The following is a 56,739-nucleotide window of genomic DNA, read 5'->3' as shown; positions in this document are numbered from 1 at the left end:
ACTCGATCGTCGTCGTCGACCCGGTGCCGCCGCACCTCGAAGCTGCCGCACAGCTCGGCGCCGACAGCTGCCCGGAGCGCGCGATCACCGTCGAGCGCACGGTACGGGTCGACTGAGCCGCCTTGTCGCCCCGCATCGTCATCGTCGGCGCGTCGCTCGCCGGCACTCGCACGGCCCAGGCGCTGCGCCGGGAAGGCTCGGACGCACGCATCATGCTCGTCGATGCCGCCACGGACGTTGCCTGCGACCGGCCGCCGCTGTCCAAGGCGTTCCTGACCGCGCCCGACGCCTCGCCCGATGCCTCGCCAAAGCCGGTCCTGACCACGGCGCAGCTCGGTGAGCTCGACGTCGAGCTGGTGCTCGGTCGGCGGGCCGTATCGCTCGACGCCACTGGGCACGCCGTGCAGCTGGACGACGGTCGTGCGGTGCACTACGACGCGCTCGTCGTCGCCACCGGGTCCGTGCCGCGGACGATGCCCGGGGTCGCGCCCCTGCCCGGCGTGCACACCCTGCGCACCGCCGAGGACGCGGCGGCGATCCGCGCTGCGCTCGCCGCCGGTGCCCGCACGGTGGTGGTCGGCGGCGGGTTCATCGGCGCGGAGATCGCCTGGACCGCCCGCTCGCTCGGCTGCCCGGTCACTGTCGTCGAGCAGTTGCCGGCGATGCTGCTACGCGGCCTCGGCCCGGTGCTGGCGCCGGCGTTCACCCGCCGCCACGCCGCCGCGGGCGTGCGGGTCCTCCTGGGTGCCGGCGTGACCGGCGTCGCGGGCACCGGTCGGGTCGAGCAGGTGCTGCTGAGCGACGGCACCGCCGTCGCTGCGGACCTGGTCGTCGTCGGCGTCGGCACAGCGCCGGAGACCGCCTGGCTGCGCGGCTCGGGCCTGGACGTCTCCGACGGGGTGCTGTGCACCTCCCGGCTGGCCGTGGCCGGTGCGGACGACGTCTACGCCGCCGGTGACGTGGCGCGCTGGCACCATCCGCGCTACGGCGTGCCGATCCGCGTCGAGCACTGGACGAACGCCGCCGAGCACGGCCCGGTCGTCGCGGCCAACCTGTGCGGCCGGCCGACCGAGTACGACGCCGTCCCGTACGTCTGGTCGGACCAGCTCGGCGCGCGGCTGCAGATCTTCGGCCGGGTCCGGCCCGGCGACGAGGTCCGCTACGTCTTCGGAGGTCCGGACGAGCCGCGGTTCGTTGCGGTCGCCGGGCACGGCGACGAACTGTCGGCGGTGGTCGGCTTCGGCGCGCTCAAGGAACTGATGCCCTACCGCAGGCTCCTGGTCGACGGTGCACCCTGGTCCGCGGCGGAGGCCGTCACGCCGTCTCGATGAGTGCCGGTTGCGCGGCCGTCGCCGGGGCGGTCAGGCAGTTTCGATGAGTGCCGGTTGCGCGGCCGCGGCCCGGGTGCGCGCCGCGCCCGGGCGCAGCACCCAGCCGGCGAATGCGAGCGCGATCACCCCGTTGCAGGCCAGCGCCACCAGCGGCCCTAGGAAGTGCCAGGACACGCCGAGCACCAGGCCGCCGACCGGGAGCAGGCCGCCCCAGCACATCGTGTAGAGGCTCATCACCCGGCCCCGGTGGTCGTCGTCGACGACCTGCTGGATGACGCTGTTGCACTGGGTCATGATGGCGAACTGCAGGGCGCCGCCGACCGCGACGAGCAGGTACTCCAGCCACAGCAGCCGGTTGACGCCGAGGCCGACGACGACGGCGCCCAGCGCGGCGAGCAGGGCCGCCGGCGGGGTCACGCTCGGCCCGCTCGACGGGCGCAGCGCGACGACGAGGACACCGACCAGCGAGCCGACCCCGGTCACGCTGGTGAGCACGAGGAACAGGCCCGGGTCGTCGGAGACGAGCCCGGCGACCGTGGGCAGTTGGGCGACGTAGGCGATGGCGAAGGTCGCCGTGACGGCCACGATGGCGAGCGCGGTCCAGGCCGGCGGGCGGCTCCGGGCGTGGCGCAGCCCGGATCCGATCCGGGCCGCGAGCCGCTGCCGTGGCGCGGCGGGCGGCCGTGTCGCGACCGGGCGGACGAACCGCATGATGACGAGTGCGACCAGCCCGATCACGCCGTACGCGGCCAGGGACTCGACGGCGCCGCGGTAGAGGATGAGCACCCCGGCCAGCGCAGGGCCGCCGATGCGGGCGAGGTTCATCGCGATTGACTGCAGGACCACGGCGCTGCCCAGGTCGTCGACGGGCACGGCGTTGGCGACCAGCGCCTGGGTGGACGGCTGCGCCAGGGAGTGCGCGGTGCCGACCGCGAACGCGCACGCCATCAGCACCGGCACAGGCGCCAGGCCGAGCAGGACCAGCGTCGCGGTCGTGGTGCTGACAAGGAGGATCGCCGACTGCGCCACCAACACGATCCGCCGCCGGTCATGCGTGTCGGCGAGCACCCCCGCCGGCAACGAGACGAGCAGCATCGGCAGCAGCAGGCAGAAGTACAGCACGCTGAGCGTGAGCGCGTCGCTGTCCGTGGCGCGGGCCACGAGCCACTGGAAGGCGATCGACGAGAACCAGTAGCCAGACTGCTGCAGCATCCAGACCGACCAGACCCGCCGGTACGGCGCCCAGCGCAACGCGCTCAGCCAGCGCAGGTACCGCACGCTCACGCGAGCAGGCTGGTGAGCCAGCCCAGGTCCGGCTTGTCCGTGAGCGACTCGGGCCAGTCGGCCTGACGGTGGTCGCCGTAGGCGCGCACGCGCAGCGGGTCGCCCAGCCCGTCGGCGTACTCCTGCACCGGCAGGTAGTACATGTATGACATCAGGCGGTCCTGGAACTGCCAGCCCACGGAGGTGCGCCGATAGACGTCCTGGTACCGCAGGGCGACGAGCATCGGCGTGTCGTCGCGCACCACTTCGGCGTGCGAGGCGAGCAGGCCGGTCGCCCGGTCGCGGTCGGCGTCGTCGAAGCGCACGACGTGCCCGTGGGTGAAGTGGTTGGTCGGGCCGAGCGCGGCGAACCGGCCGGCGTAGGTGTCGACAATCTCATCGATGCCGTTCGCGGCGAAGACGCCGTCGGCGGAGCGGAGCGTGGCGTCGGCGGCGAAGAGGCGGCGGACGCCGGCCAGGTCCCGCTCGTCCATCACGAAGCCGTAGAGCACAGCCAGATCCTGGATCGCGAACCGGTCCTCGATGCGCCAGATGCGATCCGCCAGGGAATTCTCGACCATACGATGAACATAATCATTAGCATGAAATTCGGTCAAGGCTTTCGGCGGTCAGCATTCAGCTGTGGCACTGGCGGTGGCGGTGGTGCTGACCTCGGCCACGACCGAGGCGTCGGGGTTCTGCTCCCGGCTGGCGCCGCGGCGGGCCGGCGGGGTGAGCGCTGCAGCCGGACGCGGCGCTCGTTGGCGGGCAGGATCTCGCCGCTGCTGCTTGCCGTCTGTCGTCCCAGAACATCGGGGTATGCCCCGATGCTGTGGAACCACTGTTCACCAGGGCGGTTGTTGTATTGGTACAACAATATGACGGTTCTGTGAAAGCTCCGCCAATGCGTCCGTTGATCTTGACGATCGGCGGTGATCCCCCCTTAGGCTGCGGGTGAAGGGAGGTCACGCGATGCTACTGACCGCGAGCCGCGACACGTCGTCGCCGGGACCGTACCTGTCGTGCGACCGCTGCGGCGCCGTCTTCCGGCCGCCGTGGCCGACGGGCGATCCCGCCACCGTGCTGGCCGTCGCCGCCACGCGTGGCTGGCGGGAGGAGCATCTCGGCGGGGTGCCCTGGCACCGTTGCCCGGCGTGCGGGCCGGTCGCCGGCGCCGGGGCCGCTTGACGAGTGACCACTCGGCGGTGACGCCGTGTCCGCGTGCGAGTTTTCCCTGTGGCGAACGGGAACGAAACGCTTGACGAGGTACACCGCTTCGGCGGGTGATTGCACCGGTCACTCGACGGCGACGCCCATCTCCGTGACGTGGTAGGCGTTGCACGGGTTGTGCTCCTCCGGGCAGTTCGACAGTCCGACGTAGAGGTCCGCCAGTGCCTCCAGGACGATCCGGTCCCCGGGCCGGGTGGTTGGCTCGACGATCTCCATGCGTCCGTCCGGATGGTGGATGATGTTCATGAAGAGCGAGATGCACTGGTCCGGGTTGATCTTTGTGATGTCGAGGCCGAGCTCCTCCCAGTCGCCCTCGAGGTTGTCCAGGCAGCCCCAGGTTTCCTCTACGCCGTACCGGATGGCGTTCGAGTACTTGGTGCAGTAGCCGCCGGTCATGTTGTGGATGCCGTTGTCGTCGTGGACGACCCGCAGCATCGGGTTACATTTGTCGCTGTAGATGGTGTACCCCTGCTTCAGGTCCCACTTGCCCGAGCTCACCCGGGTGAACATGGCCGACAGTCGCTCGTCCGGGTCGTCGACCATGGCGGCGATGAAGTCCATGACCTGCTGACCCTTGATGTCTGTCACGGTCAGGCGTTGCCCGGTGCGGAGTTTCAGCGCCAGGCGTCCTTTCGGCTCGATGATGGTCGTGCCGGGGGTCGCCCACGCGGCCATAATGCTGGTCATCGGTTCGTTCCTCCGTGTGTTCAGGGATTCAGGCCGCGCCGTATCCGCCGCCACCGGGGGTGCGCAGCAGGATGCGGGAGTCGGGGTGCAGGGCGGTACGGCCCTTGGGGTCGGCGACGTCGACGCCGTCGATCTGGAGCAGTCCGGTCCGGCCGTCCTGGCCGCCGGCGAGCCCGGGTGCGGCGTGTTCGATGCGCTCGGTCAGGAAGATGACGTCCAGCGGTTCGGAGTGGATCGACCGGATCGTCACTTCCTGACCCTCGCCGCCGCGCCACCGGCCGTCGCCGCCGGAGCCCCGCACAATGCGCTTGCTCTCCACCAGCACCGGGACCTGGCTCTCGATGACCTCGACCGGGGTGTTCGACACGTTGCTCGGCGTGCTCAACGTGGGGTGGCCATCCTGGCCCTCCGAGGCGCCCTGCCCGCCGTTGAAGCACAGCAGCGATGCGAACGGGCCATCCTGCGCCTGACCCCGGATGCCGACCACCCAGAACGGTGTGCCGGCCGCAGCGGCCACCCGGGTCGGCAACGGGCCGAGCAGGGCGCGGGACAGCACGGCCGGGATCGCGTGGGCCGGGAAGTTCGCGCTCACCGCCGCCCCCTTCGTCGGCTGGAGCAGCGAACCCTCCGGCACCCGGATGGTGATCGGCCGCTGGGCGCCTTCGTTGTTCGGCACGTCCGGGGCGAGTAGGCAGGCCAGGCCGTACCGGGTGTACCCGTACGTCGGGGATGCGGAGTTGATGCCGTAGCGGCTCTGCGCCGAGGTGCCCGCATAGTCGATGACCATCTCGTCGCCGGCCACCTCGACGGTCACCACGATCTTCTTCGGCTCCTCGAAGCCGTCGAGGTCGATGTCGGCGCTGTACCGGCCGTCCGGGATCCGCCGGATCGACGCGCGCACCGCCCGCTCCGTCGCACCGCAGATGTTCTCGGCGGCCTCCCGCAGATCCAGCGTCGGGTCGTTGTCGAGCATCTGCCGGAGCCGGCGCGCACCCAGGGCGTTCGCGGCGACGAGCGCGTCGACGTCGCCGAGCACCTGGTCCGGGACCCGGACGTTGCGGGCCAGGATCTGGCGGACCAGGGTGTTCGGCACGCCGGCCGCGACGAGCTTGACCGGCGGCAGGCAGAACCCCTCTTCGTAGACGTCCTGGGCGAACGCGCCCTCCGACGCCCCGCCGATGTCGGAGAGGTGGCAGATGCTCGCGACGTAGGCCACGATTCGCCCGTCCCGGAACACCGGGGCGGCCGCGGTCAGGTCCGGCAGATGGGTGTTGCCGTACCAGGGGTCGTTGGTCGCGATCACGTCCCCCGGTTGCAGGTTCTCCACGCCGATGTGCTCGAGCATGGCCCGGACGGTGCCCGCGACGGTGCCGGTGAAGACCGGCACCGACCGGCCGTACTCGACCAGCAGGGCGCCGTCGGCGGTGAGCACCGCGCAGGCCAGGTCGTTGGACTCGCGTACCACGGAACTGAAGGCGGTACGGAGCAGCACGGCGGCCATCTCGTCGGCGACCGAGATCAGTCGTTGCCACACGATCTGCAGCGTGGCGGCGTCCCAGGTGGTCATCGGCGCTCCTAGAACTCGGGTCGGTCGGACGGGACGGCCTCGGCGAACAGCCGCCGCAGCAGTTGGTCGTCGAGGAGGATCTGGTGGACGATCGCTGCGATCTGCCGCTCGGACGGTGCCTCGTCGGAGAAGTCCTGTGCGGCGTTGCCGGACTTCAGGTAGACGGGCGCGGCGACCCGCACGATCTCCGGGACGTCGTAGCCGCGCACGAACCCGCCGGCGCCGCGCGGGTTGTCGGTGTGCAGGTCGAGCGCGACCGGCGTGGCGCAGCGGACCGCGGCGATCATCCGCACGTCAAGGTCGCGTTGCAGGTTGACCGAGTCGGCGCCGGCCTCGGCCAGCAACCGGGCGTGGGCGGGGTTGGCCGCACCCATGTTCGACGACGCCTTGAGCCGTAGCTCCGCCGGGAGCACGCCGTCGGCCCGCAACCGGGCCAGCACGCTCAGCAGCCCCTCGTCGAAGACGAGGAACCCACGCACGCCGAGGTCGACTGCGTGCGCAACGTCGTCGACCGCCTGGGCGAGCTGATCGGTCCCGCGCAGCCGGTACGCGCTCGCCGCGGCGACTACGCCCGTGGCCAGCTTCTGGCCGCCGATGTCGAACAATCCTCGGGGGCCGACCGCCATGCGCAGCTGGACATCCAGCTCCCGGCAGACCTGTACCAGGTCGGTGAGCTGCCGGTCCAGGTACCGCATGGTGCCGACGGTGTTCGTCGCCTGGTGCAGCCGCACCCCGTGAGGCGCCAGCCGTTCGGTGAGCTGGACGACCGACGCCGCATCGAGGGCGCCGGCGACCTCCCACTTGTACCAGCCACCGTCGGCGAACCTGCCGGTGCTGGTCGGTGCTTCGGCCGGATCGCCCGCCGGCAGACCTGCCCGCACCAGCCAGTCGCGGGCCCGATCGAGGCTCATGCCACCACCCCGGACGAGCCGGCCGACGGCAGGTCGATGAGGACGTGCAGGTTGCCGTCCTCATCGACCTCCGCGCGGTCACCCGGGCCGATCACCGCTGTGCTCTCCGGGAGCTGGAGGATCGCCGGGCCGTCGATGGTCACACCGGGCGGCTGGGCCAGCATCCGCAGTACCGGGGCCAGGGTCGGGCCGGTCTCCGGGAACCAGACCTCACGGGTCTTCGGCACACCGGCGGCGCCGTCGGACGGTGGCACCGTGCGGATCACCTCAGGCCGGTTGAACCGCCCGTAGACCCGCACCCGCCAGGTCACCACCTCGGCCCGCGGGTACTCGTGGCGCACCGCGTAGATCCGCTCGTACTCGGCGGCGAACCGTTCCAGGTACCGTTGCGGGCCGTCCCCGGCGTCGACCCGTACCTCGATCTCGAAGCCCTGCCCGACGTAGCGCATGTCGACGAAGTACTCCACCCGGTCGACCGGTTCGGCGAGCTCGGACACGGCCTGCGTGACCAGCGCGTCGTAGATCTCCGCCGCCAGCTCGTCGGACCAGTTCGCCAGCTCGGTCCGGCGGGTCCGGGACGCCTCGACCATCGGCGGGGCGACGAGCAGGCCGATGGCGGACAGCACCCCTGCCGCGCTGGGGATGACGACCCGGCGCAGTCCGAGCGTGCGGGCCACCCGGGCGGCGTGCACCGGTGCGGCACCGCCGAACGCGAGCATCGTGAACGTGCGGGGGTCGTGCCCTCGCTCGGTCGCGTGTACCTGCATGGCAAGGGCCATGTGCTCGTCGACGACGCGGACCACACCGGCCGCGGCGGCCATCGGGTCGTCGCCGAACGCGGCGCCCAGGTGCGTGACCATGGCCCGGCGTGAAGCTTCCACGTCGAGCGGCATCCGCCCGCCGAGGAAGTACTCGGGGTCCAGGTAGCCGAGCACGATGTCGGCGTCGGTGACGGTCGGGACGTCGCCGCCGAGGCCGTAGCCGGCCGGGCCGGGCCGCGAACCGGCGCTGTGCGGCCCCACCTTCAGCAGGCCGAGGGCGTCCAGCGACGCGATCGAGCCGCCGCCGGCACCGATCTCGAGCATGTCGACCACCGGCATCGTCACCGGTAGGCCGCTGCCGGGCTTGAGCCGGTGCACCCGGCCGACCTCGAATCCGTTGTGGACGGTCGGCTCGCCGTTCTCGATGATGCAGATCTTGGCGGTGGTGCCGCCCATGTCGAAGGCGATGAGCCGGTCCAGGCCCAGTCGCCGCCCCACGTGCGCGGCGCCGATGGCGCCTGCCGCCGGGCCCGACTCCAGCAGGCGCAGCGGGTACTCGCGCGCCGTCGGGGTGGCGATGACGCCGCCGTTGGACTGCATGAGCACGAGCGGCTGGTCAATGCCGACCCGGCCGACGGCCCGCTCGATGTCCTGGAAGTGCTCCCCGGCGACGGGGCGCACGTAGGCGTTCGCGAGGGTGGTCACCGTCCGCTCGTACTCGCGGATGACCGGTACCAGGTGCCCGGAGAGCGTCACCGGCACACCCGGCAGGTGCTCGGCGAGGACCTTCGCGACCGCCTCCTCGTGCAGCGGGCTGGCGTACGAGTGCAGCAGGCACACCGCCACCGACTCGACGCCCAGTTCGCCGAGGCGGTGCGCGATCCGGGCGACCTCGTCGGGGTCGAGCGGCACGTGCACGGTGCCGTCGGCGAACAGCCGCTCGGTCACCTCGAACCGGTTGCCCACCGGTACCAGCGGATCCGGCAACTGCAGGCGCTGGTCGTACAGGTCGTAGCGCCACTCGCGGCCGATGTCGAGGATGTCGCTGAAGCCCCGCGTGGTGATCAGCGCGGTGTCCGCGCCCCGGCGCTCGATCAGCGCGTTGGTCACCAGCGTCGTCGCCCCCGCGACCGGGCGGTCGATGTCGGAGGGGGCCGCCCGACCGGCGTCGAGCACCTGATGGATGCCCTGTTCGATGGCGCGGCTGAAGTCGTCGTACGTGGTCAGGCACTTGCCCAGCCAGGCCCGGCCGGACTTCTCGTCCAGCAGCACCAGATCGGTGAAGGTGCCGCCGATGTCGAAGCTCACTCGCATGGGTGGATTCCTCTGTGGTCGTTGGTTGGCGGGCGGGGCGGCCGGCGGTCTACGGCGGCACCAGCAACGGGTAGGCGACGACGGGCAGGACCAGGCCGAGCTGACCGCCGCGCTGGACCTGTGCGAGCGGGCCGACGCCGTCGGTGAGTCGGGCGGTGATCCGCAGGGCGGCGTCGTAGCCGACCCCGGCGGCGGCCCCCAGCAGGACACCACCGGCCATGGAGGCCGGCACGGTACCCGCGCCGAGCCCAGCGGCGAAGAGGGCCGCTCCGGTTACCGCTGCGGCTACCGCGCCCGGGCCGGTCCGGTTGGCGGGCACCCGCAGCAGCGCCAGGCGGGCTGCACCCGCGGCCAGCATGACCAGGCCGGCGGTCGCCCCGGCGACCAGTTCAGCGCCGCCGGCGCGGTCCGCGACCAGACCCGGAAGGATCGACGTGAACAGCCCGAGCACGCCGTTCGCGGCAAAGGCCAGCAGGGCACATCGCAGGACAACCGCCCTCGGCCCGGTCCCGTCCGCCACCGTGCCGGTGCCGGTACCACGGGCCGGCGCGCCGGCCGTGTCGCCGGCCCCGGACCCGGTGCGCACCAGGGCGGCCACGCCGAGTAGGCCGATTAGGCCGACACCGAACACTGCCGCCCGGCTCAGCCCACCGGCCGCCATCCCGCCGGCCAGCAGGGCGCCCAGGCCGACGCCGCCAATAATCGCGGCGGTGGCAAGGGCGGTGCCGTGCCGGCGGCTGCTCAGCCCGGCCGTTGCTACCGGCGTCAGGGCGCCGAGGGCGGCGCCGGTCACCGCCCGCCCGGCCAGCAGCCACGGCACCCCGGCCGGCGCGGGCGCGGCCACCAGCAGGAGCCCGCCGGCCGCGTCGAGCAGCAGCAGGCCGCGCAGGAGCCGCACCGACCCGGGTCGGACGCTGCGGGCCGGTCGCAGCCGGGCCAGCGCGCTCATCGCGGCGAACGACGCGACCCCGTGGACGACGAAGAGCCCGACCGTCGTCCATCGCGAGCCGGTCGCGTCCGCCATCCGGTGGTAGTAGGGGCTCGGGAAGCTGGAGAACGCGCCGGCGGCGGCCAGCGCCGACACGAGGCCACCGGTCCGGCTCATCGAACGGCCTGCCGCAGCAGTTGCGCGACCAGCGCGACGTCGGTGACCGCGGACCCGGCGAGGTCCAGCAGCACCCGGCCGTCCGGAACCGGCTCGACGCCGGCCACCAGGCGCGGTACCGCGGGGACGTGACCGTGCGTCACATGGTCGTCGAGCACCGGGGTCGACGGGCTACGCCGCCAGGTGCCGGCGCCGTCGAGGCAGACGGCGACACCGTCGGGCGCCAGGTCTTCCAGCGTGGCCACCGGACCCGTGGCGCCGGTGGCGGAGAAGGCGAGGTCGACCCCGGCGACGGCGGCCGGGTCGGTGCCGACCGAGAGGACGTCAAGACCGCGCGCGCCGGCCGCCTGCCGTGCGGCAGCGGCCGAGTGCTCGGTGCGCACCACCACCCGGACCTCGGTGACCGTGCCGGCGACGGCCAGCACGGCGTCCAGCACGGCCCGGTTCGTCGGGCCGAAGCCGATCAGCGCGACCCGCCGCGGTGGCCGGTCGGCGCGAACGGCACGTGCCACGGCCACGGCGGCCGCTGCGGTACGGACCTGGGTGGCCCGCATGCCGGTGACGGTCGCCAGCGGTGTGCCCGTGGTCGCGTCACTGCCGATGACCGTCGAGGTGGAGCGGCCCGGCTTGCCCGCTGTCCCCGGCACGTACGAGGCCCATTTCGCGACGCCCAGGCCGAGCCGGGGCACGACGCCCGCCAGCGAGAGGAAGAAGCCGCCAGAGTTCAGCGGTAGCAGCTGCTTCGGGGCCTGCGTGGCGGCGCCGCGGCCCAGATCGGCCAGGCAGCGGGACACCTCGTCGACGAGCGTCGCGAGGTCGATCCGGACGTCCACGTCGCGGTCGGTGAACTCACGCATCGGGGGCCGGCCCGGCGGTGGGGGACGAGGTGCGGGCCGCCCCGAACGCCAGCGACACGACCCCGGCGACCGTGCGCAGGTAGGCGGTGCGGGCGGGGGTGAACGCCCGGGCGGTGCGGCTGACGAAGGCCAGGTCGCCCCAGATCCGGCCGTCGACGTGGAGCGGAAACAGCAGGCAGGCGTGCAGGTCCTCGGCCGAGGACATCCGGGCGGTCACCGGGAACCGCCGGGCGAGCTGGCTCATGTCGTGCAGTTGGACGGTCTCGCCGCTGCGGTAGACCTGCGAGCCCATGAAGTCGGCGCTCACCGGGTGTCCGGTGGCGATGGACTGCCGCCAGCGGGCCGACATGCCGGCCGAGGCGACCAGTCGGGACATGCTCCGACCGGCGATGTCGGTGTCGAGACGGAACACGGTCGCCGCGTCGCCGAATCCCCGGGTGATCGCCCATTGCACCACCGTCTCCGCCACCGACGCCTCGTCCCGCGCGGCGAGCAGCGTGTCGACGAGCGCGTTGAGTGCGTCGGCCTGGGCGTTGAGGACCGTGACCGCCTGCCGTATCCGGTCGTCGCTGCGGTCGTCGCCGAGCTCGGCAACGGGATGCAGGAACTGGTAGCCGATCCCGCGCACGGACCCGATCCAGCGTGGCTGCGCCGGGGTGTCCCCGAGCTTCCTGCGCAGCCGGCCGACGTGGATCCGCAGGGTGTTCATGCCGTCGCCGTGGCGCCAGCCCCAGACGCGCTGCACGATCTCGTGCTGCGGTACGACCTGCTGCGACCGGGCCATGAGGAACGCGAGCAGGTCGAACTCGTTGTGGCTGAGCGCGATCACCTCCTGGTCCAGCAGGCAACGGCGGGCCCGCAGGTCCAGTCGCAGCTGACCGGCCTGCAGCCAGCGCACCAGCAGGATGTCGTCCCCCGACGAGCCTCGGCAGAGGGCGATCAACCTGGCGGCGACCTCGCGGCCGGTGGCGTTCCGTTCGATGACCAGGTTGGCGCCGGCGTCGAGCAGGGCAAGCACCTGGTCGGCGCTCACGTCGGTGGCGAGCAGCGCGATCGGGAACGAACCCACCGGCCGCAGCTGCCGTACCGCCTGGCGTACCCAGGCGAAGGAGTTCCCTCCGACGAGGACCAACTTCGTGTCGCGGACGGAGGCCGCGTGGACCGCGCCCGTGACCTGCTCGTGCACGACCGTCGGCCAGGGAGCCCGCCCGATCCGGGTGACGAGCTGGGCGGCCGGCGAGCCCGGCTCGGCGCAGAGCACGGCCGGGCTCAGCAACGCGAGGTCGCGTGGCCGGAGCACCTTGCCGAGGCCGGGCTGGAGGTTGGTGGCGGACATCGCGGCTCACAGCACCTTCGACAGGAACGACCGGGTGCGCTCGTGCGTCGGGTTGCCGAGGACGGCGCCGGGCGTTCCCTGCTCGACGATCCGGCCGTCGGTCATGAACGCGACCTGCGAGGCGACCTCCCGGGCGAACCCCATCTCGTGGGTCACCACGATCATCGTCATGCCCTGGGCGGCCAGGTCCCGCATGACGTCGAGCACCTCGCCGACCAGCTCCGGGTCGAGCGCGGAGGTCGGCTCGTCGAAGAGCATCAGCTGAGGCCGCATGGCCAGGCCCCGGGCGATCGCCGCCCGCTGCTGCTGCCCCCCGGACAGGTGCCGCGGGTAGGCGTCCACCTTCGCCGCCATGCCGACCCGGCCGAGCAGGTCGAGCGCGGTCGCCACCGCGGTACTGCGGGAGTAGCCGCGCACCCGCATCGGCGCCTCGATGACGTTCTCCAGCACCGTCATGTGCGGGAAGAGGTTGAAGTGCTGGAACACCATGCCGATCCCGGCCCGCTGGGCACGGATCCGCCGCTCCGGCAGCTCGTGGAGGCGGCCGTCGCGCTCGGCGTACCCGATCAGCTCGCCGCCGACGAGGACCCGGCCGGCGTTCGGCCGCTCCAGGTGGTTGATGCAGCGCAGCAGCGTGGACTTGCCGCTCCCCGACGCGCCGATCAGGCAGAGCACCTCGCCGGCGTGCACGTCGAGGTCGACGCCGTGCAACACCTCGTGGGACCCGAACCGTTTCCTGATCCCGCGCAGCTGGACTAGCGGTTGGGTCGCAGCCATCGGGCCCACCTTCCGTTGCGGGGGCCCTCGTCGCCGACCGTGCTGCGGAATCCCGCGCCGAGCCTGCGCTCCAGCCGCGACTCCAGCGCGGTCAGCAGGGAGACGATCACGAGGTACCAGATGCAGACGACGATCAGGACGGGGATGGTCTCGTAGGTGCGGGCGTAGATCAGCTGGCCGGAGTAGAGCAGATCGGGCAGTGCGATGACGCTCACCACCGACGAGTACTTGAGCAGCCCGATCGCCTCGTTCGACGCGGGCGGCACGATGACCCGCAGCGCCTGCGGCAGCACGATCCGGCGGAACGTGTCGACCCGGCCGAGCCCCAGCGCGTTCGCCGCCTCCGACTGGCCCCTGTCGACCGAGATGATCCCGGAGCGGATGATCTCGCCCAGGTAGGCGGCCTCGTTCAGCGCCAGGCCCAGGATCGCCGCCGTCCATGGCGTGATCAGCGCGTTCGTGTCGGCGGACCACAGGGTGGGGCCGCCGAACGGAATCCCGAAGCCCACCGTCGGCACGAGGATCGCCAGGTTGTACCAGAGGATCAGCTGGACCAGGACCGGCGTACCGCGGAACAGCCACACGTAGACGCCGGCCGCACCGCGGATCAGCCGGCTGTCGGAGAGCCGCATCACCGCGAGCAGGAGACCGAGCGCCGCGGCGATGAGCATGCTCACCACGGTGAGCCTCAGCGTCGTGAACAGGCCGTCGAGGATGCGCGGGTCGAACAGGTACCCGGCGACGACGTCCCAGCGGTAGTTCGGGTTCGTGAGGAACGAGACCGCCACCGACCCGACCACGAGCGCCGCGGCCACCGACCCGACCCAGCGCCACGGGCGCCGGCGGGGGACGACGACGTCACCGTCGTCCCGGACCGGTCGTACGGAGGTGGCCGTCATCAGAACGGCGACCCGTTGATGATGGGCGCGGGGACGGCGCGGTCCGCGATGCCCCAGTCGGTGAGGATCTTGCCGTACGTACCGTCGGCGATGATGGCCTTGAAGGCGGTCTCGAACTCGGCGGTGAGCGCGCTGCTCTTCGGGAACGCGACCGCGAAGTAGCCCTCGTTGAGGTACCCGCCGGAGACCTTCACCTTGCCGGTGTTCCGGGACGAGATGTAAGCGTTCGCCGCGGAGTCGTTCGGCGTGACGTCGATCCGGCTCGACAGCAGGGCGAGCACGGTGGCGTCGAGGTCGGCGAACTCCTTGACGTCGATGGCCTTCTTGCCGCCCTTGACGCAGGCGTCAGACGCCTTGGCGAGCAGGTCGGCCTCCAGTGCGCCGCCCGGGATCCCGACCACGATGCCGCAGAGGTCGTCCATCGACTCGATGTCGCGGTATCCCGTCCGCGTCAGGAAATTGTTCTTCGCTGTGAGGTAGTCGACAAAATCAACGGTCTTCTGCCGTTCCTTCGTGTCGAACATGCCGGTCAGCGCGACATCGAAGCGGCCGGATGTAAGTCCGGGGATGATGGTGTCGAAACCGGCGCTCTGGAAGACGACCCGGCGCCCGAGCTTGTCCGAGAGGGCCGCCGCGATATCGACGTTCAGGCCCTTCCAGGTCTTGCCGTCCGTGTCGAGGAAATTGTACGGAAGCAGCGACGGGTCGGCGGCGGCCACGATCTGGTCGGCGCCGCCGCCGGCCTTGGCCTCGTCGGACGATTCCGTGGAACACGAGGTGGCGGCCATGGCGGCGAGGACAGCGACGATCCCGACGATCAGCTTATGCGAGCGACGTGTGCGCATGGAAACTCCGTCTCGATGCGGATTGGGCCCATTGTCGGCTTGTCTGGAGGTCTCCAGCGGCGGCCGTTCAACGCCGGGCCCAATGACACGTCGGCTTCTTTACGACGACATTACGAACCAATTCGCCGTTGGTTTCCCGGGCGGCAGAACGACATGTTGGTGACAGGTTGCACTCTCTAGGATTGGCGGCACGGGCGGTCGGACACCCGCCGGCGACATACAGGCGACGCACAGCGAGGGGTGAGGTGTGACGACCGATACCGAGGCGTCGGGCCCGGGCGCGGCGGCGGCCGCGGTCACGCGAATGATGGCGGGCCCGGTGCGGGCGGACGAGATCGACCTGAGCATCGGAGAGCCGGACCAGGCGCTGCCCGGTGTGCTCGTCGAGGCGGCCGTGCGCAGCCTGCGCGACGGCCGGACCGGGTACACCCCGAAGCTCGGCCTGCCCGAGCTGCGGGACCTCGTCGCCGCCGACGTCGAGGCGGGCACCGGGTACCGGCCAGACGTCGAGGACGTGGTGATCACCGTCGGTGGGACGGGTGCCGTCGCGGTCGCGCTCGCCGCGGCCTGTGCGCCGGGTGGCAGCGTCCTGGTGCCGGACCCGGCGTGGCCGAACTACCGGGTGCTGGCCGAACGGCTGGGCATCGGCGTGCTCACCTACCCGCAGGGGGAGTCCGGCGACGGCTTCCTCGACCTGGCGCGGATCCGGTCCGGGCTGCGGGCCGGGGCCCGGCTCGTTGCCGTCAACTCCCCGTCGAACCCGACCGGTGCCGTGGCGTCGGCGGCCGCATTGCGGTCGCTGGTCGCGCTGGTGCGCGAGTTCGGGGCGTACGTGCTGTCGGACGAGGCGTACGAGTCCGTGGTGTTCGCCGGCGGGCGGGCCCCGTCACCCCTCGCCGACGGCGGCGTGGACGTCACCTTCGCCGCCCGGACCTTCTCGAAGACCTACTCGATGACGGGGCTGCGGGTCGGAGCGCTCATCTCCCCTCCGCGGTTCCGCACGGCCGCCGCCGCGTTGCACGGTACGACCGCCGGCTGCGCCCCAGTGACGGCGCAGCTCACCGCGATCGAGGCGCTCAGCTCGCTGCCGGGCCGGGCGGATCAGCTCTCCGCCACCTACCTCGCCAGGTACCGCACTGCCGTCCAGATCCTCGGACCGTGGGCCCCCGGTACCCCGGTCGAGACGCTGGGCGGCTTCTACCTGTGGCTGGACGCCCGGCCAGCGGGACACACCAGCGCCGAGGTCTGCGCTGCCCTCCGCGACCGGGGCATCGTCACCTCGTCCGGTCTGGTGTACTCGGCCACGGACGGCTTCGTCCGGGTGGCGCTCACCGCCCCCGACGACGTCCTCGCCCGCGCGCTGACGCTCATCCGGGAGGAACTCGACCGGCTGGCGGCGCGGGCGTGCTGACCCCACGGCACCGACTCACGCCCAGCTGACGGCTTGATGCGCGCGCTCGTCCTCAGCGCAGGTGGGTGGGGGCCTGCATAGCGCGGTCCAGGATCATCGCGAGTGATTGCGGCTGAGTGTTCGCGGTCCACGCGGTCAGGGCTGCCTCGACGCACCCGAGGGCGGCGGCGATCACCGCGTTGGCGCGCGGGTCGGCATCGTCGGCTGGATCGGCTCCGAGGCGACGTGCGATCTCCGGCCGGAGGAGCTCCTGCCATCGGGCGTTCTTGTCCCGATGCCGGGCGGCCAATGACGGCGTGTTCACGATCAGGCGAGTGAGACGCCGGGTGCGCTCGTCGTGGGCTTCGTACTGCTCGATCAGCGCATCGAGGGCGCGCCGCATGGCGACCCAGGGTGCTTCGCCGAGTGGTCGAGCGGCCAGCGCGTCACGCAGGCGCTCACCGGCGTCGAGCGACTCACCGAAGAGCGCCTCTTCCTTTGAGGGGAAGTACCGGAAGAACGTGCTGCGAGAGATCTCGGCGGCCGCGCAGATGTCATCCACCGTCGTCTCCTCGTAGCCGCGCTCGAGGACCAGGTCCTGAACGACGGAAGCCACTTCGGCGCGCATGGCCTGACGAGTTCGCGCCCGTACGCCGCGTGCAGCCGGGTTCGGATCCATGCCGGTATGGTACTACAACGCAGAAGTGGTACTGTGTCTCACATATGAGATCCAGTGTCTCGGAGATGGAGAAGCGATGAGCGATAGCAAGGTGGTCGTCATCACTGGCGCAAGCGACGGCATCGGCGCAGCCGCAGCCCGGCGGCTGCGCGGAAACGGGCACACCGTGGTCGTCGTGGGCCGCTCGGTCGAGAAGACCCGCGCTGTTGCCAGGGAGCTCAACGTCGACAGCTATGTCGCGGACTTCACCCGTCTCGACGACGTCGAGCACCTCGCCAGTCAACTCCGTGCCGCGTACCCGCGGATCGACGTGCTCGCCAACAACGCCGGTGGAGTGTTCGGCGCCCGGACCAAGACCGTGGATGGCTTCGAGAAGACGTTCCAGGTCAACCATCTCGCGCCATTCCTGCTCACGCGGCGACTCCTCGACACGCTCACCGCATCACGGGCGTCGGTGCTGCAGACCTCCAGCACGGTGAGGTTCGCCAAGGAGATCGACCTGAACGACCTCGATCACGACCGCAACTACGACCCGGTGCGCGCATACAGTGCGGCGAAGCTGGAGAACATCTTGTTCACGACAGAGCTTCACCGGCGGTACCACGCCAGCGGCATCTCGGCAGCATCCTTCTATCCGGGCAACGTCGTAACGAACTTCGCCTCCGACACCACCAGCCCGATCATGCGTCTCGTCCGCTTCCTCGCCACCAAGCCGTTGCTGCCGCGCCTCATGCGGCTGTCCACGCCCGACCAGGGCGCGGACCAGATCGTGTGGCTCACCGAAGGCACCCCCGGAACGGACTGGGAGCCGGGTTCCTACTACTACAAGCGCAGGGCCGTTCCGCCGCGAAACCCGCAAGCTCTCGACGCTGATCTCGCCCGTGGACTGTGGAGACGCTCCGAAGAGCTACTCGCCGGACGGCTGGCCGATTCGGCGTGACGAACTCGGTGGGTGGGACTTCACCGGGCCACGCAGCCCCGGCCGGTCGGACGAACAGATGTGCAGCCAGTCCCGGGCAGTGACCATGGTTCACGTGGCGATGCTGTGAGGCCCCGACGGTGACGGCAACGCCGGCTGCGCAGCGTCGACGAACAGCGCGATTGCCCGATCGCCCGGCACGAGCGACAAGGGGCCGACAGGATAGGGACCTCAACGACATGGCGTTACGGATGGCGGGCTTCGCACCACATCGCGTTCGTGTGAGAGGTGACCTTCGCTGTCGAACTGTTGCTAAGTAGGGTAAAGGATGGGTCCGACCGTGCGCGGAGGTGTCGGATGGGGAAAGACGGACTGCCGCCGGGCCAGGGTCCCCCCGGTCGGGGCGAAGTAGTGCACGAGAGCGAACGCACGCGTGTCACACGCCTGGCCTTTGCCGGAGACACTGTAGTGCGTAAGGAACCGCTGGGACCGGACTCTCGGCGGCGGGTGCAGCATGAGTTGGCGGTTCTTGAACGGCTGCGCGGTGTCGAGGGGGTCGCTCGGCTGGTGGACGCGCCGCAGTGTCCGGGGCCGATCGTGTTGGCGGACGTCGGTGGTGAGAGCCTGGCCGGGCTGGCGAAGCCGCTGGCGGTTGATGACCTGGTCGAGCTTGCGGTGCGGTTGGCCCGGGCGGTGGCTGGGATGCATCGACGAGGTGTGATGCACCGGGATATCACGCCGGCGAACGTCGTGATCTCCCGCGATGGTGAGCCGTGTCTGGTTGATTTCGCCTTGGCGACGTCGTTGGCCGAGCTTCGTCCTGAGTTCACGCATCACGCCGAGATCGTGGGGACGTTGGAGTATCTGGCGCCGGAGCAGACCGGCCGGACCGGCCGTTCGGTGGATCAGCGCGCCGACCTGTACGCGCTGGGTGCGACGCTGTATGAGCTGGCGACGGGTGCCCCGCCGTTCGGCAGTGGGGACCCGTTGCGGTTGACTCATGATCATATGGCTCGGGTGCCGGTGCCGCCGGCGGAGGCGAACCCGGCCGTGTTCCCGCCGTTGTCCGAGATCATCATGCATCTGCTCGAGAAGGAGCCGGACAACCGTTACCAGACGGCCGAGGGCGTGGTCTACGACCTGGAACGCTTGCGGGACGCGCCGACACGTGCTGCGCCGGTTGGGCTTCGGGTCGGCGCGTGCGACGTTCCGCTGCGGCTGTTGCCGCCGTCGCGGCTGGTGGGCCGCGACGACGAGTTGGCGGCACTGCGGGCGGCCTTTGAGGATGCGCTGACGGGTCGGTGTTGTGGGGTGCTGGTCGGCGGGGTGCCGGGGGTGGGGAAGACGGCGTTGGTCGATGAGCTGCGGCCGGTGGTGACGGGCAGTGATGGCTGGTTCGTGGCGGGCAAGTTCGACCAGTATCGGCGGGATCTCGAGTTCAATGCCGTGCATCAGGCGTTTCGGGCGTTGGGTCGGTTGTTGTTGGCCGAGCCGGAGGATGAGTTGGCCACGATACGCGGGCGGATCTTGGAGGCAGTCGGGCCGAACGCCGGTCTGGTGACCGCGGTGAACCCGGAATTCGCAGCGCTGCTGGCGGTGCCGCCCGATCCGGGGGATCCGCTGACCGCGCAGGTGCGGTCGCAGCGGGCGTCGGTGCAGTTGTTGCGGGCGGTCGCCTCGCGGAAGCGCCCGGTGGTCTTCTTCGTCGACGACCTGCAGTGGGCAGGGCGTGCGCCACTGGGCTTGGTCGACCTGCTGCTGCGCGAGGAGCCAGTCGACGGTCTGTTGCTGGTGGGCGCGTACCGCGAGGGCGACCTGGACGCGGCGCATCCGCTGACGGCGCCGCTGTCCCGATGGCGGGAACAGCCCGGGGTGCGGCACGTGCGGTTGATCAACCTTCCGGTGGGCGGCACGGTCACCATGGTTACCGAGATCCTGCATGTGGACGAAGCCGGGGCAGCGGGCCTGACCGAGGTAATCGAGCCGCATACGTCCGGCAATCCGTACGAGACCGTGGAGTTGCTCAACGCACTGCGCCGCGTCGGCGTGTTGACGGCCACAGCCGCCGGTTGGCATTGGGATGCGGCGTCCGTGCGTGCTCACCTGGGCCAGTCCGAGATCACGGGGCCGCCGGCGGCGCGTCTCGACACCATGCCGCCGCCGTCCCGGCAGGTGGTGGAAGCGATGGCGTGTCTTGGCGGGCGAACGGAACTAGGCCTGCTGCAGGCCGCGACCGCCACACCGGCGGGCGTGATGGAACAGCGGTTGGCGCCCGCCCTCGACGAGGGCCTGCTCGTGCTGGAGCCCGGGGTGCACGAGGCGGTGCGGTTTCGCCACGACCGGATTCGCGAGGTGATCCTGGGTGGGGTCGGCCCCGAGCGGCTGTGCACTCTGCGGCTGGCTATGGCGCGGCGGCTGGCGGCTGTGCCGGAGTTGTTCGCGGTCGCGGCGGAGCAGTATCTGCCGTTGGTCGACGCGGTCGACGATGCGGTGGAGCGACACGTGGTGGTGGGGCTGCTGCGACGCGCCGCAGACCAGGCGGCACTCATCGGGGACTACGTGCTTGTCGACGCGTTGCTGACCGCTGCGCTGCGGCTGGTCGGCCCGGATGAGACGGCCACGCTGGTCGAGATGCACACCGGCCGGCACGCCGCGCTGTACAGCCTGGGACGCCTGGAGGAGGCCGACGAGGAGTACCGCACGATCGAACGGCTGTGCACCAGCCCCTTGGAGCGCGCAACGGCGACGGTGGTGCAGGTGCGCAGCCTGACCCACCGCAACCGCTATACGGAGGCGATCGGGCTTGACCTGGAGTCGCTGCGTGAGCTGGGCATCGCCGTGCCAGTTGCGGACCGGCTCCCGATGGAGCTCGATCGCCAGTTCGAGTACCTGTACCGGTGGATCGCCCATGGCAACGACGCCGACGAGCTGGGTCGGCAGGAGATCACCGAGCCGACGCTGCTCGCCGCGACCCGTCTGATCAACGCGGTCCAGCACGCAACCTTCTTCGTCCCCGACCACGCCATGCTCGCGTGGCTGAGCCTGGAAGCGCTTCGGATTTGGATCGAGCACGGCCCCGCCCGCACCCTGCCGGGCCCGGCCTGCTACATCGGGTTCGCCGCCGTCATGATGCGCGGCGATTATGCAGCCGGGTATCGAGCGTTGCGGCGGCTCCTGGCGTTGGGCGAGGCACACGGCTACGAGCCCGACACCTCGCAGGCGCGCACCTTGTTCGCCCTGCAGAGCTGCTGGTTCGAACCGATCGAACACGGTGTCGAAGCAGCTCAGCGGGCCCGCGAAGGGTTGGTCGCGGGGGGTGACCTGACCAACGCCGGATACACCTACTACCCGACCGTGCCGGGTCTGTTGGACTGCGCACCGTCGCTGGACAACTGCGTTGCCGAGGTTGCGGCTGGGCTTGCCTTCGTGCAGCGTATCGGCGACGAACAGACCCGCGAATCGCTCGACAGCTATCGGTGGCTGGCTGACATGCTGGGCGGCGTCGGCTCCGCTGCGGCAGGTGCAGCAGTCTCCACCGACCGGTACATCGGCAACCTGCTGGCACTGTTCCACGCGCATGTCACCCGGGCCATCGCCGCCGCTATCTTCGGCGACCTGGTCGGCCTGACACGGCACAGTGCGGCGGCGATGAAGCTGCTGCCGGCTACTCAGGGCGTCTATTCGACTGCCCTGGCGCACCTGCTGCGCGGGCTGGCCCTCGCCGGGCAAGCCCGCACCAGCCATGACGGCGAGCGCGGCGGTCTGCTCTCCGAGCTGGATGAGGTGGCGCAGTGGTTGGCCGCGCGCGCTGCGGACGCGCCGGAGAACTTCCAGCACCTGCTGCGGCTGCTGGAGGCCGAGCGGGCCTGGGCCGTCGGTGACTTCCGCGTCGCCGCCGTCGCGTTCGACGCCGCGCGGCGGGCGGTCGCCCAACGTCAGCGCCCTTGGCACCGCGCCCTGATCACCGAACGCGCGGCCCGCTTCTACCTCGCCCACAGCCTTGAACAGGCCGCCTACGACCTGCTGATCGAAGCGCGCCAGGGCTACCTCGCCTGGGGTGCCACCGCGAAAGTCGACCAACTCGACTGGGCCTACCCGCACCTGCGGCCATCACCCGACGCTACCGGCGCTCGGTGGGGCGGCCGGCCCGGTGACGTCATGCATCAGCGGGCCACCATCACCACCGGAGCGCTCGACCTGCTCGGCATCCTGTCCGCGTCGCAGGCGCTCAGCTCCGAGACCAGCGTCGAGGAACTGCACGCCCGCGTGGTCCAGGTACTCAGCGCGATGACCGGCGCCACCGCTGTCCACCTGCCGCTGTGGAGCGATGACCGGCAACACTGGCTGCTGCCGACACCGGGCGGCGGTGCCATCCCCGACAGCACAATCGGCCACGAACGTGCCTTGCCGATGTCTGTGCTGCGGTACACCCAGCGGATGCGTGAGCCGCTGGTCGTGGGCGACGCCACGTGCGACGACCGTTTCGCCCGCGACCCGTACTTCACCAATGTCACGTGCTGTTCACTGCTGGCCGTGCCGATCCTCAGCCGCGAGACGCTCCGGGCGATACTGCTGCTCGAGAACCGCCTCATCCGCGGCGCGTTCACCGCCGAACGGCTCGACGGGGTCAAGCTCATCGCCGGCCAACTCGCCGTCTCCCTCGACAATGCCCAGCTCTACGCCGATTTCCGGCGGATCGCCGACGAGCAGGTGGCGCTGCGGCGGGTGGCGACGCTGGTCGCCCGTGGAACAGGTCCCCAACTCGTGTTCGCCACGGTGGCCGACGAGGTTGGCGCGCTCTTCGGCGCCGACGGCACGGCGATCGTACGGTTCGAGCCGGACGGCCAGGCAACCGTCATGGGACGTCAGGGGTTCCAGCACAACCAACCGGGTTCACGCGGCAAGCCGGAGCCCCACTCGGCCATGGCGGTGGTCCAATCCACCGGCCATGCGGCCCGCCGCGATGTGGACAACCCCACGTCGGCGGGCCTGGCCGCGACCGGCGGTGCCGGGATCCTGTCTTCGGTCGCCAGCCCGATCCTGGTCGAGGGCCGGATCTGGGGCGCCATGAGCGTCCGGGCACGGCACCAACGGCTACCGCCGGACACGGAACGACGCCTGGCCGACTTCACCGAACTCGTCGCCACCGCGGTCGCCAACGCTGAAAGTCGAGCCGAACTCACCGCCTCACGGGCGCGGATCGTCGCCGCGGCCGACCAGACCCGTCGGCACATCGAACGGGACCTGCACGACGGAGCCCAGCAGCGACTGGTCTCGTTGGCCCTGCAACTCCGCGCCACGCAAACGGCCCTGCCGTCCGAACTCGACACCCTCAGGACGGAACTCGACCGCGCCGTTGCCGGCGCAACGAGCGCCGTGGACGAGCTCCGCGAGATCTCACGCGGCATCCACCCGGCGATCCTGACCGAGGCCGGCCTCAGCTCGGCGCTGCGTGCGCTCGCGCGCCGCTCACCGATCCAGGTCGATCTTGACATGCGCGTGGAGCAGCATCTGCCCGAGCAGGTCGAGGTCAGCGCGTACTACATCGTCGCCGAGGCACTCACCAACGTTGCCAAACACGCGCACGCGTCAGTCGTCTCCGTCACCGTCGAAACTGGCGTTGCGGACGCCGCGGACCCGGTCTTGCGGGTCGCAGTCCGCGACGACGGCATCGGCGGCGCCGACTTCGCCCGCGGCACCGGCCTCCTCGGCCTCAAGGACCGGGCGGAGGCACTCGGCGGCCGAATCGTGCTCCACAGCCCGCGCGGGGCCGGGACCACCCTGCGCATGGAACTCCCACTCGGCGCCGCGAACGGCGGCGTCACCCTCCGTTAGCCTGACCTCGAACTCTGCCGGAGCGTGTCGGGTCGGCGGCGGGGCCGGCCGCCTACGTCAACGAGACCGACGAACCGGCCTGAGAACCCTGGCTCAACGTGGACAGGGGCCGGGAGCCGACGATCTCCGGGTGACGCGGCCCCGTTCGCGAGCCTCGCCGCCGCAGCGTGGAACCTGGAGGGTGAACCGCGCTGATCACTGGCCGACGAACGTCGGTGGCACCTCGATCTGTACCGCGATGCGGCTGGCTGCCATCGGTCCGATGACCTTGGTCGCAACGTCGCGATGGCGGGGGTCGTCGAGGTAGGCGTCCAGTCCCGCGGCGTCGTGCACCACCGCGATCACGCCGAAGTCGCCCCCTTGGCGCAGGCCCAGCGCCGGGCCGCACTCGTACCTGTGCAGCGACGGCATGTCCGCGGTGAGCTCGCGCAGCGTGTGGACGAGCCCCTCGACCTGATCGCCGGTGACGGTCGGGTGCCAGGTCCAGATGACGAGATGAGCGATCATGCGGGCAATGTACGGGCGTGATGAGTCAAACTCAACATTCGTGTACAGTGCAGGCGGTTACCGGGGGGCCGCCTGAGTGGTACGGAGCGAAGCGGAGGGCGCATGAGTGGTCCGCGGATCGCGGTGGTCGGGTCCGGCGCGAACGGCAGTTCGGTGGCCGCCGACCTGATCCGGGCCGGGCACGACGTGGTGCTGATCGAGCAGTGGCCGGAGCACGTCGAGGCGATGCGCCGCGGCGGCCTGCGGATCGAGATGCCCGACGAGACGGTCACCGTCGACGTGCGGGCGCACCATCTGTGCGAGGTCTGCACGTTCACCGGCCGGTTCGACGCGGTGTTCGTGCTCATGAAGGCCTACGACACCCGGTGGGCGTGCCAGCTCGTCGAGCCGTACCTGGAGCCCGGAGGTCTGATCGTCGGCCTGCAGAACGGCATGACCGCCGACGTGGTCGCGGATGTCGCCGGGGCGCACCGCACGCTCGGCGCGGTCATCGAGGTCGCCTCGATGATGGTCGACCCCGGTGTGGTGCAGCGGTACACGCCGCCGTCGCGCTCGTGGTTCGCGCTCGGCGGGCTCGACCCGTCGACGAGCGGCCGGGCGGAGGAGCTCGCAGTGGTGCTGCGCGCGGCCGGGACGGTGGAGGTCGTCGACGACATCCGGTCGGCGAAGTGGATGAAGCTGGTCAGCAACAGCACGACGCTGGTGACCACGGCGATGCTCGGGCTGCCGATGCTCGACGCGCTGCAGGCGCCGGGGATGCGGGAGCTGATGGTGCGCTCGGGTCAGGAGGCGCTGGACGTCGGCGCCGCCCTGGGGTACCGGCCGCTGCCGATCTTCGGGTTGACGCCGCAGGACATGGGCGCCACCGACCGGATCGTCGAGCTGCTGCTCGACACGCTCTACGCCGGGTTCGTGCTGCCCGGGACGACCACGACGATCCTGCACGACTGGCTCAAGGGGCGCCGGAGCGAGGCCGGTGACATCAACGGCCGGGTCGTCGCGCACGCCGGGCTGCTGCCCGGGGGCGCACCGGTCAACGCCGCCGTGCTGGAGATCGCCCACCGCGTCGAGCGGCGGGAACTGCAGCCCGGCCCGGCCGTGGGGGACCTGCTCGCCGAGCTCGCCGGTGCGGCGGTGGTTGACAGCGTTGTTGAGTGACATTACAACTTCATCAAACACGCAGCCCTGTGAAACGTGTCGCCACCATGCTGAGAGGCGTTGTGCAGCCGCCGGTCCGGGCCGGGGCGGCGCGTAAGCTGACCTCAACATTCGCGTGACATGTTGTGAAGGGGCACTGAGCGTGACCGAGTTGGACGCCGTCGGCAGCCGGATTCGCGCCGTGCGCCAGGCCCGAGGGATGTCCCTGCGCGCGCTCGCCGAGAAGGTGGGCGTCTCGGCCAGCATGCTGTCGCTGCTGGAGAACGGTCGGTCCCGCTCCTCGATCCCCACCCTGTACGCCGTGGTCGAGGCCCTCGACATGTCGATGGACGAGCTGTTCTCCAGCAAGCCCGCCCCGCCGGAGCCGGCCCGGGCCCGGCGGGCGTCCCCGCCCGGCGGCGGCCCGCCGGCGCAAAGCCCATCGGCGAGCGGCTCGGAGCTGATGGTGGTGCGCGCCGACAACCGGCGCCGCATCGAGATGGAGAGCGGCGTCGTGTGGGAGCAGTTGGGCCACAACGACGACGACGGCGTGGAGTTCATGCTGGTCACCTACCCGCCGGGGGTGAGTTCCAGCGACTCCGGGCGCTACCAGCGGCACAACGGTCTCGAGTGCGCGCACGTCATGCAAGGGGAGCTGACCTGCAAGGTGGCGTTCGAGGAGGTCACGCTGCACGCGGGCGACAGCATCACGTTCGACTCGTCGCGGCCGCACCTGCTGGAGAACAACGGCACCGTGGACATGCGCGCCGTGTGGCTGGTGCTGCGGCACCGCGCGCCCGCCGCGGAGGCCGGCCCGGCGGCCGACCAGCTGGCCCAGCAGTTGGCCCAGCACCTGCCCAACGTCGTCGCCATGGGCCGGGCGGCCAAGGCGGACGACACGCGTCGCCGCCGGTAGCCATTCATCCCGATAAACGTTGGTCAACGCCTGTCAAGTGAGACTTGACAGGCTGTGATCTGCCTCCCATGATGGTGCCACCGATCCCGCCGTGTTCCGCCAACCCGGATCGGACGAACGCACACCCCTGGCACGGTCTGTGGAGGTTCTCAATACATGACAAAGCTGCTTCTCGCCGGCGGTATCGTCGTCACCTGCGCCGGCCGGCACGAGGTCCTCTGGCCCGGCGACGTGCTCATCCGCGACGGCCGGATCGTCGCGATCGGCCGTGACCTCGAGGTCACGGACGCCGAGCGGGTCGACGTCAGCGGCCGCATCGTGATGCCCGGCCTGGTGGACACCCACCGGCACACCTGGCAGTCCGTCGTGCGCAACATCGCCTCGGACTGGACCCTCGACCAGTACCTCGTCGGCCTGCACATGGGCCTCAGCCGGTACTTCCGGCCCGAGGACACCTACGCCGGCAACCTCATCGGTGCGCTGGAAGCGCTCGACGCCGGCATCACCACGCTGCTCGACTGGTCGCACAACCTGTTCACGCCCGTGCACACCGACGCCGCCATCGACGCGCTGGAGGAGGCCGGCCTCCGGGCGGTGTTCGCCCACGGCGGCGGCGCCCAGCAGTGGGGCGGCGTGATGCCGTCACCGGTGCCGCATCCGCAGGACGACGTGCGCCGGCTGCGCGCCGGACGCTTCGCCGCCAACGACGGCCTGGTCACCATGGGCCTGGCGCTGCGCGGCCCGCAGTTCTGCACCATGGAGGTCACCACCCAGGACTTCCTGCTCGCCCGGGAGCTCGACCTGCGGGTCTCGGTGCACGTCGGCGACGGGCACTGGGGCAAGACCAAGCCGATCCACAAGCTGGACGCGGCCGGCCTGCTCGCACCCACCACGACGTATGTGCACTGCAACACCATCGCCGAGGACGAGCTGAAGCTGATCGCCGACAGCGGCGGCAGCGCCTCGATCGCCCCGGACGTCGAGATGCAGATGGGCCACGGCTGGCCGGCGACCGGCCGGCTCCTGGCGCTGGGCATCGCCCCGTCGCTGTCGGTCGACGTGTGCAGCTCGATCGGCGGCGACATGTTCACCACCATGCGCACCACGCTGGCCGTGCAGCGGGCCACCGACAACAGCGCCGCGGTCGAGGCCGGCGAGGCGCCCGAGCGGGTGAAGCTCTCCTGCGAAGACGTCCTGCGGTTCGCCACCATCGAGGGCGCCCGCGCCAACGGTCTGGGGCACCTCACCGGCTCGCTGGAGGTCGGCAAGGCCGCCGACATCGTCATCCTCTCCAACGACACGCTCGCCACCACCCCGATCAACAACCCGTTCGGCACCATCGTCTACAGCGCGCACCCCGGGCTGGTCCGTGACGTGCTCGTCGACGGGCGGTTCGTCAAGCGCGACGGCCGGCTCGTCGGCGTCGACCTGCCCCGGCTCCGCGCGCTCGCCGAGGCGTCCCGCGACCACGTCATCGGCTCCCTCGAAGGCGCCGCGATCGGCGGTCGCTGGCAGCCCGAGCCGAAGCTGAACCTGGCGTGAGCGTGCTCGGACTGACCCGCCACGACGCCGCGCCGGACACGCCCGCAGTCCGCCCGACCGATCCGGTCGGCTATCGCCTGCTCGGCTGGCCCACCAGCCGGGCGGCCGCGGCCGTTGCCGTGCTGTTCGCGTTGAGCGCCGTGCTGTCCAGCGGCAGCGTCGGGCGCACCGCCCTGCTGGCGATGTTGCCGTTCGCGGCGCTCACCGCGATCGCCGCCGCCGGGCAGACCCTCGTCGTCCAGCAGGCCGGGCTCGACCTGTCGGTCGCCGGCGGCATCTCGCTCGGCGCGCTGATCGTGGCGAAGTACGGCGGTCCGAACCACCTCGGGCTCGCCCTCGCGGTCACCGCGGCGCTGGCCGCCGCGCTGCTTGCCGGGCTGGTCAGCGGCCTGGTCATCACGTACTTCGGGCTACCGCCGCTGGTGGTCACGATCGCCGTGAACGCGCTGCTGATCGGCCTGGTGCAGTACCTGTCCGGCGGGTACAGCGCGCAGGCGCCGGCGGCGCTCACCGACTTCGCGGTCGGCCGGACCGCGGGAGTGCCCAACCTCGTTCTGATCGCCGTCGCCGTGATCGCGCTGGCACAGCTGGCGCTGAAGGCCACCGTGGTGGGCCGGCGCTTCGAGCTCGTCGGCGCCAACCGGCGTGCGGCGCACGCCGCCGGCATCAGCACCCGCCGATACACGGTGTCGGCGTACGCGCTGTCCGCCGTGCTCGCCGGCGGCACCGGTGTCCTGCTCGCCGGTTTCCTGCGCACCACCACGCTCTCGGCCGGCGACGCCTACCTGCTGCCGTCGGTGGCCGCGGTCGTGCTCGGCGGGACCGCCCTGAGCGGCGGCCGCGGCAGCCTGACCGGCACCGCGCTCGGCGCGCTGTTCCTCGGCCAGCTCAACCAGCTCGTCCAGACCTACACCCAGACCACCGCCGTGCAGAACATCGTGCAGGCCGTGATCATCGGGGTCGGCATCGTGGTGCAGCTCAACCTTGCCTCCCGGCTGCGGCGACGGGCGATCCGTCGCAACCCGACCTGACCTGACCTCCCGGCAACACCCCGGTACCACCCCCGGCTCACCCCGGCGCACGGAACGGCACCCGCCGTCCCGCCGGTCAACCATGCCCGCAAACACCCCCTTGGAGTCTCCATGTCGCCACGTCGACGCCGTTCCACCGGCGCCACGTTAGCCCTGGCCACGGCCGTTGCCATCGCGCTCGCCGGGTGCTCCACCACCAACAAGACCGGCCCGGCCGCCGGCAGTGATCCGAGCACCGCCGCGCAGGTCGCCGTCGGCAACGCCGGACCCGTCTCGGCCATGGTCGCGATGGACACGGTCTGCGGTACCAAACCGATCAAGGTCGGCCTCGTCGACGGCCTGGGCACCAACTCGTGGTCCAAGATCGTCCGCGCCGAGGTCGAGGACGAGGCCAAGAAGTGCCCGGCCGTCAGCAGCGTCGACTACGTCGCCGGCCGCGGTGACCTGCAGGCCACCCTGGCCGGCATCACCAGCCTCACCAGCAAGGGCGTCAACGTGCTGCTGGTGATCGCGGACGCCGGCCCCGGTGCCTCGCACCTGTCGGCGTTGCGCGCGGCGGCCAAGGCCGGTGTCATCGTCATCCCGATCGCCGCCGACCCGACCGGCAAGTCCGGGTCGGACTACTTCGACTACGTCGACTGGGACACCGGGTACTCCGGCGAGGTGTGGGCCAGATGGATGGTGGCCCGGCTGGGCCCGAAGGGCGGCAACATCGTGCTCCTCGGCGGGCCCGCCGGTAACGCGGTCTCCGTCGCCGAGCTCGCCGGCATCAAGAAGGTCCTCGCCGGTGCGCCGCAGGTGAAGCTGCTGACCGACGACCCGGTGACGACGAACTGGGATCCCGCGATGGAACAGCAGGCGATGAGCGGCCTGCTCGCCAAGTACCCGCAGATCGACGGCATCATCAGCGACTACGGTGCGGCGGCCACCGGGGCGATCCGCGCCTTCCAGAACGCAGGCCGTCCGCTGGTGCCGATCGCGACCACCGACGACAACGAGCTCAGCTGCGGGTTCGACGCGCTGAAGGCCAAGAACAGCGGCTATGAGCTGGCGACGGTGTCGTCGCGGACCTGGATCGGCCGGGTCGGACTGCGCAAGGGTGTCGCGGTGGCCAACGGCAAGGCCAATGCCGAACCGTCGCTGCTGCAGCTGGACCTCTACGAGGACTCGACCGGCGGTAGCCAGGGCGCCATCGCGCCGTCCAAGGCGTGCAAGTCCGGCCTGCCCAACGACGCCCCGCCGTCCTCGCAGCTGACCACCGCGCAGCTCGGCGCGCTGTTCACCGGCTGATGAGCGCCGAGGAGGTGAGGACGATGCGGGACGCCGCGCTGGCGCTGTCCGGGATCGTCAAGCAGTATCCGGGTGTCCGGGCCCTCGACGGCGTGGATCTGACCGTCAGGCCAGGTGTCGTCCACGCCGTGCTCGGCGAGAACGGCGCCGGCAAGTCCACGCTGGTCGGCGTGGCGGCCGGCTCGGTCACCCCCGACGAGGGGCGGATCACGATCCTCGGCCGGGAGTACGCGGCGATGACCCCCGCCGTCGCCCGCGAACACGGCCTCGCCCTCGTGTACCAGACGCCGGCGCTGGCCGGCAGCCTGACCGTCGCCGAGTCGATGCTGGTGCTGCTGCCCGAGCAGGTGCGTCCCAAGGTCGGCGCGGCGTCCGCGTGGACCGACGCGCACCTGCGCGGGCTCGGCCTGGACATCGACGCCGACCTGCAGATCAGTGACCTGACCGTGCGGGAGGCGCACCTGGTGGAGATCGCCGCGGCGCTCGCCACCGAGCCGCGGGTCCTGGTGCTCGACGAGCCGACCGAGGCCCTGGGGCCGGACGAGACGAACTGGCTGTTCGACCGGATCCGGGCGCTGGTCGCCACCGGCACGGCCGTCGTGTACATCACCCACCGGATCCCCGAGATCCGGCAGATCGCGCAGACCATGACGGTGCTGCGCGACGGGCGGGTGGTCGGCGGCGGGCCGGTCGCGGACCACACCGACGAGCAGATCGTGGAGATGATCGTCGGCCGGTCGCTGGACACCACGTTCCCCGACAAGCCCGACCTGAGCGCCGCACCCGTCGTCCTCACCGTCGACGGGCTCAGCGGCGCCGGGTTCACCGGCGTCGACGCCCGGGTGTCGGCCGGCGAGATCGTCGGCTTCGCCGGCGTGGAAGGCAACGGGCAGCGCCAGGTGCTGCGGGCGCTGGCCGGACTGGTCCGCGCCGACGGACGGGTCACCGTCAAGGACGGGCCGGTCTCCCTGGCGGGCCCCGCGGCGGCGGCCCGGCACGGCATCACGTTCCTGTCCGGGGAACGGCTGCAGGAGGCGGTGTTCGGCGACCTGACCGTCCGCGAGAACGTCGACGCGCTCTCGTTGACCCGGGTGTCGCTGCTGCGCTCCGTGCTGGTGCCCGGCAAGGAGCGGGCCCTGGTGTCACCCGCCGTCGCCGCGCTGCGGGTCAAGGCCGCGAGCCTGGAGACACCCGTCGGCACCCTGTCCGGCGGCAATCAGCAGAAGGTGCTGCTCGCCCGGGCCGGTATCGGCGACCCCGCCGTGCTGCTGGTGGAGGACCCGACCCAGGGCGTCGACGCCGGCGCCCGGCTGGAGATCTACCGGGTGCTGCGCGAGTTGGCGGGACGCGGCACGGCGGTGATCGTGCTGTCGACCGACGCGGTGGAACTCGAAGGGCTCTGCGACCGGGTGCTCGTCTTCTCCCGCGGGCGCATCCAGGCCGAGCTCTCCGCCGCCACCCTCTCGGAGCGCGACATCACCGGCGCGGCGGTGCTCGCGACCGAGCGCACCGTGGCCGCACCCGTGGCCGGCGGCCGGCACCGCCGCCGGCGGCGGCTGCTCGGCGGCGAGACCCATGCGGCGCTGATGCTGCTGCTCACGATCCTCGTCGGCGGGGCGACCGCGGTGCACTCGCCGACCTTCCTCGGCATGCTGAACATCGGGCAGCTGCTGCTGGCGACCGCATCGCTGGCCGTGGTGAGCCTCGGGCAGCTGATCGTCGTGATGACCGGCGGGATCGACCTCTCGGTCGGTTCGGTGGTCGCGCTGTCGGTGGTCACCGCCTCGTTCTTCGGCGCCGGTCCGCCCGCGCTGTTCGCCGTGGGCGTGCTCGCCGGGCTCGCCGCCGGGGCGCTGGTCGGCCTGGTCAACGGCGTGCTGGTCACCCGGGTCAACCTGCCACCGGTGGTGGCGACCCTGATCTCCTCGATCGGCGTCGTCGGTGTGGCGCAGCTGCTGCGGCCGCTGCCGGGCGGGCAGGCCGGCGACACGCTGCTCGCCGCGCTGGGCACCACGGTCGCCGGCGTGCCGATGGTGTTCGTGGTCGTGGTGCTGGTCGGGATCGCCGGGCACGTGCTGGTCCGCCGCGCACGGGTCGGCCGGGCGTTGCGGGCCACCGGCTCGGACCCGCTGTCCGCGTCCCGGATGGGCGTCGGGACGCTCCCGACCAGGCTCCTGGCCTACCTGCTCGCCGGTGCGCTGGCGGCCGGCGGTGGCATCGCGCTCTACGCACAGACCGGCGTCGGTGACTCCTCGGTCGGTCAGGCCCTCACCCTGGCGTCGGTGACGGCCGTGGTGCTGGGCGGCGCGAGCATCTTCGGCGGCTCCGGCTCGGCCCTGGCCACCCTGGCCACGGCGCTGTTCCTGCAGACCATCACCAGCTCGCTGAGCTTCCTGTCGGTCAGCATCGCCTGGCAGTACTGGATCCAGGGCATCCTCGTCGTCGCCGCGGCCCTCGTGCCGCTGCTGCGCGGGCGGCGGAGGCGACGCGCCGTGGTGGCACTCACCACCGCGTAGCGAGCCCACTCTTTCAAGGAAAGGCACACCATGTATCACGTCTCCCGGATCGATGACGCCCAGGCCGTGCTGCCGGACGACTACCGCGGGCACAGCACCGGCTTCCGCCGGCAGGACCTCATCGGCCGCGAGTACGGCTCGCACCACATGACGATGAGCGCCGCCACGCTCGATCCCGGCGGCCGCATCGACGCGGCGGTGCACTCCTACGAGAAGAGCCTGTGGATGCTCGGCGGCGAACTGACCCTGACCATGCTGGGCCAGACGCTCACGTTGCGCCGCAACGACTGCGCGGTGGTACCGGTCGCGGTGGCGCACCAGCTCGTCGCCGGCAGTGCCGGTGCCCGATGGCTGGAGATGTCGGCGCCGGTCCGACTGCTGCTGGACAACCGCCGCCGGGACACCTTCTTCCTGCCCGGCGACATCGCCGGGGGACAGGCCGAGACGGTGGACCTGCGCGACCCGCGCAACCGCAACTTCTTCCGGTTCGACGAGGGCTCGATGGACCTGCGACGGCTGGCCCGCGGCAGCGACCCCACGGCGCCGGAGGTGTCGGCGAGCATGGCGACCGCGATGCTCGCGTACAGCGGCATCGGCATCCGGATGCTCGCCGACCAGCGGATCAGCGCCCAGCTGCACACCATGTTCATGGTCGAGTACCAGCCGACCGCGGCGGCGCATCCGCACGACCACCCGTTCGAAGAGGCCTACATCTTCACCGAGGGTGAGACCGAGGCGGTCGTCGAGGGCCGGCACTTCGTCATGCGCCCCGGCGACGTGCTATGGACCGGATCCGGCTGCGAGCACGCGTTCTACAACCGCACCGACGGCAAGACCCAGTGGATCGAGACGCAGGCGCCGCAGCCGCCGGCCCAGCACTCGTACCGGTTCAGCCGCGACTGGGAGTACCTCGGCGACCGGCTGTGTGCCGGCACCCGGGTCGAGCCGGCGAAGGTGTCCGGCGATGCGTGAGCCGGTCGGCCTGCTGGGCACCGGCCGGATGGGCTCCGCGATCGGGCGCCGCCTGCTCGCCGCCGGCGCGGAGCTGCGGGTGTGGAACCGCACGCCGGACAAGGTCGTGCCGCTCGTCGCGGGCGGCGCGGTGGCCGCCGGGTCGCTCGCCGGCCTGGCCGCCTGCCCGGTCGTGTTCGTGATGGTCTCCTCCTCCGAGGACCTGCTGGCCGTGCTGGACGGTCCGGACGGCCTGCTGTCATGCCCGGCCGGGCTGCAGGTGGTGGTCGACTGCTCGACCGTGTCGGAGGTCGCGTCGGCGCAGGCGCGCGCGCTCGCCGCCGCGGCCGGTGTGGGGTTCGTGGCCGCCCCGGTCAGCGGCAACCCTTCCGTGGTGGACGCCGGTGAGGCGTGTTTCGTCGCGTCCGGCCCGCGGGAGCAGTTCGCGCTTGCCGAGCCGCTCCTGCGGGGCATCGGCAAGACCGCGGTGTGGGTCGGCGACGGCGAGCAGAGCCGGCTGGTGAAGCTCTGCCACAACCTGTACCTCGGCGTGATGGTGCAGGCGCTGGCCGAGGTGACGGCGCTGGCCGAGAAGAGCGGTGCGGACCGCGAGGCGTTCCTGCGGTTCCTGGGCGAGACCGTGGTCGGCTCCGAGTGGGTTCGCCGCCGGACACCGGCCCTCGCCGCCGGCGACTGGACGCCCACGTTCACGAACACGTTGCTGCGCAAGGATTTCGACCTCGGGCTGGGCGCCGCGCGGGACCACGAGGTCCCGATGGCCCTCGCCGGCCTGACACACCAGCTGATCCAGGCCGCGGTCGGCCGCGGGCTGGGGGACCTGGACCTGCTCGCGCTCTACGCGATGCAGGCCGAGTCGGCGGGACTGACCCGATGACCACCGATGCGATGACCGCTGCCGTCTACCACGGCGTCGGCGACGTGCGGCTGGAGTCGCGGCCGAGGCCCCGGCCCGCCGCCGGCGAGGTGCTGGTGCGGGTCCGCGCGGCCGGCGTGTGCGGCAGCGACGCCGCCGAATACCTCCACGCGCCGACCCTGATCCGCGGCGACGGCCGGCGCGCCGCCGAACCGGTGACCCTGGGCCACGAGTTCGCCGGCGACATCGTCGAGGCGGGCCCCGGCGTCGACCCGGCCCGGGTCGGTGAGCTGGTCGTGTGCGGCGCCGGCATCAGCTGCGGCGACTGTGCCATGTGCCGGCGCGGCCGGACCAACCTGTGTGCCGGCTACCACACCATCGGCTTCCACCGCGACGGCGGCCTCGCCGGCTACGTCACCGCGCCCGCGGGCATCTGCGTCGCCGTCGGCGATCGTGGCCTCGGCCCGGACACGGCGGCACTGGGCCAGCCGATGGCCGTGGCGGTGCACGCCCGCCGGCGCGGCGGCGCGGGCCCCGGCAACGTCGCGCTCGTGGTCGGCGTCGGCGGCATCGGCGCGTTCCTCACCTACGCCTGCGTGGCCGCCGGGGTGCGGGTGTGGGCCGCAGACGTCGCCGGGACCCGGCTCGACCTGGCCCGCGCGCTCGGCGCCGAGCAGGTGATCGACGTCCGCACCACCGCACCCGCCGCAGCGCTGGCCGACGCCGGTCTGCGCGCCGACGTGGTCTTCGAGGTGACCGGGACCGCCGGCGGGCTCGACACCGCCGCGGCGGCCACCCCGCCGGGCGGCCGGCTCGTCCTCGTCGGCATCCAGCACGGCACACCCGCGGTACCGGCGGCGCGCTGGACGTTGCAGGAGGTCGATGTCCTCGGCACCGTCGCGCACGTCTGCGCCGATGACCTGCCGGCGGCCCTCGACGTGCTGGCCGCCCGCCCGACCTGGGCAGACATCGCCCCGACCGTCCATCCGCTGGGGATGCTGGTGCGCGAAGGGCTCACGCCCGCCGCGCCGGGAGCGGCCCGGCCGACCAAGGTGCTCTTCGACCCCGCCGCGGTCGAGGCCCGTCCAGCGGAGCACCGCCGTACCCCGGCCGCCGCGACCCGAACAGGAGGTGCCCCATGACCACGGACGACTTCGACCACGCACCGGCGCTGGTCTTCCGCCGCGCCACGGTCGTGACCGTCGACGACGCGGGCGTGATCACCGACGGCGACGTGCTCGTCATCGGTGACCGGATCGCGGCGGTCGGGACCGGGCTCGCCGTGCCCGAGGGCACCGTCGAGATCGACGGCAGCGGCGGCATCCTGATGCCCGGCATGATCGACACCCACCGGCACATGTGGCAGGCCAACCTGCGCGGCTTCGGCGCCGACTGGACGCTCAGCGAGTACTTCACCTTCTACTACCTGCAGTGGGGCCCGCACTTCCGCCCGCGCGACATCTACGCCGGCAACCTGCTGTCCGGGGTGGAGTCGGTGGACGCCGGGGTCACCACGACCGTCGACTGGTCGCACGGCCTGCAGACGGTCGAGCACGCCGAGGCGGCGGCCGACGCGTTGCTCGCCGCGGGCGGCCGGTTCGTGCTCGCGTGCGGCAACCTGCTGGGCGGACCCTGGGAGTGGGCGAACGATCCGGCGTTCCGGGCGTTCGTGGCCCGGCGTACCCGCGCCGACACCGACATGCTGGCGCTGCAGCTGGCGTTCGACGTCACCGGCGACCCGGCGTTCCCGGAACGCGCCGCGTTCGAGGCGGCGCGGGAGCTGGGGCTGCGGGTGACCACGCACGCCGGGGTCTGGCAGGCCACCAACGACGTCGGCATCCAGCAGATGTGGGACGCCGGGTTCATGGACCCGACCGTCACGTACGTCCACTGCTCCACACTGTCGGACGACTCGTACCGGAAGATCGCGGCCAGCGGCGGTACCGCCTCGGTGGCCACCGAGAGCGAGATGAACGCCGGGCAGGGCTACCCGCCCACGCATCTGCTGCGCCGGTACGGCATCCCGGTCTCCCTGTCGCAGGACACCAGCGTGTGGTGGAGCGGCGACATGTTCTCCGCGATGCGCGCCACGCTCAACGCCGACCGCGCCCGCTGCCATCTGGAGGCGCACGCCGAGGGCCGCACGGTGACCGTCAACGAGGCCCGCGCCGAGGACGTCGTGCGGTGGGCCACGCTCGGCGGCGCGCGGGCCATCGGCCGCGAGGCCGACCTCGGCAGCATCCGGCCCGGCAAGAAGGCCGACCTGGTGCTGGTGAAGAACGACCGGTCGCCGGCGATGCGCCCGATCCTGCACCCGTACGGGCACCTCGTCTACCAGGCCGGCCGCGGCGACGTGCACACGGTGCTGGTCGACGGCCGGGTCGTCAAGCACGCGCACCGGCTGCGCGGGATCGACCTCGGTGCGGTCCACGACGACGTGGACCGCACCGTGGACTTCCTCCGCTCGACGATGGGCGAGCAGGCCTGGCGCGACGGGATGGCCCCGGCGCTGCCCGCCGGCGAGCGGATCGACAACCCGTACACCTACTCGGCCGTCGACGGCCGGGACGCGAAGTAACGCAGAGAGCGAGAGCACACCATGGGGACAGCCACCTTCGGCATGAACGTCGTCGACTGGGAGAGCCGTGTCGACGTCGACCGGCTGCGCCGCGAGCGGCTGGCGAAGCTGAAGCACCGGTTGCAGCAGTCGGAGGTGGGCGCGCTGCTCACGTTCGACTTCCACAACATCCGTTACATGACGGCGACGCACATCGGCACCTGGGCGATGGACAAGATGATCCGCTTCGCGCTGCTGCCGCGCGGCGGCGAGCCGGTGCTGTGGGACTTCGGCTCGGCGGCCCGCCACCACCAGCTGTACGCCCCGTGGCTGGACTACCGCACCGGCGACGACGCCGCCGAGGGGGCCCGCGGCACCAGCGGCGCGCGCGCCGGCATCTCGGTGCTGCGCGGCGCGTTCCACCCCGACGCGGGCATCGCCGAGGCGGTCGCGCAGAAGATCTACGAGGAGCTGGAGCGCTACGGCCTGCACACCGCGCCGGTCGGCGTGGACGTGGTGGAGATGCCGGTCCTGCAGGCGTTGCGCGCCAGGGGCATCGAGGTCGTCGACGGGCAGCAGGTGTTCCTGGAGGCCCGCCGGATCAAGACGCCCGACGAGATCACCCTGCTCACCACGGCGGCGTCCATGGTGGACGCCGCCTACGACGAGCTGTACGGGTTCCTGCGTCCCGGGGTCCGGGAGAACGAAACCGTCGGCCTGGTCGCCAAGCGCCTCTACGATCTGGGCTCCGAGCACGTCGAGGGGGTCAACGCGATCTCCGGCGAGCGCTGCTCCCCGCACCCGCACGTGTTCAGCGACCGGCTCATCCGCCCCGGCGACCCGGCGTTCTTCGACATCCTGCACAGCTTCATGGGGTACCGCACCTGCTACTACCGCACGTTCGCGGTCGGCAGCGCCTCCCGCGCGCAGGTCGACGCCTACAAGCGCTGCCGCGAGTACATGGATCAGGCGATCGAGCTGGTGAAGCCGGGCGCCACCACCGCCGACATCGTCAGCGTGTGGCCCACCGCGCAGGAGTTCGGCTTCGCCGACGAGGAGGCCGCCTTCGCCCTGCAGTACGGCCACGGCGTGGGCCTGTCGATCTGGGAGAAGCCCATCTTCAGCCGGTTGGTGTCGCTGGAGCACCCGGAGGTGCTGGAGGAGGGCATGGTGTTCGCGCTCGAGACGTACTGGCCGTCGGCCGACGGCGTGGGCGCCGCGCGTATCGAGGAGGAGATCGTCGTGACCGCCGACGGCGCCGAGGTCATCACCAAGTTCCCGGCCGAGCAGCTGCTGGTCGCCGGGCAGCGCTACTACACGACCGCCGGCCCGCTGCCGCTGCAGCGCCACGCCCAGTCGCACATCAACAACCGGGACGGAGCGGGCAGCTGATGGCCATCGCGACGGTCGACCCGGCCACCGGCGTCGTCGAGCGCACCTTCACGCCGATGTCCGCCGCGGACGTCGAGGAGGCACTGGCCCGCGCCGCGCGGGCGGCCGCCGCCCTGCGCCGCACCAGCTTCGCCGAGCGCGCCGCCTGGATGCGGGCCGCAGCCGACCTGCTGGAGGCGGACGTCGCGACACTCGCGGCGACGATGACCCGGGAGATGGGCAAGACGCTCGCGTCCGCCGAGGCGGAGATCCGCAAGTCGGCGCGCGGCTGCCGGTTCTATGCGGAACACGCCGAGGCGATGCTGGCCCCCGAACCGGTCGACGCCGCCGCGGTCGGCGCGGTGTCGGCCTGGTCGGTGTACCAGCCGCTGGGCGTCGTGCTCGCCGTCATGCCGTGGAACTTCCCGGTCTGGCAGGTGCTGCGCTTCGCCGCGCCGGCGCTGATGGCCGGCAACGCCGGGCTGCTCAAGCACGCGTCGAACGTACCGCAGACCGCGCTGTATCTCGGTGCGCTCTTCGCGCGGGCCGGCTTCCCGGCCGGCGCGTTCGGGACGCTGCTGATCGGGTCGGCCGACGTGGAACGGGTGCTGCGCGACGACCGGGTCGCCGCGGCCACGCTGACCGGCAGCGAGGCGGCCGGCCGGTCGGTCGCACGGATCGCCGGCGACGCGTTGAAGAAGACTGTCCTGGAGCTCGGCGGCTCGGACCCGTTCCTGGTCCTGCCGAGCGCCGACGTCGCGCGGGCGGCGGCCACGGCGGTCGTCGCGCGGTGCCAGAACAACGGGCAGTCCTGCATCGCCGCCAAGCGGTTCATCGTGCACACCGACGTGTACGACGAGTTCGTCGCCGCCTTCACGCGTGGCATGGCGGCCCTGCGGGTCGGCGACCCGGCCGACCCGGGCACCGACGTCGGGCCGATCGCCACCGAAGCGGGCCGGGCCGAACTGGAGGAGCTGGTCGCCGACGCGGTCGCCAACGGCGCCGAGGTACTGACCGGCGGCTACCGGCCGGCCGGCCCGGGCTGGTTCTACCCGCCGACCGTGCTGGCCGGTGTCGACCCGTCGATGCGCCTGTACCGCGAGGAGACGTTCGGCCCGGTGGCCACCGTCTACCGGGTCGCCGACCTGGACGAGGCGCTCGACCTGGCCAACGCCACCGCCTTCGGTCTCGGTGCGGCCGTGTGGACCACCGACGACGCCGATCGCGCCCGGTGCGTCGCCGAACTGGAATGCGGCGCCGTCACCGTCAACGGCATGACCGTCTCGTATCCGCAGCTGCCCTTCGGCGGCATCAAGACCAGCGGCTACGGCCGGGAACTGGCGGCTGCCGGCATTCGCGAGTTCTGCAACCTCAAAGCGGTGTGGATCGGACAGTAGGCCGTGTGCGGCCCGGCCCGCGCGACCCGTCGCGCCGGCCGGGCCCGCTCAGCCGTTCGCGGTGAAGATCTCCGGATGGTGTGACAGTTCGACTCTCGTACGCCGGATGTGTCCCTCCAGCACCCGGCCGGCGTCCACGACGTCGCCCCGGCGCACGGCGTCCAGCAGCAGTTGGTGCTCGGCGTTGACGATCCAGCGCCGCGTCTCGCCGATGATCGTCATGAACGCCCGGCGGTAGTACTGCGTGGAGTTCCACAGCCGGACCACGATGCCCGCGAGCGGCTCGACCTCGCAGCGTGAGTAGGTCAGCAGGTGAAACTCCCGGTCCAGCCGCAGGAACTCGGTCACGTCGGTGTTTCGCTCGATCGCGCGCTGCAGGGCCTCCAGCTCCGCGATCACCTCGTCGTCCAGCCGGGGCAGGCTCTCGGCCAGCGCCAACGGTTCCAGCCGTTCGCGCATCCGGTACACGACGTCGAGCTCCCGGGCGCCCAGCCGTGGCACCCAGGCGCCCTTGTTCGGCTCCTGTTCGGTGAGGCCCTCGGCGGTGAGCATGCGCAGCGCCTCCCGGACCGGGAGGCGGCTGGCGCCGAGCCGCTCGGCGATCTCGCTCTGGCGGATCCGGTGCCCGGGCGGGATCTGTCCGTCGAGGATGGCCTGGCGCAGGTAGGCGGCCACCCGCAGGCTCGCCGCCGACCCGGCTGCGCCGTCGGTCATGTCGTCAGTCACGTCCATCGTTTGCCGACCCCGCCCGGTCGAACGCCTTGCCGTCCGGATAGGACACCAGCTCGAATTGCATTCCCCACGGAGCCAGAAAGTACACCCATCGCTGCCCGGCGCTGGGACCAGAGCTGGCGGTCGGGTCGCCGAGCACGGTCACGCCGCACCGCCGCAGGTAGTCGACGGCGGCGTCCAGGTCGTCGACGTAGAGGGCGACATGGTGGCCGCCGATGTCGCTGTTGCGCGGCGGGTGCGGGTCCTGGTCCGGCGCTTCGTAGTGGAACACCTCGAAGATCGCCTGGCCGCCGCAGCGGAAGAAATGCAGCCGGCGCATGACCGCGCGCGGGCCGACGCCAAGATGCTCGGCCATCCAGTCGTCGTCGCGCTCGAACGGGCCCAGCGAGTACAGGTACTCGCACCCGAGCACCTCGACCAGGAACCGCCGGGCCTGCTCCAGGTCGGGCACGGTGAAGCCGATGTGGTCGACCCCGGTCAACCCTGGCAGCGTTGCCATGAACACCTCCGTATGGATCCATTTTGGCATTCATACCAGCACGCAACCCCGAAAAACAGCCGTCGTCGTCTTGAGATTGGATCCATACACTGCGAGACTGCGGCGGTGCGGCCACTCTGCGCCGCCGCGATGCAGTAGTGAAGGGGTGCAGTCACATGCCCGAGCGCCGCCCGCTCACACCGGACCAGCCGTGGGTCGAGTTCACCGTCACCGACGCCGACTGGGACGCCGCCGCACCGGAGCTCCTGACCTCGATGTACAGCCAGCTGATCCTGATCCGGACCTTCGAGCAGTACGTGCTCCAACTGGCCGCGGAAGGGCTGGTCCACGGCCCCGCCCATTCCAGCATCGGGCAGGAGGGAGGCGCCGTCGGCTCGATCCTGGCGCTGCGCACCGGGGACACGGTCAACGGTTCACACCGCGGCCATCACCAGTTCCTGGCCAAGGCCCTCGCCCACGTCGAACCGAAGGGCATCGACCCGACCGCCGACTACTCACCAGAGGTGCGCGACGTGGTGTTGCGCACCCTCGCCGAGATCTGCGGCCTGGACCGCGGCTGGAGCCACGGCCGGGGCGGCTCGATGCACCTGCAATGGAAGCAGGCCGGGGCGATCGGCACGAACGCCATCGTCGGCGGCGGTGTCCCGCTCGCCGCCGGATCGGCGTGGGCGCATCGCCGCGCCGACACCGGCGCCGTCGCCGTGACGTACTTCGGCGACGGCGCCATCAACATCGGCTCGACCCTGGAGACGTTCAACCTGGCCGCCGCCTGGCGCCTGCCGCTGTGCTTCTTCGTGGAGAACAACCACTACGCGGTGTCGACGACCGTCGACGAGTCGACCGCCGAGCCGCGACTGTCCGCCCGTGGGCCTGGCTTCGGCATCCGCAGCTGGCGCGTGGACGGCATGAACGTGCTCGCCGTGCACCTGGCGATGCGGGAGGCGGTCGAGGCGATGCGCGCCGGTGACGGCCCGACCCTGGTGGAGGCCGACGTCTACCGGTACTACCACCAGAACGGCCCGTTCCCGGGCAGTGCGTTCCGCTACCGCACCCGCCAGGAGGAAGACAGCTGGCGCGCCCGCGACCCGATCACCCAGCTCGAGGGGCACCTGGCCCGGCGCGGCATCCTGTCGGCGGCGCAGCAGAAGGTCGCCCTCGACCGCGCGAACCAGCTGCTCGCCGAGACCGGCGGGGTACTCCTCGAACCGGCGCCGGGCGGCAAACCGCAGGAACGGCGCATCCGGCCGGCCGAGTGGCCGGACCCTGCCTTCGTCGACGTCGGCGTGCGCGGGGACCTGTCCGAGTTCGCCGGCGTCCGTACCGCCGACCGCGACGACTACGGCACGACGGCAACGATGAAGTTCGTCGACGCCGTCGCCAGGGTGATGGACCGCCGGATGGCCACCGACGAGCGGATCGTGGTGATGGGCGAGGACGTGCACCGGCTCAGCGGCGGCACCAACGGCGCCACCCGCGGCCTCAAGGAGACCTACCCGGACCGGGTGCTCGGCACCCCGATCAGCGAGAACGCGTTCGCCGGCCTGGGCGGCGGACTCGCCTTGGACGGCCGGTACCGCCCGGTCGTGGAGTTCATGTACGCCGACTTCATGTGGGTCGCGGCCGACCAGCTGTTCAACCAGATCGGCAAGGCCCGGCACATGTTCGGCGGCGACGACCCGGTCCCGCTCGTGCTGCGCGCCAAGGTCGCCATGGGCACCGGCTACGGCTCCCAGCACTCGATGGACCCGGCCGGCGTCTTCGCCACCGCGGCCGGCTGGCGCATCGTTGCACCGTCCACGCCGTTCGACTACGTCGGCCTGATGAACAGCGCGCTGCGCTGCCAGGACCCGGTGCTCGTGCTCGAACACGTCGACCTCTACCCCACCACCGGTGAGGGACCGGCCGGTGACTGGGACTACTGCCTGCCGGTCGGTCGCGCCGCGGTACGCCGCACCGGCTCCGCCGTCACCGTGCTCACCTATCTGGCGATGACCGGCACGGTGCTCGACGCGGTCGAGCAGACCGGCGTCGACGCCGAGGTGATAGACCTGCGCTGGCTCGACCGGGCCAGCATCGACTGGGACACCATCGGCGCCAGCGTCCGCAAGACCAACCGGGTGCTCATCGCCGAACAGGGCGCCCTCGGCACGTCGTACGGTGGCTGGCTGGCCGATGAGATACACCGGCGCTGGTTCGACTGGCTCGACGCGCCTGTCGAACGGGTCACCGGCGGCGTCGCCTCCCCCAGCATCAGCAAGGTGCTCGAGCGTGCCGCCATCGCCGGTACCGTCGACGTCGCCCGCCGCCTCACCGAGCTCAACGGCGGTGGTGATCGTGGCTGAGCTGCTGCGCATGCCGGAGATTGCGGCGAACACGGAGGAGGCGATCCTGGCCGGCTGGCCGGTTGCCGAACGCGAGCCGTTCGCCGCCGGCGCCGTCATCGCCACCATCGAGACCGCCAAGGCCGCCGTCGACGTCGAAGCCCCCGCCCCTGGCGTGATCCTCCGCGTGCTGGTCGCCGAGGGAGCCAGCGTCCAGGTCGGCGATGCGATCGCGCTGATCGCGCACCCCGATGAAACGGTTGACGACGTTGACGCCGCCCTGACCCGCCTCGGCTTCGCCGCTGCGCCCGCGCCCGTTGACGTCGGGGCCGCTGTACCGATGGCCGGAAACGGCACGGCCATAGCGGCATCGGGTGTCACCGGGTCGCGTGTGGACAGTGCCGGTGGGCGGTCCCGGGTGTTCGCCAGCCCCTTGGCGCGCAAGTTGGCGCGGGAGGCCGGCATCGCCTTCGAAACCCTGCAGGGGTCGGGTCCGCACGGGCGGGTGGTGCGGGCCGACGTCGAGGCGGCGATTGCCGACCGCGGGCGCGCCGTGGCCCCGGCCCCGCCCTCGGCCGCGGGCTCCGCATTGACCTCAACCTCGGCGTCGACCGCAGACTCGAGCGTGGCCCAGGACTCCGCCCCTGCCGCAGTCGTCGCCCCGGTGGCGGCTGCCGGCAACGGGCGGGCGGCAGGCGCAGCGCCGGCGGGAACCGGCCTGGTGCCGCACTCTCGGCTGCGCCGGGCCATCGCGCGCCGGCTCACCGACAGCAAGTCCAACGTGCCGCACTTCTACCTGCGCGGCAGCGCCCGGGTCGACGCGCTGCTCGCGCTGCGGGCAGAGCTCAACGCCGCCGCCCCGGTGAAGGTCTCGGTCAACGACCTGATCGTCAAGGCGGTGGCCCAGGCGCACACGGCAGTCCCGGCCGTGAATGTCATGTGGACCGACGACGGCATGCGGGTGTTCCCGGCCGTCGACCTCGGCATCGCTGTCGCCACCGACGGTGGCCTGGTCACCCCGGTACTGCGGGCGGTTGACCGGATGGGCGTGAGCCAGGTCGCCGCGGCGGCCCGGGACTTCGCCGAACGCGCCAAACAGGGCGGCCTCAAGCAGGACGAACTGGAGGGCGGCAGCGCCACCGTCACCAACCTCGGCATGTACGGCACCGAGGAGTTCGCCGCGATCATCAACCCGCCCCAGTCGATGATCCTCGCCGTAGGCGCGGCCCGCCGGGAACCGGTTGTCACCGACACCGGCGACCTCGCCCCCGCCACCGTCCTACGGGTGACCCTCTCGGTCGACCATCGCGCCATCGACGGCTCCCTCGCCGCACAGTGGATGCGCGCCTTCGTCGCGATTCTGGAGCAGCCACTGCGCATCGTCTGCTGAGGACGGCGACGCAGCCCCGGTCCGGAGAACCCCGACCGGGGCTGTGCGTTGGAATGCGCCGGAATCCCGGCCGGGGCAGCAGTTGGGTCTTGAACAGCGACGCGCGGGGAGGCCACCTCGGGCCGCGAGGCGGAGCAGCCGGGAGGGGCGGCCGGTCGCGGCAACGGCCCGGCAAGGGCCTGGCACCACCCATCGGTTCACCCATCGGTGCGACTCGCACCGGCCCGCCACCCGTTTATGGTGCCCGGCATGGCGACGATTGGAGAGATCACCCGCGAGCTCGTCGCTACCGGACGAGGAATTCTCGTGGCCGACGACTACCCGCCGGCGTTCCGGGACCTCGTCGTCGCCGCACCCGGGCTGGAGGCCGCTGTCGCGGGCGTGGTGGTACCGGTGGAGGCTGTGGGGCGCGCCGCGGACGGGCTGCGCGCGTGCGGTGTGCTTACCGGGGTCGCCGCCGACACCCGACTGGCGCCGCTGGCCGGATGCCCGGGGGAGTCGGTCGCCGAGGGACTGGACAGTCTGGACGGCCGTCTGCGCCGGGCCGCCGCGGCCGGGGCCGCGTTCGCCCGCTGGCGGTCGCGGGTGACCATCGACGACGGGCGGCCGACGATTGCGGCGATCCGGGCCAACGCCCTGGCCCTGTCCCGGTTCGCAGCCGCCGTCCAGGAGATGGGGCTGGTCCCGATCGTCGAGGTGCGGGTCGATGCCGCCGGGTTGCAGCCGATGTCCACAGTGGAGTGTGTCGTCGGCCTGGTCCTGATCGAGGTGCTCTCCGAACTGGTCCAGTTCGGCATCGACCCCGGCGGTCTGGTGCTCGCGGCGGCCCCGGTGCTGGCCGGCCCGCGGTGCCCGGCACCGGTGACGCCGTTCGATGTCGCCGCGGCGACCGTGTCCACCCTGTCCGACGTGGTACCGGCGGAACTGGGCGGCCTGGCGATCGTCGACCGTGGACAACCGGCCGAGGTGGCGCTGGCCAACCTGGCGGCGATCCGGCGCCGGCCCACCCCCTGGCCGCTCACCTTCTGCTTCGGGCCGGCGCTGCTCGGCCCCGCCCTGGCCACCTGGTCGGGCGTCCCGGACGCGCAGCGAGCCGGCCGTGGCCGGCAAGCCTTGGCGCAGCAGCTGGAAACGGCCGTGGCGGCACTGGCCGGCATCGACGACCTGGAACGGCTCAACGGCCCGGCTTCGGGCGGCTGAACGGTCGGAACACGTTGGGCACCCGCACCTCGATCATGGTCCCCTCGCCGGAGCGGGACCGGATGAGCAACTCGCCGCCGATGAGGTGAACCCGCTCGGCCATGCCGTGCAGGCCGTGCGGGACGGTGGCCGCCGGTGCCTGCGGCGGCCGGCGCTGCGTAGGTTCGAAGCCGCGACCGTCGTCGCTCACGGTCAGCGCGACCATGCGGCCGTGCCGCACCAGCCGGATGACGGCGCGGCCGGCAGCGGCGTGTTTGACGATGTTGTGTACCGCCTCCTGCGCGACCCGGAACAGGGAGGTGCAGACATGGTCGGGCAGCGGAAGGTCCTGCGCGTCCACCTGGATCGGCAGATTGGGCACGGAGCGGGCCAGGCTGACCAGGCCGGCGGCGAGACCGTGGTCGTCGAGCACCGGGCTGCGCAGCCCGGTGATGGCGCTGCGGGTCTCGTCGAAGGCGAGGTCGGCCAGCGAACGCGCCGCGTCGACCTGAGCCACGACGTCGACGATGTCCCCGTCGCGCAGGGCGGACTTCGCGGCCGAGAGGTGGAAGCTGAGGCTGGCGATCGCCTGCGTCACACCGTCGTGGAGGTCGCCGGCGATCCGGCGGCGCTCCGCCTCCTGCATCGCCACCGTGGTTGCCACCGCGTTGTCCCACCGGTCGCGGTAACCGCCGGCGAGGGTGGCCACGGCCGACAGGTGCATGCGCAGCCCGACCAGGTCGGCCACCGCCTGCGCGGTGTCGACGTCGGTGTCGCTGAACGCGTGCCGTCGGCGGCTGAACACGGCCAGCACGGCGACGCTTCCCGCGTCGGGCACCCGCGCGGGTACGCACAGCCGGGACACCGGTTCACCGGCGCCCAGGCCGAGCAGCTCACGGTGGCGCGGGTTGCGGGGGTGGTCGTCGACCAGTACGACCGGGATCCCGTCGGCCGCCACCCGGCCGGTCACGCCGAAGCCCCGCGGCAGGCGCAGCTCGGGCCCGTCCGGTGCGGGGTGGCCGGCCGTGAGGGTCAGCTCGCCGTCGTCGGTGACCCGGAACACCAGGCATCCGTCGGCGGCCAGGGTGCCGGTGAGGCCGCGGGCGACCCGGTCGAGCACGGTGGCGAGCGACGGCTCACGGGTCACCCATCGACGGACATCGTCGATGAGGTCGGTCAATGGAAGAGTCCTTCGCGCAGCGCGACCGCGACGGCCGAGCCGCGGTCGTTGACCTCGAGCTTGCGGTACAGGCCGCGGAGGTGCGTCTTCACGGTGTCGTCGCTGACCACCAGCCGCGCCGCGATCGCCTTGTTCGACAGGCCGCCCACGAGCAGCGCCAGGACCTCGCTCTCGCGCTGGGTGAGACCGAGCCGGGCGCCGGGCCAGAACTCGCCCGAGCGCAGGTGCGCGGCGGTGGCGGCCACCCGCCCGGCCAGGCCGGGGTCGATGACGACGTCGCCCAGCTGCACGCTCTCCAGGTGCCGCACCAGCTCGTGGTCGTCGATGCGCTTGAGCAGGTACCCGGACGCGCCGGCCCGCAGCGCCTGGTAGAGGTACTGCTCGTCGTCGTACACGGTCAGGAAGACGACCTTCGTCGTCGGCGCCACGGTGCGCACGGCCCGGCACACGTCCAGGCCGCTGCTGTGGCGCAGGCGCACATCGCAGAGCACGACGTCCGGTGGCTCCTGGCGGACGGCCTCGACCGCGGCCGCCTCGTCGCTCACGGAACCGATCACCTCGACCGCTTCCGGAAACCGCGACAGCATCGCGCGCAGGCCGTGCAGGACCATCTCGTGGTCGTCGACGAGCAGCACCCGGATCGGGCTGCGGTCAGCCGGGGGCACCGGACACCACTGCGGACGGTGTGTGGCTGGTGCGCAGCCAGGCGCACCACTCGTCGATGCCGGCACCGGTGCGGGCGCTCACCTCGAGCACGGTGGCCTTCGGGTTGACCGCGCGGAGGTTGGCCCGGAACAGCGCCATGTCGAAGTCCAGGTGGGGCAGCAGGTCGATCTTGTTGACGATGACGAGGTCCGCCGCGCGGAACATGACGGGGTACTTGAGCGGCTTCTCCTCGCCCTCGGTCACGGCGTAGATCATGGCCCGGACGGATTCGCCGACGTCGAACTCGGCCGGGCAGACGAGGTTCCCCACGTTCTCGATGACGATGAGGTCGAGCTCGGCGAGGGGGAGCCGGCCCAGCGCCGAGCGGACCATCGGCGCGTCGAGGTGGCACTCGCCGCCGAACCCGGCGCCGGTGTTCACCAGCGTGATGGCGGCACCGAACCCTTCGAGCCGGTCGGCGTCGAGGCTCGTCTCGATGTCTCCTTCGATGACCCCGACCCGCAGATGCCCGGCCAGGCGGCGCAGGGTGTGCGCCAGCAGCGTGGTCTTGCCGGCGCCGGCCGAGGACATCAGGTTGACCACGTACAGGCCGTGCGCGGCGAAGACGGCCCGGTTCTCGGCCGCGCACCGGTCGTTCTCGTCGAAGATGCGCTCCAGTACCTCGACCCGCTCGGCGCCGGTGGCGTATCCGGAGTGGTCGTGCCCCGCGTGGTCGTCGCGGTGCTCGTGTTCGGTGCCGTCGTCATGGCGGTGAAAGCGACCCATGTCATGCTCCCGCGAGGTCGAGTGAGGTGATCAGGAACTCCTCGCCGGTGACCACCTCGAGGTCGACGCCGGCGCACGACGGACAGGCAAAGACCGGGGTGGCGCCCAGTTCCTGCCGCTCGCCGCAGGCGCGGCAGGCGAGCCGGGCCGGCACGTGCTCGACGTCGATGCGCGAACCGGCGAGCGAGGTGTCGGCGGTGAACAGCGACCAGCAGTACACCAGGGTGTCCGGAACGATCTGGCGCAACTGTCCGATGCTGATGTGGATGGTCTGTACCGCCCGTCCCTCGGCGTGGCGCGTGACGACGTCGGCGATGGCTCCGCAGAGCGACAGCTCGTGCATCGGCGGCTCCCGGTGGTTTGAGTGTGGAAAACGGCAGGTCGGCCGCTGGCTACCTGCGCAGCGTTTCTGACGGGGACTCGCCCCATCGCTTCCGGTACAGCACCGCGAAGCTGCCGAGGTGGTTGAACCCCCAGTGCTGGGCCACGTCGGTCACCGTGATCCCGTCCGCCGGGTTGGCGTCGAGGAGCTCCTGGCGGGCCCGCTCCAACCGGCGGTCCCGCAGGTAGGCCATGGGCGTGCAGCCGAGCTCGTCGCGGAATCCCTGCTGGATCGAGCGGATACTGCCGCCCGTGCTCTCGGCGAGGTCGGACATGGTGATCGGCTCGGACAGGTGCGCTTCGATGTAGTCGAGGGCGTTACGGACGGCCCGCCGGCCGGGGCGGGTCGGCGCGACGGCGAGCAGCGAGTGGTAGTTGGATCGCTGGACCAGCAGCAGGCTGCTCATGATGAACTCCTCCAGCGACCCGATTCCCTGCCCTTTCTGGGCCAGGGAGCCCTCGTAGAAGACCTCCGTGTGCAACTGTTGGACGGCCCCGTTCCACCGCATCGCCGGGGCGGTGGTGAGGTCGAAGCCGGGCTCGAAGCCGACCGGGTGCGACAGTACGCGGCCGATCAGCCGCATGAGATGCCGTTCGAGCGCGTCCTGCCGGATGTGCACGATCAGCTGTGGTGAGTCGTGGTCGAGCCGTAGTTGCAGACGGTCCTGCGGGTTCGTCACGAGGGCCAGCACGGTGTTGGCCTCGATGCCGAGGCCGTTGATCGTGCCGACCGCACGGCCGTTGGTCGGCATGTGGACGGCATAGTACGGCCCGCACTGTTCGATGTCGAGCGTGGCCGCCACGTGCAGGTCGAGGTAGAGCAGGCTGATGTCGCGCAGCCGCACGCCGTGCAGGTTGGCCGCGAAGCCGCGGGCGCCGACCTCGCCGAGTGTCAGCCGGGTGGGTGCCAGGGTCTTGCCGATCAGGTGCTCGGCCTCGCCGGTGTCCTCGGTGTAGAAGACCTCGTGGCCGGTCAGCGCCGGCGGTACCCCGCGCGAACGGATCCGTCGGCGTACCGGCTCCAGCGTGCGCCGGGTATCGATGAAGGCGAGCCTCGACAACCGGGACAAGCAAATCCCCACCCTCCGTGGCTGGCTGAGGTTTCGCAATCATGACAGTTGCGTGCCGGATCGGGTACCCCCGGACGGCGGCTGTTGTGTGGCTTATGTCAGTTATGCCGGGCCGTCCGGCGTACGAAAGCTGCGTTTTTTGGATAGCCCTCGGGGTGCTCACCGCGAAAGTTGCGCGAACTCGATAGGAGCTGCGTTTTCGCGATAGGCACTGATCAGCCGGTACGCCTAGAGTCCGGTGCCTCGGCGTAACGCAACGGAAATGCGCTGGATGTGACCACAAGTTCCGGACAGTTCGGAGGCACCCGTGGTTTCTGCCCTGGACACCAACCTCGACGCCGGCGGGCCGCCGGAGCCCATCAACGACCTGCTCGCCCGGCTCGCCGAGCCGAGGACGGTCGAGTCGCTCAACCGGCTGCTCGACCATCTCGACCTGCTGGCGCTGCTGGTGGTGGGGCTGGACGGGCTGCTGAGCCGGGGTGACACGATCGCCGACTCGATCGGCGAGGCGGTGCGGGAACTGCGCCCGGCCGGTTCGTCCGTCGACGTCGGGCAACTGCTCGACATCGGGCAGCAGTGCGTGGCCGCCGCCCCGGCGGTACTCACCATGCTGCCGGTGCTGGAGAGCGTCGCGGCCTCCGAGCTGAGCGACCCGCGCCTGATCGACCTGGCCTCGACCGTCTCCCGCGCCGCGGTGCGCGGCGCGGCCGAGGCGAGCCGCGAACCGGCCCCGAAGGCCGGACTGCGCACGCTGTGGCGCGCCTACCGGGACGAGGACGTCGCGCGTGCGCTCGCCTTCGTCGTCACCATCGCGAAGGCCCTCGGCCAGGAACTCGCCGCCGGCCCCAACGCCGGCAACACCCAGTCCTCGCACGCCTGACCCGGAAGGAACGCGATGTCGTCAGTGCTCTGGTTCCAAGGCGGCGCCTGTAGCGGGAACACCATGTCGTTCCTCAACGCCGAAGAGCCGAACGTCGTCGACCTCATCACCGATTTCGGCCTCGACCTGCTCTGGCACCCGTCCCTCGGGCTCGAGCTGGGCAACAACGCCCAGCAACTGTTCCGCGACTGCGCGGACGGCACCCGGGCGCTGGACATCTTCGTGTTCGAAGGGACCGTCATCAACGGGCCCGACGGGTCCGGCCGCTACGACATGTTCGCCGGCCGGCCGATGAAGGACTGGGTCATCGACCTCGCCGCGCAGGCGAGCGTCGTGGTGGCCATCGGCGACTGCGCCGCGTGGGGCGGCATCCCGGCGATGGCCCCCAACCCGACCGACTCGACCGGCCTGCAGTTCCACAAGCGGGAGAAGGGCGGCTTTCTCGGGCCGTCGTTCCGCTCCAAGTCGGGGCTGCCGGTCATCAACGTCCCGGGCTGCCCGGCCCACCCGGACTGGATCACGCAGATCATCGTGGCGCTGGCCACCGGCCGGGCCGGCGACATCGCCCTGGACGAGCTGCACCGGCCGCAGACCTTCTTCAAGACGTTCACGCAGACCGGCTGCACCCGGGTGCAGTTCTTCGAGTACAAGCAGTCCACCACCGCGTTCGGCGAGGGCACCCGGACCGGCTGCCTGTTCTACGAGTTCGGCTGCCGCGGCCCGATGACGCACTCGCCGTGCAACCGCATCCTGTGGAACCGCCAGTCCTCCAAGACCCGCGCCGGCATGCCGTGCACGGGATGCACGGAGCCGGAGTACCCGTTCTTCGACCTCGCCCCCGGCACGGTGTTCAAGACGCAGAAGGTCAGCGGCGTCATCCCGCGCGAGGTGCCCGAGGGCAGCGACCACCTCACCTACATGGCCCACGCCACCGCCGCCCGGATCGCGGCGCCGCAGTGGTCGAAGGAGGACATGTTCGTCGTCTGACGCGGGCCTCCCGCCCCGTCCCCGTATCAGCCTCTGGAGGAGGACCCATGACGGCAGTGGACCTGTTCGTCAGCCCGCTCGGCAGGGTCGAAGGTGACCTCGACGTGCGTGTCACCATCGAGGACGGCGTGGTCACGTCGGCATGGACCGAGGCGGCGATGTTCCGCGGCTTCGAGATCATTCTGCAGGGAAAGGACCCGCAGGCCGGCCTGATCGTGACCCCGCGCATCTGCGGCATCTGCGGCGGAAGCCACCTGTACAAGTCGGCCTACGCGCTGGACACCGCGTGGCGCACCCACCTGCCGCCCAACGCGACCCTGGTCCGCAACATCGCCCAGGCCTGCGAGACGCTGCAGAGCATCCCGCGGTACTTCTACGCCCTGTTCGCCATCGACCTGACGAACAAGAACTACGCCCGTTCGCCGCTGTACGCCGAGGCCGTGCGCCGGTTCGCGCCGTACGTGGGCGCCAGCTACGGCCCGGGCGTGGTGCTCTCGGCCAAGCCGGTCGAGGTGTACGCCATCTTCGGCGGGCAGTGGCCCCACTCGAGCTTCATGGTGCCGGGCGGGGTGATGTGCGCGCCGACGCTGTCGGACGTCACCCGCTCCATCGCCATCCTCGAACACTGGAAGGTCAACTGGCTGGAGAAGTACTGGCTGGGCTGTTCGATCGAGCGCTGGCTGGAGAACCGGACCTGGGAGGACGTGCTCGCCTGGGTGGACGAGAACGAGGCCCAGCACAACAGCGACTGCGGCTTCTTCATCCGGTTCTGCCTCGACGTGGGGCTGGACAAGTACGGCGCCGGCGTCGGCAACTTCCTCGCCACCGGGACGTACTTCCAGCCCGACCTCTACGAGAACCCGACCATCGAAGGACGTAACGCCGCGCTGATCAACCGCTCCGGTGTCTACGCGGCCGGCCGGTTCAGCGAGTTCGACCAGGCCCGGGTCCGGGAGGACGTGACCCACTCCTTCTACGAGGGCACCGAGGCGCGCCACCCGTTCGAGGGTGAGACCAAACCGCTGGACCCGGCGCTCGCCCGGGCGCAGGGGAAGTACAGCTTCGCCAAGTCACCGCGCTACGACGTGCCCGGCCTCGGCTACGTGCCGTTGGAGGCGGGGCCGCTGGCCCGCCGCATCGCCGCCGGCGCGCCGGGGGCCGCGGCGCACCAGGACAACGACCCGCTGTTCCTGGACATCATGGCCAAGAAGGGGCCGTCGGTCTTCGTCCGGCAGCTCGCGCGCATGCACGAGGCACCCAAGTATTTCCAGTGGGTCCGCAAGTGGCTGGACCAGATCGACCTGCACGGGTCGTTCTACACCAAGCCGACCGAGTACGCCGAGGGCAAGGGATTCGGCTCGACCGAGGCAGCCCGCGGATCGCTGTCGGACTGGATCGTCATCGAGGACGGGAAGATCGCGAACTACCAGGTGGTCACGCCGACCGCGTGGAACATCGGCCCGCGCGACGCGCAGGAGAAGCTCGGCCCGATCGAGCAGGCACTGGTCGGATCGCCCATCGTGGACCAGGACGACCCGGTCGAGCTCGGCCACGTGGCCCGCTCGTTCGACTCCTGCCTCGTGTGCACGGTGCACGCCTACGACGGCAAGGGCCGCGAGTTGAGCAAGTTCGTCATCAACGGGTCGGTCTGAGGGGCGGCGGACACATGAGCGAGCCGGTGGCGTACGTCGACGAGATGGCCAGCTGGTCGCCGTGCGCCCTGCTCGTGGTCGGCTGCGGCAACCTGCTGCGCGCCGACGACGGCGTCGGGCCGATCCTGATCCGGCACCTGTGGGAAGGCGGCGTACCGGACGGGGTACGGCTGGTCGACGGCGGCACCGCCGGCATGGACGTGGCCTTCCAGATGCGCGGCGCGCGGCGGGTGATCCTGATCGACGCCTGCGTCAGCGGCGGCGAGCCCGGGACCGTGTACCGGCTTCCGGGGCCCGCCGTGGAGGAGCTGCCGCCACTGTCGGGGCTGCACACCCACTCGTTCCGGTGGGACCACGCCCTCGCGTTCGCCCGCTGGCTGCTCGGCGAGGCGTACCCACAGGACGTGACGGTCTATCTCGTCGAGGCGGCCGACTTCACGCCCGGCGGGGAGCTCGGCCCGGCCGTCCGAGCGGCGATGGGGCGGGTGCTGGCCATGATTCGGGACGAGCCCGCGTTCGCCCCCGACGAGCTGACCGTCGAGTTCACCGCGGACGGGTACCTGCGTCTCGACGCCGGGCCGGCCACGCGGTACTTTCCCGCCGACGCCGCCGTCGTGCTGGACAAGGACGACGAGGTGTGGCTGCTGCCGCTGCGCGCCAGTTCGAGCGGAGGCCTGCTGCTCAAGCAGCGCAACGCGGCCGGCGACCGGAGCGTGCTGGTGCGCGAGGCGCTGCGCGACAACGTACCCGTCGGCTCCCGGCGGGCCCGCTGGGACGGCGGGCAGGGTGCCCTGCGCATCCGGCGGAACGCGAACCGGTGAGGACCGCCATGCCCGAGTACGCATCCGGTGTCGAGGCGGTCGTCGTGCCCGAGAAGGGACAGTGGGCGGTGGACATCGTCGTGTTCTTCGCCGACGGGGTGGTGCGCAAACGCATCGCCACCTACAGGACCGAGGCGCTCGCGCGGATCAGTGCGAACTGCATCCGCCGCGGCGCCGAGCGTGACATCGGAGGACCGGTCAATGGCTGAGCCCCGCCGCCCGCTGCCGATCGGTGCGTTCCCGCTGCCGTTCGGGTTCCTGCTGCTGCCGCCGGAGCCCGAGCTGGAGCCGATCCGCGAGGGACTGCTCGCCGGTTGCCTGCCCGAGGTCTGGCCGCCGGCCCTGCGCCCGCACCGGCTCGCCCTGCTCGGCGACGACGAGGCGGCACTGCGGGCACTGACCGGCGACGACGCCGTCAGCCGGTTCAACCGGTTCGTGCTCGACCCCGACTCGGCCGACCCCGGCGAACTGCGGGCGGCGCTGGGCGACCAGCTCGCCCCGCTCGTCGACGTCGTCGCGTTCGCCGTCGGCCGTACCGACGCCCCGCCCGATGCGGCCGGGCTGACCGGCGAGCTGGCCGCGATGGCGCTCGCCGCCCAGGCGGTGGCGGCCCTCGCCGCGGATGACAGCGCCGGTGCGGTGTCCCGGCTGGACCGGGCGATCGAAGCGGCCGCGCCGGTGTCCTCCGCACTCGCCGGCGTGCTGCACGGGGCGATCGCGCAGGCGCACAAGCACGGCGGCGCGCTGGAGGCCGCCATCGAGCACCTCACCGCCGGCATCGGCCTGCTGACCGGCACCGACCTCACCCTCGGCTGTGCCGAGCAGCACGTCGAGCTGGCCGCGACCTACCAGGAGCTGGCCGCGCAACGGCCGGAGCTGGTGACCCGCGCGGTGCACCACTACCACTGCGCGCTGCAGCTCGTCACGCGGGAGCAGGCACCCGAGCTGTACGCGGCCGCGCACGCCAACCTGGGCACCGCGTACCTCACCATGCCGATGGTGGAGGCGTCGGACCAGCTGCGGCTCGGTGTGGCGATCGGCTCGCTGCGCGCCGCCCTGACCGTGTACGGGCGGGACACCCATCCCCGGCAGTGGTCGAGCGTGCAGCTGAACCTGGCCAACGCGCTGGTGTACGCGCCGTCCACGCACCAGGGCGACAACCTGGTCGAGGCGGTCGAGCTGTACGAGGCGGTGCTCGCCGTCCGGGACCGCGACCGCGATCCGCTCGGCCACGCCCGGGTGCTGGCCAACCAGGGCAACGCGCTGGCCCATCTGGGCATGTTCGAGCACGCCCGCGGAAAGCTGGTGGAGGCCCGGTTCATTTTTGAGGAGTTCCACGAGTACGACGCGGTCACCTCGGTGCGCGGGCTGCTCGACGAGATGGCCCGGGCCGCGACGAAAGCGGACGCCGATGCCTGAGGGAACCTCGTTCGAAGAGCTGGCGAAGGCGGTCGACGACGCTGCGGCAGCGGTGGCGCAGCTGCACGGCGCGCCGCGCCGGGCCGCGGACGACCTGCGCACCGCGATCGAGGCCGCACACCGGGCGGCGCTGGTCACCATCGTGCGGCGCCTGCGGGCCGACGAGGCGGGCCGGGCGCTGCTCTTCGAGTTGGTCGACGACCCGATGGTGCGGCTGCTGTTCTCCCTGCACGGCATCATCCGGCCGGATCCGGCGACCGCCGCGCGGGCCGCGCTCGAGGAGATCCGGCCCGGCCTGCGCGGCCACGGCGGCGACGTCGAACTGGTGCGTATCGAGGAGGGCACCGCGTACGTGGCGCTCTCCGGGGCCTGCAACGGCTGCTCGATGGCGTCCGTCACCATGCGCAACAGCGTCGAGGAGGCGCTGTTGCGCGCGGTACCCGCCATCAGCTCGGTCGAGGTGGTGCCGAGCGAGCCCGGCCCGGCGCTCATCCCCCTGTCGGCGGTACGGCGGCGCGAGGACACGCCGGAGGAACTGGCCAGCCACGGCTGGGTGCACGCGGTGCCCGCCGCGCAGGTGCGGGACGGCAAGGTGACCGCGCTGAAGCTCACCCAGCCCGACGGCCGGCCGGCGCCGGTCATCGTGGTGCGGATCGGCGACGGCCTGGCCGCCTTCGACGACGAGTGTGCCCACCAGAGCCTGCCGCTCGGCTCGGCCCTGGTCGACGCCGAGGCAGGGACGCTGACCTGCCCATGGCACGGGTTCTGCTACGACGCGCGCACCGGCGAGTGCCTGAGCGCGCCCGGCGCCACGCTGGAGCAGCGCCCGCTGCGGGTGATCGCCGGCGACGTCTGGGTGCAGGTGGTCACGTGAAGACGGTCCGGTTCCGCACCGCCGCCCAGCGCCTGGCGGGGCCCGCCGAGGCGGAGCCCGCGGGCGACGCGGCCGGCGGCTGGCGGCCCGAGTGGTGGCTCGGCGCTCCGGCGGCGGGCGGTCTCGCC

General features: G+C 71.6%; 49 protein-coding genes (1 of these 49 only partly in view). 28 read left to right on the top strand and 21 right to left on the bottom strand.

Going from position 1 to position 56,739, the window contains the following annotated elements:
• Together ABZS66_RS04980 and ABZS66_RS04975 are read left to right on the top strand one after the other, a co-directional pair.
• Nucleotides 1-116 carry the 3' portion of a ferredoxin gene (locus tag ABZS66_RS04980; RefSeq protein WP_354755251.1) on the top strand. It extends 94 nt beyond the left edge of the window, so 116 of the gene's 210 nt are visible here — the last part of the coding sequence; the start codon falls outside the window, past its left edge; the stop codon is at nucleotides 114-116.
• Nucleotides 117-122: 6 nt separating this feature from the next.
• Complete coding sequence (locus ABZS66_RS04975; protein WP_354755250.1) at nucleotides 123-1,331, top strand: FAD-dependent oxidoreductase; 1,209 nt, start codon at nucleotides 123-125, stop codon at nucleotides 1,329-1,331.
• A 30-nt stretch (nucleotides 1,332-1,361) separates the two neighbouring features.
• Here ABZS66_RS04975 and ABZS66_RS04970 read toward each other — a convergent pair whose 3' ends face one another.
• Both ABZS66_RS04970 and ABZS66_RS04965 read right to left on the bottom strand, forming a co-directional pair.
• Nucleotides 1,362-2,615, bottom strand: a complete 1,254-nt coding sequence (locus tag ABZS66_RS04970) for an MFS transporter (protein WP_354755248.1) — start codon at nucleotides 2,613-2,615, stop codon at nucleotides 1,362-1,364.
• Entirely contained in the window at nucleotides 2,612-3,175 is a 564-nt protein-coding gene (locus ABZS66_RS04965) for a nuclear transport factor 2 family protein (RefSeq protein WP_354755246.1), read from the bottom strand. The genes ABZS66_RS04970 and ABZS66_RS04965 overlap by 4 nt, the downstream gene beginning before the upstream one ends.
• 391 nt (nucleotides 3,176-3,566) lie before the next feature.
• On the opposite strand from ABZS66_RS04965, the gene ABZS66_RS04960 reads away from it, so the two are divergent.
• Complete coding sequence (locus ABZS66_RS04960) at nucleotides 3,567-3,782, top strand: hypothetical protein (protein WP_354755244.1); 216 nt, start codon at nucleotides 3,567-3,569, stop codon at nucleotides 3,780-3,782.
• Nucleotides 3,783-3,890: 108 nt separating this feature from the next.
• On the opposite strand, the gene ABZS66_RS04955 is transcribed toward ABZS66_RS04960, so the two are convergent.
• The 10 genes from ABZS66_RS04955 to ABZS66_RS04910 are packed head-to-tail and all read right to left on the bottom strand — an operon-like array spanning nucleotide 3,891 to nucleotide 14,883.
• Nucleotides 3,891-4,511 (bottom strand): urea carboxylase-associated family protein, encoded by a 621-nt coding sequence (locus ABZS66_RS04955; RefSeq protein ID WP_354755242.1) that lies wholly within the window; start codon nucleotides 4,509-4,511, stop codon nucleotides 3,891-3,893.
• A gap of 28 nt (nucleotides 4,512-4,539) precedes the next feature.
• On the bottom strand, nucleotides 4,540-6,078 hold the full coding sequence (locus ABZS66_RS04950; RefSeq protein ID WP_354755240.1) for a hydantoinase B/oxoprolinase family protein: 1,539 nt from the start codon (nucleotides 6,076-6,078) through the stop codon (nucleotides 4,540-4,542).
• An 8-nt stretch (nucleotides 6,079-6,086) separates the two neighbouring features.
• The gene (locus tag ABZS66_RS04945; protein WP_354755239.1) at nucleotides 6,087-6,989 is read right to left on the bottom strand and encodes a U32 family peptidase; all 903 of its coding nucleotides are present in this window, start codon (nucleotides 6,987-6,989) and stop codon (nucleotides 6,087-6,089) included.
• Nucleotides 6,986-9,064, bottom strand: coding sequence for a hydantoinase/oxoprolinase family protein (locus ABZS66_RS04940; RefSeq protein WP_354755238.1), 2,079 nt, complete (start codon nucleotides 9,062-9,064; stop codon nucleotides 6,986-6,988). Before ABZS66_RS04940 ends, ABZS66_RS04945 begins: the two co-directional genes overlap by 4 nt.
• Nucleotides 9,065-9,113: 49 nt before the next feature.
• Nucleotides 9,114-10,169: a hypothetical protein gene (locus ABZS66_RS04935; protein WP_354755237.1), complete on the bottom strand. Its 1,056-nt coding sequence runs from the start codon at nucleotides 10,167-10,169 to the stop codon at nucleotides 9,114-9,116.
• Nucleotides 10,166-11,026 (bottom strand): hypothetical protein, encoded by an 861-nt coding sequence (locus ABZS66_RS04930; protein ID WP_354755235.1) that lies wholly within the window; start codon nucleotides 11,024-11,026, stop codon nucleotides 10,166-10,168. Before ABZS66_RS04930 ends, ABZS66_RS04935 begins: the two co-directional genes overlap by 4 nt.
• Complete coding sequence (locus ABZS66_RS04925; RefSeq protein ID WP_354755234.1) at nucleotides 11,019-12,362, bottom strand: winged helix-turn-helix domain-containing protein; 1,344 nt, start codon at nucleotides 12,360-12,362, stop codon at nucleotides 11,019-11,021. Before ABZS66_RS04925 ends, ABZS66_RS04930 begins: the two co-directional genes overlap by 8 nt.
• Nucleotides 12,363-12,368: 6 nt before the next feature.
• Nucleotides 12,369-13,139, bottom strand: coding sequence for an amino acid ABC transporter ATP-binding protein (locus ABZS66_RS04920; RefSeq protein WP_354755232.1), 771 nt, complete (start codon nucleotides 13,137-13,139; stop codon nucleotides 12,369-12,371).
• Nucleotides 13,118-14,038: an amino acid ABC transporter permease gene (locus tag ABZS66_RS04915; RefSeq protein ID WP_354755230.1), complete on the bottom strand. Its 921-nt coding sequence runs from the start codon at nucleotides 14,036-14,038 to the stop codon at nucleotides 13,118-13,120. The genes ABZS66_RS04920 and ABZS66_RS04915 overlap by 22 nt, the downstream gene beginning before the upstream one ends.
• Nucleotides 14,038-14,883, bottom strand: a complete 846-nt coding sequence (locus ABZS66_RS04910) for an ABC transporter substrate-binding protein (protein ID WP_354755228.1) — start codon at nucleotides 14,881-14,883, stop codon at nucleotides 14,038-14,040. The genes ABZS66_RS04915 and ABZS66_RS04910 overlap by 1 nt, the downstream gene beginning before the upstream one ends.
• Nucleotides 14,884-15,130: 247 nt before the next feature.
• Here ABZS66_RS04910 and ABZS66_RS04905 point away from each other — a divergent pair, with 247 nt between their 5' ends.
• Nucleotides 15,131-16,294 carry a pyridoxal phosphate-dependent aminotransferase gene (locus ABZS66_RS04905; RefSeq protein ID WP_354755226.1) on the top strand — a complete coding sequence of 388 codons (1,164 nt, stop codon included), beginning with the start codon at nucleotides 15,131-15,133 and terminating at the stop codon, nucleotides 16,292-16,294.
• Nucleotides 16,295-16,346: 52 nt separating this feature from the next.
• Here the strand turns inward: ABZS66_RS04905 and ABZS66_RS04900 are convergent, their stop codons facing one another.
• Nucleotides 16,347-16,952 carry a TetR family transcriptional regulator gene (locus ABZS66_RS04900; RefSeq protein ID WP_354755224.1) on the bottom strand — a complete coding sequence of 202 codons (606 nt, stop codon included), beginning with the start codon at nucleotides 16,950-16,952 and terminating at the stop codon, nucleotides 16,347-16,349.
• A 76-nt stretch (nucleotides 16,953-17,028) separates the two neighbouring features.
• Here ABZS66_RS04900 and ABZS66_RS04895 point away from each other — a divergent pair, with 76 nt between their 5' ends.
• Together ABZS66_RS04895 and ABZS66_RS04890 are read left to right on the top strand one after the other, a co-directional pair.
• Entirely contained in the window at nucleotides 17,029-17,892 is an 864-nt protein-coding gene (locus tag ABZS66_RS04895) for an SDR family NAD(P)-dependent oxidoreductase (RefSeq protein ID WP_354755222.1), read from the top strand.
• 336 nt (nucleotides 17,893-18,228) lie between these two features.
• Nucleotides 18,229-23,706 (top strand): AAA family ATPase, encoded by a 5,478-nt coding sequence (locus ABZS66_RS04890; protein WP_354755220.1) that lies wholly within the window; start codon nucleotides 18,229-18,231, stop codon nucleotides 23,704-23,706.
• 195 nt (nucleotides 23,707-23,901) lie between these two features.
• Here ABZS66_RS04890 and ABZS66_RS04885 read toward each other — a convergent pair whose 3' ends face one another.
• Nucleotides 23,902-24,213 (bottom strand): Dabb family protein, encoded by a 312-nt coding sequence (locus ABZS66_RS04885; protein WP_354755219.1) that lies wholly within the window; start codon nucleotides 24,211-24,213, stop codon nucleotides 23,902-23,904.
• Nucleotides 24,214-24,315: 102 nt separating this feature from the next.
• On the opposite strand from ABZS66_RS04885, the gene ABZS66_RS04880 reads away from it, so the two are divergent.
• From ABZS66_RS04880 to ABZS66_RS04825, 12 genes are all read left to right on the top strand, one after another.
• Nucleotides 24,316-25,371, top strand: coding sequence for a 2-dehydropantoate 2-reductase N-terminal domain-containing protein (locus ABZS66_RS04880; RefSeq protein WP_354755217.1), 1,056 nt, complete (start codon nucleotides 24,316-24,318; stop codon nucleotides 25,369-25,371).
• Between the two features lie 142 nt (nucleotides 25,372-25,513).
• Nucleotides 25,514-26,266, top strand: a complete 753-nt coding sequence (locus ABZS66_RS04875; protein WP_354755215.1) for a helix-turn-helix domain-containing protein — start codon at nucleotides 25,514-25,516, stop codon at nucleotides 26,264-26,266.
• A gap of 156 nt (nucleotides 26,267-26,422) precedes the next feature.
• Nucleotides 26,423-27,808 carry an amidohydrolase family protein gene (locus tag ABZS66_RS04870; protein ID WP_354755213.1) on the top strand — a complete coding sequence of 462 codons (1,386 nt, stop codon included), beginning with the start codon at nucleotides 26,423-26,425 and terminating at the stop codon, nucleotides 27,806-27,808.
• The gene (locus tag ABZS66_RS04865) at nucleotides 27,805-28,839 is read left to right on the top strand and encodes an ABC transporter permease (RefSeq protein WP_354755211.1); all 1,035 of its coding nucleotides are present in this window, start codon (nucleotides 27,805-27,807) and stop codon (nucleotides 28,837-28,839) included. The genes ABZS66_RS04870 and ABZS66_RS04865 overlap by 4 nt, the downstream gene beginning before the upstream one ends.
• Nucleotides 28,840-28,950: 111 nt before the next feature.
• Nucleotides 28,951-30,129: a substrate-binding domain-containing protein gene (locus ABZS66_RS04860; RefSeq protein ID WP_354755209.1), complete on the top strand. Its 1,179-nt coding sequence runs from the start codon at nucleotides 28,951-28,953 to the stop codon at nucleotides 30,127-30,129.
• A 23-nt stretch (nucleotides 30,130-30,152) separates the two neighbouring features.
• On the top strand, nucleotides 30,153-32,645 hold the full coding sequence (locus ABZS66_RS04855; protein ID WP_354755207.1) for an ATP-binding cassette domain-containing protein: 2,493 nt from the start codon (nucleotides 30,153-30,155) through the stop codon (nucleotides 32,643-32,645).
• Nucleotides 32,646-32,675: 30 nt separating this feature from the next.
• A complete protein-coding gene (locus tag ABZS66_RS04850) occupies nucleotides 32,676-33,617 on the top strand; it encodes a cupin domain-containing protein (RefSeq protein WP_354755205.1) in 942 nt (313 codons plus the stop codon).
• Nucleotides 33,610-34,491, top strand: a complete 882-nt coding sequence (locus tag ABZS66_RS04845; RefSeq protein ID WP_354755203.1) for an NAD(P)-dependent oxidoreductase — start codon at nucleotides 33,610-33,612, stop codon at nucleotides 34,489-34,491. Before ABZS66_RS04850 ends, ABZS66_RS04845 begins: the two co-directional genes overlap by 8 nt.
• On the top strand, nucleotides 34,488-35,612 hold the full coding sequence (locus ABZS66_RS04840; protein ID WP_354755201.1) for an alcohol dehydrogenase catalytic domain-containing protein: 1,125 nt from the start codon (nucleotides 34,488-34,490) through the stop codon (nucleotides 35,610-35,612). The genes ABZS66_RS04845 and ABZS66_RS04840 overlap by 4 nt, the downstream gene beginning before the upstream one ends.
• Nucleotides 35,609-37,048 (top strand): amidohydrolase family protein, encoded by a 1,440-nt coding sequence (locus ABZS66_RS04835; protein WP_354755199.1) that lies wholly within the window; start codon nucleotides 35,609-35,611, stop codon nucleotides 37,046-37,048. Before ABZS66_RS04840 ends, ABZS66_RS04835 begins: the two co-directional genes overlap by 4 nt.
• 21 nt (nucleotides 37,049-37,069) lie before the next feature.
• Complete coding sequence (locus ABZS66_RS04830; protein WP_354755197.1) at nucleotides 37,070-38,419, top strand: Xaa-Pro peptidase family protein; 1,350 nt, start codon at nucleotides 37,070-37,072, stop codon at nucleotides 38,417-38,419.
• Nucleotides 38,419-39,795 carry an NADP-dependent succinic semialdehyde dehydrogenase gene (locus ABZS66_RS04825; RefSeq protein WP_354755195.1) on the top strand — a complete coding sequence of 459 codons (1,377 nt, stop codon included), beginning with the start codon at nucleotides 38,419-38,421 and terminating at the stop codon, nucleotides 39,793-39,795. The genes ABZS66_RS04830 and ABZS66_RS04825 overlap by 1 nt, the downstream gene beginning before the upstream one ends.
• Before the next feature lie 48 nt (nucleotides 39,796-39,843).
• On the opposite strand, the gene ABZS66_RS04820 is transcribed toward ABZS66_RS04825, so the two are convergent.
• Together ABZS66_RS04820 and ABZS66_RS04815 are read right to left on the bottom strand one after the other, a co-directional pair.
• Nucleotides 39,844-40,521 (bottom strand): GntR family transcriptional regulator, encoded by a 678-nt coding sequence (locus ABZS66_RS04820; RefSeq protein ID WP_354755194.1) that lies wholly within the window; start codon nucleotides 40,519-40,521, stop codon nucleotides 39,844-39,846.
• Nucleotides 40,514-41,026: a VOC family protein gene (locus ABZS66_RS04815; RefSeq protein WP_354755192.1), complete on the bottom strand. Its 513-nt coding sequence runs from the start codon at nucleotides 41,024-41,026 to the stop codon at nucleotides 40,514-40,516. The genes ABZS66_RS04820 and ABZS66_RS04815 overlap by 8 nt, the downstream gene beginning before the upstream one ends.
• 155 nt (nucleotides 41,027-41,181) lie before the next feature.
• Here ABZS66_RS04815 and ABZS66_RS04810 point away from each other — a divergent pair, with 155 nt between their 5' ends.
• The 3 genes from ABZS66_RS04810 (at nucleotide 41,182) to ABZS66_RS04800 (ending at nucleotide 45,937) form a co-directional block, all read left to right on the top strand.
• Nucleotides 41,182-43,368, top strand: coding sequence for a thiamine pyrophosphate-dependent enzyme (locus tag ABZS66_RS04810; protein ID WP_354755190.1), 2,187 nt, complete (start codon nucleotides 41,182-41,184; stop codon nucleotides 43,366-43,368).
• On the top strand, nucleotides 43,361-44,737 hold the full coding sequence (locus ABZS66_RS04805) for a dihydrolipoamide acetyltransferase family protein (protein ID WP_354755188.1): 1,377 nt from the start codon (nucleotides 43,361-43,363) through the stop codon (nucleotides 44,735-44,737). Before ABZS66_RS04810 ends, ABZS66_RS04805 begins: the two co-directional genes overlap by 8 nt.
• Nucleotides 44,738-44,986: 249 nt before the next feature.
• Nucleotides 44,987-45,937, top strand: coding sequence for a class I fructose-bisphosphate aldolase (locus ABZS66_RS04800; RefSeq protein WP_354755186.1), 951 nt, complete (start codon nucleotides 44,987-44,989; stop codon nucleotides 45,935-45,937).
• On the opposite strand, the gene ABZS66_RS04795 is transcribed toward ABZS66_RS04800, so the two are convergent.
• From ABZS66_RS04795 to ABZS66_RS04775, 5 genes are read right to left on the bottom strand one after another with little or no spacing between them, the layout of a single operon-like run.
• Nucleotides 45,912-47,096 carry a GAF domain-containing sensor histidine kinase gene (locus ABZS66_RS04795; protein WP_354755184.1) on the bottom strand — a complete coding sequence of 395 codons (1,185 nt, stop codon included), beginning with the start codon at nucleotides 47,094-47,096 and terminating at the stop codon, nucleotides 45,912-45,914. The two genes, ABZS66_RS04800 and ABZS66_RS04795, sit on opposite strands and share 26 nt — an antisense overlap.
• Entirely contained in the window at nucleotides 47,093-47,761 is a 669-nt protein-coding gene (locus tag ABZS66_RS04790; protein ID WP_354755182.1) for a response regulator transcription factor, read from the bottom strand. The genes ABZS66_RS04795 and ABZS66_RS04790 overlap by 4 nt, the downstream gene beginning before the upstream one ends.
• Nucleotides 47,748-48,527 (bottom strand): hydrogenase nickel incorporation protein HypB, encoded by a 780-nt coding sequence (hypB, locus tag ABZS66_RS04785; protein WP_354755180.1) that lies wholly within the window; start codon nucleotides 48,525-48,527, stop codon nucleotides 47,748-47,750. The genes ABZS66_RS04790 and hypB overlap by 14 nt, the downstream gene beginning before the upstream one ends.
• A 1-nt stretch (nucleotide 48,528) precedes the next feature.
• On the bottom strand, nucleotides 48,529-48,870 hold the full coding sequence (locus ABZS66_RS04780) for a hydrogenase maturation nickel metallochaperone HypA (RefSeq protein ID WP_354755178.1): 342 nt from the start codon (nucleotides 48,868-48,870) through the stop codon (nucleotides 48,529-48,531).
• A 49-nt stretch (nucleotides 48,871-48,919) separates the two neighbouring features.
• On the bottom strand, nucleotides 48,920-49,969 hold the full coding sequence (locus tag ABZS66_RS04775; RefSeq protein WP_354755176.1) for an AraC family transcriptional regulator: 1,050 nt from the start codon (nucleotides 49,967-49,969) through the stop codon (nucleotides 48,920-48,922).
• A 316-nt stretch (nucleotides 49,970-50,285) separates the two neighbouring features.
• Between ABZS66_RS04775 and ABZS66_RS04770 the strand changes: the two genes are divergently transcribed.
• From ABZS66_RS04770 to ABZS66_RS04740, 7 genes are read left to right on the top strand one after another with little or no spacing between them, the layout of a single operon-like run.
• A complete protein-coding gene (locus tag ABZS66_RS04770; RefSeq protein WP_354755174.1) occupies nucleotides 50,286-50,858 on the top strand; it encodes a DUF1641 domain-containing protein in 573 nt (190 codons plus the stop codon).
• Nucleotides 50,859-50,873: 15 nt separating this feature from the next.
• The gene (locus ABZS66_RS04765) at nucleotides 50,874-51,845 is read left to right on the top strand and encodes a hypothetical protein (RefSeq protein ID WP_354755172.1); all 972 of its coding nucleotides are present in this window, start codon (nucleotides 50,874-50,876) and stop codon (nucleotides 51,843-51,845) included.
• A gap of 47 nt (nucleotides 51,846-51,892) precedes the next feature.
• Entirely contained in the window at nucleotides 51,893-53,497 is a 1,605-nt protein-coding gene (locus tag ABZS66_RS04760) for a nickel-dependent hydrogenase large subunit (RefSeq protein WP_354755170.1), read from the top strand.
• 14 nt (nucleotides 53,498-53,511) lie between these two features.
• Nucleotides 53,512-54,318 (top strand): hydrogenase maturation protease, encoded by an 807-nt coding sequence (locus tag ABZS66_RS04755; RefSeq protein WP_354755168.1) that lies wholly within the window; start codon nucleotides 53,512-53,514, stop codon nucleotides 54,316-54,318.
• 8 nt (nucleotides 54,319-54,326) lie between these two features.
• Nucleotides 54,327-54,527: a hypothetical protein gene (locus ABZS66_RS04750; protein ID WP_354755166.1), complete on the top strand. Its 201-nt coding sequence runs from the start codon at nucleotides 54,327-54,329 to the stop codon at nucleotides 54,525-54,527.
• The gene (locus ABZS66_RS04745; RefSeq protein ID WP_354755164.1) at nucleotides 54,520-55,737 is read left to right on the top strand and encodes a hypothetical protein; all 1,218 of its coding nucleotides are present in this window, start codon (nucleotides 54,520-54,522) and stop codon (nucleotides 55,735-55,737) included. The genes ABZS66_RS04750 and ABZS66_RS04745 overlap by 8 nt, the downstream gene beginning before the upstream one ends.
• Nucleotides 55,730-56,611: a NifU family protein gene (locus ABZS66_RS04740; RefSeq protein ID WP_354755162.1), complete on the top strand. Its 882-nt coding sequence runs from the start codon at nucleotides 55,730-55,732 to the stop codon at nucleotides 56,609-56,611. Before ABZS66_RS04745 ends, ABZS66_RS04740 begins: the two co-directional genes overlap by 8 nt.
• Nucleotides 56,612-56,739 lie beyond the last annotated feature (128 nt).

This window comes from Dactylosporangium sp. NPDC005572, from assembly GCF_040605515.1.
GTDB lineage: Bacteria > Actinomycetota > Actinomycetes > Mycobacteriales > Micromonosporaceae > Dactylosporangium.
Note: the sequence above shows the minus strand (reverse complement) of the source record. Positions and strands in the feature narration are given on the sequence as shown.

Excerpts from the sequence above, each read along its gene's own strand:
- ABZS66_RS04745 (WP_354755164.1), top strand. The coding sequence starts at position 54,520 with ATGGCTGAGCCCCGCCGCCCGCTGCCGATCGGTGCGTTCCCGCTGCCG.
- ABZS66_RS04900 (WP_354755224.1), bottom strand. The coding sequence starts at position 16,952 with ATGGATCCGAACCCGGCTGCACGCGGCGTACGGGCGCGAACTCGTCAG.
- ABZS66_RS04885 (WP_354755219.1), bottom strand. The coding sequence starts at position 24,213 with ATGATCGCTCATCTCGTCATCTGGACCTGGCACCCGACCGTCACCGGC.
- ABZS66_RS04855 (WP_354755207.1), top strand. The coding sequence starts at position 30,153 with ATGCGGGACGCCGCGCTGGCGCTGTCCGGGATCGTCAAGCAGTATCCG.
- ABZS66_RS04850 (WP_354755205.1), top strand. The coding sequence starts at position 32,676 with ATGTATCACGTCTCCCGGATCGATGACGCCCAGGCCGTGCTGCCGGAC.
- ABZS66_RS04760 (WP_354755170.1), top strand. The coding sequence starts at position 51,893 with ATGACGGCAGTGGACCTGTTCGTCAGCCCGCTCGGCAGGGTCGAAGGT.
- ABZS66_RS04740 (WP_354755162.1), top strand. The coding sequence starts at position 55,730 with ATGCCTGAGGGAACCTCGTTCGAAGAGCTGGCGAAGGCGGTCGACGAC.
- ABZS66_RS04800 (WP_354755186.1), top strand. The coding sequence starts at position 44,987 with ATGGCGACGATTGGAGAGATCACCCGCGAGCTCGTCGCTACCGGACGA.
- ABZS66_RS04880 (WP_354755217.1), top strand. The coding sequence starts at position 24,316 with ATGAGTGGTCCGCGGATCGCGGTGGTCGGGTCCGGCGCGAACGGCAGT.
- ABZS66_RS04930 (WP_354755235.1), bottom strand. The coding sequence starts at position 11,026 with ATGCGTGAGTTCACCGACCGCGACGTGGACGTCCGGATCGACCTCGCG.
- ABZS66_RS04830 (WP_354755197.1), top strand. The coding sequence starts at position 37,070 with ATGGGGACAGCCACCTTCGGCATGAACGTCGTCGACTGGGAGAGCCGT.
- ABZS66_RS04890 (WP_354755220.1), top strand. The coding sequence starts at position 18,229 with ATGGGGAAAGACGGACTGCCGCCGGGCCAGGGTCCCCCCGGTCGGGGC.
- ABZS66_RS04960 (WP_354755244.1), top strand. The coding sequence starts at position 3,567 with ATGCTACTGACCGCGAGCCGCGACACGTCGTCGCCGGGACCGTACCTG.
- ABZS66_RS04840 (WP_354755201.1), top strand. The coding sequence starts at position 34,488 with ATGACCACCGATGCGATGACCGCTGCCGTCTACCACGGCGTCGGCGAC.
- ABZS66_RS04945 (WP_354755239.1), bottom strand. The coding sequence starts at position 6,989 with ATGAGCCTCGATCGGGCCCGCGACTGGCTGGTGCGGGCAGGTCTGCCG.
- ABZS66_RS04825 (WP_354755195.1), top strand. The coding sequence starts at position 38,419 with ATGGCCATCGCGACGGTCGACCCGGCCACCGGCGTCGTCGAGCGCACC.
- ABZS66_RS04925 (WP_354755234.1), bottom strand. The coding sequence starts at position 12,362 with ATGTCCGCCACCAACCTCCAGCCCGGCCTCGGCAAGGTGCTCCGGCCA.
- ABZS66_RS04895 (WP_354755222.1), top strand. The coding sequence starts at position 17,029 with ATGAGCGATAGCAAGGTGGTCGTCATCACTGGCGCAAGCGACGGCATC.
- ABZS66_RS04815 (WP_354755192.1), bottom strand. The coding sequence starts at position 41,026 with ATGGCAACGCTGCCAGGGTTGACCGGGGTCGACCACATCGGCTTCACC.
- ABZS66_RS04780 (WP_354755178.1), bottom strand. The coding sequence starts at position 48,870 with ATGCACGAGCTGTCGCTCTGCGGAGCCATCGCCGACGTCGTCACGCGC.
- ABZS66_RS04750 (WP_354755166.1), top strand. The coding sequence starts at position 54,327 with ATGCCCGAGTACGCATCCGGTGTCGAGGCGGTCGTCGTGCCCGAGAAG.
- ABZS66_RS04915 (WP_354755230.1), bottom strand. The coding sequence starts at position 14,038 with ATGACGGCCACCTCCGTACGACCGGTCCGGGACGACGGTGACGTCGTC.
- ABZS66_RS04870 (WP_354755213.1), top strand. The coding sequence starts at position 26,423 with ATGACAAAGCTGCTTCTCGCCGGCGGTATCGTCGTCACCTGCGCCGGC.
- ABZS66_RS04845 (WP_354755203.1), top strand. The coding sequence starts at position 33,610 with ATGCGTGAGCCGGTCGGCCTGCTGGGCACCGGCCGGATGGGCTCCGCG.
- ABZS66_RS04955 (WP_354755242.1), bottom strand. The coding sequence starts at position 4,511 with ATGACCAGCATTATGGCCGCGTGGGCGACCCCCGGCACGACCATCATC.
- ABZS66_RS04935 (WP_354755237.1), bottom strand. The coding sequence starts at position 10,169 with ATGAGCCGGACCGGTGGCCTCGTGTCGGCGCTGGCCGCCGCCGGCGCG.
- ABZS66_RS04860 (WP_354755209.1), top strand. The coding sequence starts at position 28,951 with ATGTCGCCACGTCGACGCCGTTCCACCGGCGCCACGTTAGCCCTGGCC.
- ABZS66_RS04755 (WP_354755168.1), top strand. The coding sequence starts at position 53,512 with ATGAGCGAGCCGGTGGCGTACGTCGACGAGATGGCCAGCTGGTCGCCG.
- ABZS66_RS04910 (WP_354755228.1), bottom strand. The coding sequence starts at position 14,883 with ATGCGCACACGTCGCTCGCATAAGCTGATCGTCGGGATCGTCGCTGTC.
- ABZS66_RS04940 (WP_354755238.1), bottom strand. The coding sequence starts at position 9,064 with ATGCGAGTGAGCTTCGACATCGGCGGCACCTTCACCGATCTGGTGCTG.
- ABZS66_RS04965 (WP_354755246.1), bottom strand. The coding sequence starts at position 3,175 with ATGGTCGAGAATTCCCTGGCGGATCGCATCTGGCGCATCGAGGACCGG.
- ABZS66_RS04920 (WP_354755232.1), bottom strand. The coding sequence starts at position 13,139 with ATGGCTGCGACCCAACCGCTAGTCCAGCTGCGCGGGATCAGGAAACGG.
- ABZS66_RS04810 (WP_354755190.1), top strand. The coding sequence starts at position 41,182 with ATGCCCGAGCGCCGCCCGCTCACACCGGACCAGCCGTGGGTCGAGTTC.
- ABZS66_RS04835 (WP_354755199.1), top strand. The coding sequence starts at position 35,609 with ATGACCACGGACGACTTCGACCACGCACCGGCGCTGGTCTTCCGCCGC.
- ABZS66_RS04765 (WP_354755172.1), top strand. The coding sequence starts at position 50,874 with ATGTCGTCAGTGCTCTGGTTCCAAGGCGGCGCCTGTAGCGGGAACACC.
- ABZS66_RS04950 (WP_354755240.1), bottom strand. The coding sequence starts at position 6,078 with ATGACCACCTGGGACGCCGCCACGCTGCAGATCGTGTGGCAACGACTG.
- hypB (WP_354755180.1), bottom strand. The coding sequence starts at position 48,527 with ATGGGTCGCTTTCACCGCCATGACGACGGCACCGAACACGAGCACCGC.